We start from the raw sequence: 41,338 nt of genomic DNA, 5'->3' as shown, positions 1-41,338 counted from the left end.
GAATCCATGTCACTTTGAGTGCCCACACAGATTGTCTGATAAATTGTTAAAGAGCAGTGCAACGCGGCTTTCGCTCACCGTTGCGAGGTGGCGTATATTACGCTTTCCTCTTTCAGAGTCAACCCTGAATCTCAGGATTTTTTCTCTTCAACCGAACCGGCTGTTTGTGTGAAGTGATTCACATCTGCCGTGTCGATGGAGGCGCATTATAGGGAGTTCTCGTCAGCCCGCAACCGCTAAATGACAGAAAAATGACTGACTGCTGCATTCCACAGCAAAACCCCGCCTTATACCCTTTTTGCACACAGACTTATCCACAACCCGGCCAGTATTACCGACACGTTTCTCACTCATCACGCACTAAACGACCCAATAAGCTATATATGTGGAAGGCTATTTCCGGACGTTTTCCTATGATGCGACTAATCCTGATCCTGCTGGGTATCGATTTTCTGCGTTCACACTGGCGCGGGCTTCGCCGCTTTGGCTGGATCACACTGATCGCCGGCACCGTCATCTTCATCGACGCCATGGACGGGTCGCTGTTCTTCCCGATTGAGCCTTTCGCCTGCCTGCTATTGTTCGAAGGTGCCCTTACATTAATGGTGGCGCACAGCGGCATGGGCGGGCAGCGCATCTTACGCTATGTCAAAGGTGCCACCTTTTCACTCGCCGCGGTTCTGATCCTGGCGGGGAACCACGATGGCGATATTGTACTGGCGATCATTTTCGGCACGCTGTTCTTGCTCGATGGTGCGCTACAAATTGCCTCCGCCCTGGTCGTTCGCTATCAACGCTGGCACTCCGCCCTGGCAGGCGGGATCGTCGAGATCGCGCTGGCCATCTTCTTCTATCAGCCATGGCCGTCAAATTATGCCGGCACCGTTCCTTACTGTCTCGGTCTGGGCCTTGCCTTCGCGGGATGGAACATGTTCATCCTCGCCAACCGCGTCAAAGTGGCCGCCGCCAACCCGGGTCTTAAAGGCGAAGAGTATATGGAAGAAGCAGATACGCTCCCGCCCGCCACTGTGGAGTGGGATGGCCCACCGGAAGATGACGAAAAAGCGCTGACGGTTCACGTCTGGACTCCCGTGGGTTCTGCGCCGGGTGAAACCATCCCTCGCCCGGTCATTAACCGTTATATCGCCGCCGTGGATCAAAACGGCATTATCTCCACCGGCCACGCTGCGCTGGAATCTCCTGGCGGGATCTATATCAGTCTGTACCCTGCGGAACTCATCGACCGCTCGCCGGATGCCTTCGCCCGACTGTTGCGGGCGACGCCGGAGAATAATGTGCAAGGGCTGTTCCAGCCCGACTATGCAACAGAATCAGCGCAATGGTGCCCCTCTACGCGAAAAGTACGCATCCGCAATTACAGTGAAACCCGCCTGAGCGCCTTCTGGGAAAACTACCGTCAGAATGCATCCTACAATTTGACCCACCGTAACTGCTCCAGCAGCGTGGCGCGTGCGCTGGAAGCGGCGCTGGAGGGATCCGTCGGAAGACTCTGGCAAACGCGCGGGTTCTGGCTGGCGATTGGAAAGCTGATGTCCACGCCGGAACTTTGGGTCGCACTCCAGCTGCGTAAACGCGCCGAGACCATGGCCTGGACGCCAGGACTGGTGCTGGACTACGCCCGCGCCCTGAGCATGCTTGCCGATCCACGCCCGACAGGCTGGTTTAATACCCTGGGCCGGGCGTTGAAAAAAATGTTCCATCGCCGGGTCGCATGGGTGAAAGGTAAAAGCGGCGAAGGGATGACGGAAGAGTAAACCTCAGCGCGCCCGCGATCATAAACGCTATACTTGCCAAAAATCCTCTCCCGCAGGCCATACCATGACCACACAACGTCTCGCACGTGACTGGCGCCTCCCCACTGCCGGGCTGATGGCGCTGGGCATTCTGCTGGCAGCCTTTACGCTACACGCCCACTGGAACGCCTTTATTCAGTGGTGCCTCGCAACGCAAATCACCCTGCACCGCTATCTGGTGATGTACCTTCTGCAACTCAATAATCACCAGTACGCCGGTGGGCTGTGGCTACTGACGGGCGCGTTCTTTTATGGTGTGCTTCACGCCATTGGGCCAGGCCACGGCAAATTTATCGTCACCACTTATCTCTCTACTAATAAAGAAAGCCAGCTCGCCGCACGCGTGGTGCCTTTCCTCGGCAGCCTGATGCAGGGTGTAAGCGCCATTCTTTTCGTCTTTATTCTGGCCGTGGGATTTAATCTCGCCTCCGGCGATCTCAGCGCCAGCCGCTGGTATGTGGAAAAAATCAGCGCGGTCATGATTGGTGCGTTTGGCGTATTTGTCATTTACCAGTCGCTGAAAAGCCTGCCCCCTCGCAGGATGACGGTTCACGCCCTTAAACCTCTTCATCAACATGATGAAAGTTGCGGCTGCGGTCACCACGGTGTGGGTGCCGCGCTGAACGGGGAAAACTGGAAAATACGTGTGGGGGTAATCCTGGCCATCGGCGCGCGCCCATGCAGTGGGGCGATTATGATTCTGATGTTCTCGAACGCGCTGGGTATTGTGACCTGGGGAATTGCGGCGGTGATGACCATGTCCCTCGGCACGGCGCTGTCGATCATGGGGCTGTCGCTGGCGGTGCGCTATGCGCGCGAACGCACGGTGGCGCTCTTCGGCGGAGGATCACACCTGAGCGGGCTGGTGCCGGTGGCAAAAATTGCCGGTGGGATTGTGCTGATTTTGTTCGCGACGGTGCTGTTCTTAACGGTCATTCCCATCAGCGCTAACGGCGACTACATTGCCGCAGGCTGCTAATAAAAAACCCGCCAGTGGCGGGTTTTTCGTTTGTTACTCGTTAATCCGTGGATGCTGATCCACCAGACGAGAACGTTTCTTCTGCAGCTCTTCAATCTCTACGTCAATGTCATCAATTTTCTGTTCAACATTATCGTAGTGCTCGCGAAGGATATCTTTCGCTTCCTGAATATCCGATGCCGCTGGCGTCGCCCCTTTCAGAGGTCGGTTAGCCGTCTCTTTCATCGTCAGACCGGTCGCTAAACCGATAACCGCGATAACCATCAGATAATAAGCCGGCATCATCAGGTCCTGGGTGCTTTCGACAAGCGAGGCCGCCAATGTCGGCGTCAGACCCGCAATCAGTACCGAGATATTAAATGCTGCCGCCAGCGCACTGTAACGAATGTGCGTTGGGAACATCGCCGGGAGCGTGGACGCCATCACCCCGATGAAGCAGTTCAGGATCACCGCCAGCATCAGCAGACCGGCAAAAATCAGCCCCAGCACATTACTGTTAATAAGGATAAAGGCCGGAATCGCCAGGGCGAACAACGCGACGCTACCCAGAATAATGAACGGACGACGACCGAAGCGGTCACTCATCAGACCCATAATCGGCTGCACAAACAGCATACCGACCATGATGGCGATAATAATCAGCACGCCGTGATCTTCTGAATAGTGCAGGTTATGCGACAGGTAGCTCGGCATATACGTGAGCAACATGTAGTAGGTCACGTTGGTCGAAATCACCAGACCGATACAGGTCAGCAGACTACGCCAGTGTTTGGTCGCAATTTCGCGGAACGAAACTTTCGGTCCATCCTGCAGGCCTTCGCGATCGCCCTGCTCCAGTTTCTCAACGTGCTGCTGGAACGCCGGGGTCTCTTCTAATGCATGACGCAAATAGAGGCCGATGATACCCAACGGCAGCGCCAGGAAGAACGGAATACGCCAGCCCCACTCGAGGAAGTTCTCTTCCCCGACGACGGTGGAAATCAATACCACCACGCCCGCACCCAGCACAAACCCGGCAATCGAGCCAAAGTCCAGCCAGCTTCCCATAAAGCCGCGTTTACGGTCCGGGGAGTATTCGGCAACGAAGATCGATGCGCCCGTATACTCACCGCCGACGGAGAAGCCCTGCGCCATTTTACACAGCAGCAGCAATATTGGTGCCCAGATGCCAATGGTGGCGTAAGACGGGATCAGGCCGATACAGAAGGTACTTATCGACATAATCACGATTGTGATGGCGAGAATTTTCTGGCGACCATATTTATCGCCCAGCATCCCGAAGAACAACCCACCGAGCGGGCGAATCAGGAAGGGTACAGAGAAGGTGCCTAGCGCTGCAATCATCTGCAGGCTGGGATCGGCGCCGGGGAAGAAGACCTTACCGAGTGCATAGGCAACGAAGCCGTAAACACCGAAGTCAAACCATTCCATCGCGTTACCCAGCGATGCGGCAGTGATGGCCTTGCGCAGCTTGCTGTCATCAATAATGGTGACATCGCCGAGCGTAATGGGTTTTACTTTTTTCCTTTTAAGCATTGCTATCCTCGTAGACTCAGCCCTGTCCATACCACAGAAACTCATGCGGTCTGTAAAGTGAGATTCGCCTCATGCGAATCTTCTTCTTCAAGCGTAGCAGGTTTACTTACATTGACATTTACTGTCGATACAACCGAACCTGTTGACGCCTGTCTGGGCAGTTAGTGACCTCTTTACCCTACCAGCGTTTAAATTAGTGATCAACTTCACAAAAACTTACGTATGGCGTCAGAAGTTGTCAGAAAACGTAAGCACCCCTCTCTCTTTCGTTACGTTTTAATCGCATTCAGACGATTCTTCCGCTGGTTATTATTCCTCTCGCAATTAAATAAAACACTGACTTTCATTTACATCCAATTCACAGCTTTTTTAATTACAAGCGGTCAATGTCTTCGTTTACGCAAATATGTGATCAAGATAACTAAAACACTGTTTTATTTTCATTGAATCGCAATTCCAATGATCGCATGATAAGCCCGAACACGCCGCGATGGCTGCAACTCACCAACCGTTTAACACGTGTAAACGGGCTGCGGTTTGTGCATTACCAGACGGAATTCCAGACAGTTAAATTTTCGTAATCATTTGAATGTAATCATTAATATTACCTGACTTGTCCGCCAGAAACGCGAGATGAGATGTGAGGATTTATCATGAAGATTAAAGCCACAATTGAACGCATCCCTGGCGGGATGATGCTGGTTCCCCTGGTCCTTGGCGCAATATTAAATACCCTTGCGCCAAATACCGGCGCTTATTTTGGCGGATTCACAAAAGGGATGATCACCGGCACCGTTCCCATTCTGGCGGTCTGGTTCTTTTGTATTGGCGCCTCTATTAATTTACGGGCTACAGGTACCGTTCTGCGTAAATCAGGTACGCTGGTCATTACCAAAATTGCGGTCGCCTGGGTCGTCGCAATGGTCTGCGCCATGTTTATTCCCGAGAACGGAATTCAGACCGGATTCTTCGCCGGCTTGTCCATTCTGGCGATTGTTTCGGCAATGGATATGACCAACGGCGGTCTCTACGCCAGCCTGATGAACCAGTACGGCACTAAAGAAGAGTCTGGCGCCTTCGTTTTAATGTCGCTGGAATCCGGTCCGCTGATGACCATGCTGATCCTGGGCTCCGCCGGTCTGGCCTCGTTTGAACCGCACCACTTCGTCGGCGCAATTCTGCCGTTCCTGATCGGTTTCGCACTGGGTAACCTGGACACCGATCTGCGCGATTTCTTCAGCAAAGCCACGCCGGTGTTGATTCCGTTCTTCGGCTTCGCACTGGGTAACACCATCAACCTGGGCGTGATTATGGATACCGGTCTGCTGGGCATCGCCCTGGGCGTCGCGGTTATCATCATCACCGGTATTCCACTGATTATCGCAGACCGCGTGATTGGAGGAGGGAATGGGACCGCAGGTGTCGCTGCGTCATCTGCTGCAGGTGCAGCCGTGGCGAACCCGGTGATTATCGCGCAGATCAACCCTGCCTTCGAACCTGTTGCCGCCTCCGCAACCGCGCTGGTTGCAGCGGCTGTGATTGTGACCGCGATTCTGGTACCGATTATTACGGCGCTATACGCCAAACGCTACGGCAATATCCCGCAGGCCGAGTCAGAGCCGCAGCCGGTTGAATCCTTACATCACTAAGATTTCTACGCCCTCTCTTCGGAGAGGGTTTTGGTTATCCCTCGCCAAACACCTCACTCACCATCGCATCCGCCAGCCTTTTCGCTGAGCAGAGTCTCGGCATCCCCAGAGCCACCGTCTGCCAGCTCTGCGTCACAGACCAGCTCACCGGATGACGGTCAGGATGACACCAGTCCCCCAGCCAGCCCAGCATATCCTTATGGTCCATCAAGCCCGTTGAAATCGGTGTGGCAAGCCACTGGTGATAGAAATGTCGAGTGGCGGGAGAAGCGTTGATCCCCTGCGCCAGATAATTTGCCGCCAGGCTGCGTAAATTGTCTTTCAGCATCGCGCCAACGTCTTCGTTTGCCAGGCGACAGGCATCGCCAAACGCCCCCCAACGAAGCTCTTCCAGCGCGAGGTAACAACGCCCGGCCAGCGACCAGCCATCGTATTGCCCGGCCCGCCAGTGGGTAAAAATTTGTTCACTATGTTCGCCCGCCTGCACCGTCAGGCCACGCTGGGAAAGTGCTTTCTCTTTATAGGCGGCACGCTGGGAAAAATGGGCAGAGAGATCGTCGTACTGCTGCATCAGGCCCGGAGACTGTTGCCCCTGGCGGCTGGTCTGCTGGCGCAGCGTGGTGAGTTTTTCCGTCATGCGCGTCAGCGCCAGATGGCCGGGATCGAACATCCCCGCCAGTTTTTCCGCAAGCCCCAGCCGCAGGGCAGCATTTTCGCTGAACATTCCCGTCATCGCCCAGGGCCGAAGCTTCGTCTGGGTCATGATCTCCTGAGTTAAACGCTCACGAAATTGCTGCTGCTGAGGGGCGAGAGGGGGAAGACGCACCGCGTCCACCCCTTGTACCAGATCGACCATAAACTTCGGATGAATACACTCCAGCGTCCGCCCGGGACCGTCCAGTAGTTGTGTTGTCATAGTTGCTCAGCCGCGAATAAGGTTTGAATATCATCGCGTAACAGTCGGGTATCTTCCTGAATCCACGTCGCAGTGGTAATACTTTGCTGCAACAGCTGGCTAAGCGCTCGGGTGGAGTGCTCGTTTTGCTGGCGCACTGCGAGGCTATCACGCAAGCTTTCCTGTAACCCGGTCAGACATAACGAAAATTCTGCGAAAAACGTCGCCATTCCTGCCGTAACAGAGACATCGACCTGCGCCACCAAAGCTTTACAGATTTGTTCACAAAATTGATCAATATGCTGTTTAAATCGCTCATGAAGCTGCGCGATGTCAATAACATATCGGGTGCGTGTCATCACGTAATCTTCAAAGCCCCAGCCCGGATTGTTCAGCCAGCGCGACACCGTCTCACGTACGCTGCCGGACGCCGACACATCACCCGCCGGACGATTTTCCGACGCAATGGCGTCAGTAAACAGCCCACGCGTGTTGAAATTAAGCTGACTCGCCTGGAACGCCGGGAAGCTGATCCGCGCCCGGAAACCGGCATGGCTCAGCTCTTCTTTAATGCGTTTCTCAATGGGGCGCATCGCTTCGTTAAGGGAACGCGCCAGCGTGGACTCAAGCTGGTCAAAGCGCAGCGCCAGCTCGCGGCTGATTTTTCCCTGCGCATCGAGCATGATCAGCTCGCAGGAGGAGCGGATTTTGCTCAACACAATCTGCGCCTGCCCTTCATCATCCAGCACCAGTTGCCCCATCTCTTCAGGGGAGCTATTTCTCAGGCTCATGGGCTGGATGCCCGCTAAATCGAGAATATTATCTCTGTTAAAGATGTGGCCAATAGCCTGCTGAATCTGGCTTTTCTGCTGCGAAATAAACGCGTTCGCCGCATCCAGCGCCTGCTCCACTTCATGCCCCACTTCGTCGCTGACGACCTCCTGGCGCATCTGCAACAGCGCCATATCCTCTTCCAGGCGCGAGATGTTTACCTGCAGCTCCTCGAAGGCCACCGTCAGCCCCTGATAGCGAAAATCCAGGTACTCGCGGGCATTCTGTGCGTAATTCAGCAGCTTATGGGAAGCCGATCGCAGGGCATAGAGCGACGCGTTGGCGTAAGCGGCGTAAATCAGTTTACGGATCGGCTGTTCGAATAACGAATCTTCCCACAGCAGATCGGCGGCGTGGCGAATATGCTCCACATCATCCAGATCCGCCGTCCGCCAGCGACGTCCGAGCGCCGCTTCGGCAAAATCCTGCACCCAGCGCTGCTCCTGAGGGTTCGGCAAGCGGCCATGGCTGGCAATTTCATAGCGCGCGCGGTTGGCGAGATAGGCCCACATCGACGACACAGGATAAATCTGCCCCGGCGAAATATTGCCTTTCATCAGCGTGCCGGAGATCATCGCCCGCACCTGCTCTTCGTCATCGCTGTTGCGATCTTTCTGATCAAACTTATTCACCAGCGCATACAGCGGCACCGATTTTCCTACCGCCGAAATAGCCTGTCGCACCTCTTCATCGGAGATCGATTTCAACTGGGTGTAGTCCATCACCGCCAGCACCGCCGACGATCGTGCCAGTTGTTCACTGAGCATTTTCTGCAGATGCGGCTGTCCGGCTTCGTTCGGCCCTGGGGTGTCGAGCAGTGTCAGCTGGCCCAGATGGGAATCCAGCCCGGCCAGATGGACAAATTCCACCTCAATAACCGGAATATGTTCAATCGCCGCATATTCCGAGAACGGAAAATCGACGCCGAGCGCTTTCGACAGACGCACCAGATCGTTGAGGTTTTTCAGACACTGGAAAATCGGCTGCGCGCCCAGATAGTGTTTTTCGAACGCTTCGCCCTGCTCAATACGCCCGAGCAGCGCGTTCATGTCTTTATCGATCTCAAGGCGCTGAGTCAGTTTTCCGCGATCGTGATTGCAGAGTTTCTCCTGCAACTGCTTGATCAGCGTATCAATTGGCGACACATGGGCGAAATGCAGCACCGGCTCGGTCTGGCCCGGCGTGTGGCGGATCAGGGTCGGCAGCGCGGTCATCGGGCGGTTGCGGTTTGGCAACACCTCGGTCCCGACGATGGCATTTATAGTGGTCGATTTCCCAGCTTTCATGGTCCCGACAATCGCCAGCACCATCTCCAGACGGGTAATTTTGCGTAATTCGTTATTAAGCATAGAAAGCTGCGTTTCAACGCCACGGGTGCTGAAATGCAGAGGCAGAACATTATTCGTCTCCCCGGTCATCGCAGCGGTGGTGCTATCCAGCACCGCAATCGGCATTGATTTCAGGGCGTCAAGATTCTGCAAAGCAAGTTGCAGAAGCCTTTCCGCTTCCTGGCTTAATTCAAAAATTGTTTGTGTATGCATGATAAAAGCCTTTCCTTAACGCAAATTTATTACTTTTATTTAGCCGGATAGTTTTAATAATGAAATTTCGGCTTTTTAGATTACGCGTGGAAAATATGTTCAATGAATATAAGCGCCTGATGACAAACCGGAATATATTCGGCCTGAAGCGTAGAGCGCTCGTACGCTCCTCTCGACAAAGAAAGCCGAAAGATAATGAGCGTAGACCATTTCTTATGAAGCTATAGGATATATCAAAGTAATTTACCCACCCAAAATGAGAGGTAATTCCCGCACGCCTAAGGAGGAATGGCAATCGCGGGTGCCGTTGATAAATAACAACTGCTCACCTCACCTTATCCGAAATGACAGTACCTGGCAATTTACGCAATAAAATATTCGATATATTTCGTCGCGCCGTTTAAATCTTAAGTACGCTGTTAGCATCGCTTAAGTGACTGACAGAAAGTGTCACTCCAGACACGGTGATTTCACTCTTCGCAAAAAAAATAATATCACCGACAACGGTGTGGACTTACGCTATACTTGACGTCTTTTTCGGCAAACTGCCATCTTTTGGCTGGCGCTTTCCAGCCCCGTTAGCACTTTTGAGGAACTCAATATGTCACTTCCACACTGCCCAAAATGTAATTCCGAATACACCTACGAAGATAACGGGATGTTCATTTGTCCTGAATGCGCCCATGAATGGAATGATGCAGAGCCAGCGCAAGACAGCGATACACTGATTGTAAAAGATGCCAACGGTAATCTGCTGGCCGATGGCGATAGCGTCACCGTGGTAAAAGACCTTAAAGTCAAAGGCGCCTCTTCGATGCTGAAAATCGGCACCAAAGTGAAGAATATTCGTCTGGTTGAAGGCGATCATAATATTGACTGCAAAATTGACGGCTTTGGCCCAATGAAGCTCAAATCTGAGTTCGTGAAAAAGAACTGATATATAAGCTTTTATTGTTTTGTAGGCCGGATAAGCGCAACGCATCCGGCCAGTTGCCCGGTGGCGCTGCGCTGACCGGGCCGACAGAATATTGTACAAAATTCGTACTACACTTAACGAGCTTCTCTTACCTGAGGTAATGATTATGTCGTTAAGTCCCTACATCTCATTCGCCGGAAACTGTGCAGAAGCCATCGCCTTCTACCAGCAAGCCGTCGGCGCAGAACTCACCTATAAAATCACCTACGGCGAAATGCCCAAAGACGAAAACAGCGAAGAAGGCTGCCCGTCTGGCATGACATTCCCGGACACCGCGATTGCTCACTCCAACGTTCGTATCGCTGGCAGCGAAATCATGATGAGCGACGGCGTGCCCGGCGGTAACGCCCAGTACGAGGGTTTCACGCTGGTGCTCGACACCCAGGACGTCGCCGAAGGCAAAGGCTGGTTCGACAAGCTCGCCGCGGGCGGTAACGTTGAAATGGCCTGGCAGGAGACCTTCTGGGCACACGGTTTCGGCAAAGTGACCGATAAATATGGCGTGCCATGGATGATCAACGTCGTTAAACAGCAGTGATCGTCTGGCGGAGGCGCCCCCTCCGCCTGTCATCCCATTCACTTCAACTCTTCAAAATCCCGCAACCAATACTTAACCTAAATGTCACATTAATCCGCCAGCATGAGGCCACATTTATCGTGAGGCCTGAACATGCAAACTGTCATCCGCGTCGAGAAACTGAGCAAGACCTTTCATCACAACAAGGCCCTGCATGCCGTTGATCTGACTGTCCAGCAGGGCGACATGGTAGCGCTGCTCGGGCCTTCCGGCTCAGGAAAATCCACCCTCCTGCGCCATCTCAGCGGCCTCATCACCGGCGATAAAACGCCGGAAAGTCACGTCGAGCTGCTGGGGAATACCGTGCAGCGCGCGGGCCGTCTGGCGGGCGATATTCGTAAAAGCCGCACGCAAACGGGCTGCATCTTCCAGCAATTTAACCTGGTGAATCGTCTGACGGTGCTGGAGAACGTGCTGATCGGCGCCCTCGGCAGTACCCCCTTCTGGCGCACCTGCCTGCGCTGGTTCTCCCCGGCACAAAAACAGCAGGCACTCCAGGCCCTGACCCGCGTCGGGATGGCCCATTTCGCCCATCAGCGCGTCTCCACCCTTTCCGGCGGCCAGCAGCAGCGCGTGGCCATCGCCAGAGCGCTAATGCAAAAAGCCAAAGTGATCCTCGCCGATGAACCCATCGCCTCGCTGGACCCGGAATCAGCCCGCATCGTGATGGAAACCCTGCGCGACATTAACCAGAACGACGGCATCACCGTCGTGGTCACGCTGCATCAGGTGGATTACGCCCTGCGCTACTGCGAGCGCATCGTTGCCCTGCGTCAGGGCCATGTGTTCTACGACGGCGCAAGCCAACACTTTGATAACGAACGTTTTGATCACCTGTACCGCAGCATTAACCGCGTCGAAGAGAACGCGCAGGCTGCGTAATTTCACGAAGCGTTCAGGCTGGCAAATGAACTGGCCTGGAACAATGCCAAAAGAGGATGATAGATGAGCTATAAAGCCGTTGCCGCGCTGGCCTTCACCAGCATGTTCAGCATCAGCACCCTGTTAAGCCCCGCCTATGCGCAGGAGCAGGAACAGGAAAAAGCCCTGAACTTCGGCATTATTTCGACAGAATCACAGCAAAACCTGAAACCCCAGTGGGAACCTTTCCTGAAAGATATGGAAACCAAACTGGGCATCAAAGTGAACGCCTTCTTCGCCCCGGATTACGCGGGCATCATCCAGGGGATGCGCTTTAACAAAGTCGATATCGCCTGGTACGGCAACCTCTCCGCCATGGAAGCGGTGGACCGCGCCAACGGTCAGGTCTTCGCCCAGACCGTCGCCGCAGACGGCTCCCCGGGCTACTGGAGCGTGCTGATCGTCAACAAAGACAGTCCGATCAACAACCTCAACGATATGCTCGCCAAACGCAAAGATCTCACCTTCGGTAACGGCGATCCAAACTCCACCTCCGGCTTCCTGGTCCCGGGCTATTACGTCTTCGCCAAAAACAACGTCTCCACCAGCGAGTTCAAACGCACGGTTAACGCCGGACACGAAACCAACGCGCTGGCCGTTGCCAACAAGCAGGTCGACGTCGCCACCAACAACACCGAAAACCTCGACAAACTGAAAACCTCCGCGCCTGAAAAACTGAAACAGCTGAAGGTGATCTGGAAATCGCCTCTCATTCCGGGCGACCCGATTGTCTGGCGCAAAAACCTCTCTGAGGGCACCAAAGACAAGATCTACGACTTCTTTATGAATTACGGCAAAACGGCGGAAGAGAAAACGGTTCTCGAACGTCTGGGCTGGGCGCCGTTCCGCGCCTCAAGCGATCTGCAACTGGTGCCTATCCGTCAGTTGGCCCTGTTTAAAGAGATGCAGGGCGTCAAGGACAACAAAGGGCTGAACGCCGACGAGAAGACCAGCAAAGTCTCTGTGATTCAGGCGCAGCTGGAAGATCTGGACCGCCTGACCGCCGCGCTGAGCGCGATGACGTCGGTGAATAAAGCGGTCCAGTAACCGTCCCTCTCCCTCTTCCACACGAAGAGGGAGAGAACATTAGGAGAACTCATGCAAACCATCACCGTCCCACCCCCGAAACGCAGCTGGTTCTCGTTGATAAGCTGGGCCATTCTGCTGGCGGTGCTCGTCATCTCCTGGAAAGGTGCGGAAATGGACCCGCTGATGCTGGTCAAAGACTCCGGCAACATGGCGACCTTCGCGGCAGACTTCTTCCCGCCAGACTTCAGCCAGTGGCAGGACTATCTCGGCGAAATGGCCGTCACCATGCAAATCGCCGTCTGGGGCACCGCGCTGGCGGTCATCCTCTCCATTCCGTTTGGCCTGATGAGCGCCGAAAACATCGTCCCCTGGTGGATTTACCAGCCGATGCGCCGCCTGATGGACGCCTGTCGCGCCATCAACGAAATGGTTTTCGCGATGCTGTTCGTGGTCGCCGTCGGTCTCGGCCCGTTTGCTGGCGTCATGGCGCTGTTCATCCACACCACCGGCGTGCTCTCCAAACTGCTGTCTGAGGCGGTTGAAGCCATCGAACCCGGCCCGGTGGAAGGCATCCGTGCCACGGGGGCCAACAAAATCGAAGAAATTCTCTACGGCGTCCTGCCGCAGGTCATGCCGCTGCTGATCTCCTACTCCCTCTACCGTTTCGAATCCAACGTTCGCTCGGCAACGGTGGTCGGCATGGTCGGCGCGGGCGGGATTGGCGTCACCCTGTGGGAAGCGATTCGCGGCTTCCAGTTTCAGCAAACCTGCGCCCTGATGGTGCTCATCATCATCACCGTCAGCCTGCTGGATTTCCTCTCTCAACGTTTGCGTAAGCACTTCATCTGAGAAGCGAGGCTTTGATTTCCATGCACTTATCCAGACATCCGACCAGTTACCCCACGCGCTGGCAAGAGATCGCCGCCAGGCTCGAAATCGAGCTGCGCACCCACTACCGCTGCGGCGACTATTTGCCCGCCGAACAGCAGCTCGCCGACCGCTACGAAGTCAACCGCCACACCCTGCGCCGCGCCATTGACCAGCTGGTGGAACGCGGCTGGGTCCAGCGCCGCCAAGGCGTTGGCGTACTGGTGCTGATGCGCCCCTTCGACTATCCGCTGAACTCCCAGGCGCGTTTCAGCCAGAACCTGCTCGATCAGGGCAGCCACCCGACCAGCGAAAAACTGCTCTCGGTGCTGCGCCCGGCCTCCAGCCACATCGCTGATGCGCTGGGGATTCAGGAGGGCGACAACGTCGTGCATCTGCGCACCTTAAGACGCGTCAACGGCGTGGCGGTCTGCCAGATCGACCACTACTTCGCCGACCTCACCTTCTGGCCGACGCTGCAACATTTTTCCAGCGGCTCGCTGCATGACTTTCTCTTCGACGCCACCGGCATCGCCCTCAGGCGCACCCAGACGCGGATCAGCGCCCGTCGCGCGCAGGCCAAAGAGAGCAAGGTGCTGGAGATCCCGAACATGGCACCGCTGCTCTGCGTGCGCACCCTCAACCACCGTGACGGCGAGGTCAACGCGACGGAATACTCCGTCAGCCTGACCCGCGCCGACATGATTGAATTCACCATGGAGCACTGAATGCACTTCGATATTCCCACTCGCCAGCGCTGGATGAGCGCCCTGGCCCACAGCCAGCCCGCCGCCCTGCGCGAGCGTCTGCGCCTGCTGAACCTCACTCCGGAATACGACACCCTGCGCGCCCCTGAGATCGGCCTGGTGCAGATACAGGCGCGGATGGGCGGCACCGGCGACCGTTTTTTTGCCGGAGACGCCACCCTGACCCGTGCGGTGATTCGCCTTAAGAGCGGCACCACGGGCTACAGCTACCTGCTGGGGCGCGATAAACAGCACGCCGAGCAGTGCGCCGTCGTCGACGCGCTGTTGCAGGAACCGACCCATTTTCAGTCGTTAATGGAAACCTTAATTGCCCCGCTGGAAGCCGACCGTGCCGCGCGCATCGCCGCCCGTCAGGCCGAAATCAACACCAGCCGGGTCGACTTCTTTACGCTCGTTCGCGGAGATAACGCATGACGCTTCAACCCGCTTTTACCCACGCCGTGCAGGATGCCCAGCACAGTTTTCGTCGCCTCCTGAAAGCCATGAGCGAGCCGGGCGTAATTGTCTCGCTGCATCAACTCACCCACGGCTGGCAGCCGCTGAATCTCGCCACCACCAGCGTACTGCTGACATTGGCGGATAACGACACGCCGGTCTGGCTGTCGGCCAGCATGGCCAACGACATTGCCAGCCAGAACCTGCGCTTTCACACCAGCGCCCCACGGGTGGATCAGCCGCAGCAGGCGGTGTTTGCCGTGGCCGACGAGCTGATCAGCCACGAGCAGCTGAACGCGCTCTCGTCCGGCAGCGCCGTCGCCCCGGAGACCAGCGCCACGCTGATTCTGCAGGTCGCAAGCCTCAGCGGTGGGCGCATGTTGCGCCTAACCGGAGCTGGGATCGCCGACGAGCGCATGGTCGCGCCACAGCTGCCCGAATGCATCATTCACGAGCTCACTGAACGTCCGCATCCGTTCCCACTGGGGATCGACCTGATCCTCACCTGCGGCGAACGCCTGCTGGCAATCCCACGGACCACACATGTCGAGGTGTGCTGATGTACGTTGCCGTTAAAGGGGGCGAGAAGGCGATAGCTGCCGCCCATGCGCTGCAAGAGCACAGAAGACGCGGCGATGAAGCGCTTAGCGAGCTGAGCGTCGCGCAAATCGAACAGCAGCTAAACCTGGCCGTTGACCGGGTGATGACCGAAGGTGGAATTGCCGACCGCGAGCTGGCGGCCCTGGCGCTGAAACAGGCCAGCGGCGATAACGTCGAAGCCATCTTCCTGCTGCGCGCCTACCGCACCACGCTGGCCAAACTGGTGGTCAGCGAGCCGCTGGACAGCGCGAAGATGCGACTGGAGCGCCGCATTTCCGCCGTCTACAAAGACATTCCCGGCGGCCAGCTGCTCGGCCCCACCTACGACTACACCCACCGCCTGCTCGATTTCACCCTGCTGGCGAACGGTGAGGCCCCGAGGCTGAACACCTCAGACGCAGAGCAGGAATCCGCTCCCCACGTCTTTAGCCTGCTGGCGAACCAGGGGCTGGCGAAAGCCGAAGAGGACTCAGGCCGCGTGCCGGACGACGTCACCCGTACACCGCCGGTCTATCCGTGCTCGCGCGCCTCGCGCCTGCAACAGCTAATGCGCGGGGACGAAGGCTATCTGTTAGCGCTGGCCTACTCCACCCAACGCGGTTACGGGCGCAACCACCCGTTTGCTGCCGAAATCCGCAGCGGGTTCGTTGAGATCGATATCGTGCCGGAAGAGCTGGGATTTGCGGTCAACGTCGGCGAACTGCTGATGACGGAGTGCGAAATGGTGAACGGCTTCGTGGCCCCCGAAAACGACGCGCCGCACTTTACGCGCGGCTACGGCTTAGTGTTCGGCATGAGCGAGCGCAAGGCGATGGCGATGGCGTTGGTCGATCGCGCGCTCCAGGCCCCGGACTACGACGAGACGATCTCCGGCCCGGCGCAGGACGAAGAGTTCGTGCTGGCCCACGCGGATAACGTTGAAGCGGCGGGCTTCGTCTCGCACCTCAAACTGCCGCATTACGTCGATTTCCAGGCGGAACTGGAACTGCTGAAACGTCTGCAACGGGAGCGCAATCATGGCTAATCTCAGCGGCTATAACTTTGCCTATCTGGACGAACAAACCAAGCGCATGATCCGCCGCGCGATTTTAAAAGCCGTGGCGATTCCCGGCTATCAGGTCCCGTTTGGCGGCCGCGAAATGCCGATGCCCTACGGCTGGGGCACCGGCGGCATCCAGCTGACTGCCAGCGTGATTGGCGAAGCGGACGTGCTGAAAGTCATCGACCAGGGGGCGGATGACACCACCAATGCCGTGTCGATTCGCAACTTCTTCAAGCGCGTCACCGGCGTGAACACCACCGAGCGCACGGAAGATGCCACCCTGATTCAGACCCGCCACCGCATCCCGGAAACGCCGCTGACGGAAGATCAGATTCTGATTTTCCAGGTGCCCATCCCCGAGCCGCTGCGCTTTATCGAGCCGCGCGAAACGGAAACCCGCACCATGCACGCCCTCGAAGAGTACGGCGTGATGCAGGTGAAACTGTACGAAGATATCGCCCGCTTTGGCCATATCGCCACCACCTACGCCTACCCGGTGAAGGTGAACGGGCGCTACGTGATGGACCCGTCGCCAATCCCGAAATTCGATAACCCGAAAATGGACATGATGCCCGCACTGCAACTGTTCGGCGCCGGACGCGAAAAACGCATTTATGCCGTGCCGCCCTACACCAGCGTCGAAAGTCTCGATTTCGACGATCACCCGTTCCGGGTGCAGGAGTGGGACGAGCCGTGTGCCATCTGTGGTTCAAAACACAGCTATCTCGACGAAGTGGTGCTCGACGACACGGGCAAACGCATGTTTGTCTGCTCCGACACCGATTTCTGCCGCCAACAGAGTGAGGCGAACGGCCAATGAAACCGCTGCTTTCGGTGAACAACCTGACCCATTTGTATGCGCCCGGCAAAGGCTTTAGCGACGTGTCGTTTGAGCTGTGGCCTGGTGAAGTGCTGGGGATTGTCGGCGAGTCCGGCTCCGGCAAAACCACCCTGCTCAAATCCATCTCCGCACGCCTGACGCCGCAAACCGGCGAGATCCGTTATCAGGATCAGTCCCTGTACGACATGAGCGAAGCCGAGCGCCGTCGCCTGCTGCGCACCGAGTGGGGCGTGGTGCATCAGCATCCCATGGACGGCCTGCGCCGCCAGGTCTCGGCAGGCGGAAACATCGGCGAACGGCTGATGGCAACGGGCGCGCGCCACTACGGCAATATCCGTGCGACCGCCCAGCAGTGGCTGACCGATGTCGAAATCCCGGCGTCGCGTATCGACGACCTGCCAACCACCTTTTCCGGCGGCATGCAGCAGCGCCTGCAAATCGCCCGCAACCTCGTCACCCATCCGAAGCTGGTGTTCATGGATGAGCCGACGGGCGGGCTGGATGTCTCCGTGCAGGCGCGTTTGCTCGACCTGCTGCGCGGCCTGGTGGTAGAGCTGGATCTGGCGGTGGTGATTGTTACCCATGATCTGGGCGTGGCCCGCCTGCTGGCAGACCGCCTGATGGTGATGAAGGAGGGCCAAGTGGTGGAAAGTGGATTAACCGACCGCGTGCTCGACGATCCGCACCATCCGTACACCCAGCTGCTGGTTTCATCGGTATTGCAGAACTAAGAGGCCAACATGATCCGCGTAGAAAATGTGAGTAAGACGTTTGTGCTCCACCAGCAAAACGGCGTGCGACTGCCGGTGCTGCAAAATGCCTCTCTTGAGGTCAAAAAGGGGGAATGCGTGGTGCTGCATGGCCATTCGGGCAGCGGAAAATCGACGCTGCTGCGCTCCCTTTACGCCAATTATCTGCCCGACCAGGGCCACATTCATATCTGTCATGGCGACGAGTGGGTGGATCTGGTGCAGGCCCCGGCGCGCAAAGTGCTGGAAGTCCGCCGGGCGACGATCGGCTGGGTGAGCCAGTTTCTGCGGGTGATCCCGAGGATCTCCGCGCTGGACGTGGTCATGCAGCCCCTGCTGGATCTGGGCGTCTCCCGCGACGAATGCGCGGCCAAAGCCGCCCGGCTGCTGACGCGCCTCAACGTCCCGGAACACCTGTGGCACCTGGCACCGTCGACGTTCTCTGGCGGCGAGCAGCAGCGTGTGAATATCGCCCGCGGCTTTATCGTCGATTACCCGATTTTACTGCTCGATGAACCGACCGCCTCGCTGGATGCCAAAAACAGCGCCGCCGTCGTCGAGCTGATCGAACAGGCCAAAGCGCGCGGGGGGGCGATCGTGGGGATCTTCCACGACGCCGCAGTCCGCGATCGCGTGGCGGATCGTCTTCATCCGATGGGAGCCGCAGCATGATCATCAATAACGTCAAACTGGTGCTGGAAAACGACGTGATCGCGGGATCGATCGACATTCAGGACGGCGTGATTCGCACATACGCCGAAACCCAGAGCCGCTTGCCGGAGGCGATGGATGGCGACGGCGGCTGGCTGCTGCCGGGGCTTATCGAACTGCATACGGATAATCTGGATAAATTCTTCACCCCGCGCCCAAAGGTGGACTGGCCGGCCCACTCAGCGATGAGCAGCCACGACGCGCTGATGGTCGCCAGCGGCATCACCACGGTACTCGATGCCGTGGCGATTGGGGATGTGCGCGACGGCGGCGACCGTCTGGAGAATCTGGAAAAGATGATCAACGCGGTGGAAGAGACGCAAAAGCGCGGCCTGAACCGCGCCGAGCATCGCCTGCATCTGCGCTGCGAATTGCCGCACCACACCACCCTGCCGCTGTTTGAAAAACTGGTTGGTCGCGAGCCGGTCTCTCTGGTGTCGCTGATGGACCACTCACCAGGCCAGCGTCAATTCGCCAATATCGAGAAGTACCGTGAATATTATCAGGGCAAATACGCCCTGAATGACGAGGAAATGGCGCGCTACGAAGAGGAGCAGCTGGCGCTGGCGGCCCAGTGGTCGCAGCCAAACCGCCTGTCGATTGCGGCGATGTGCCGGGAGCGTAACATTGCGCTGGCAAGTCACGACGACGCCACGCACGACCATGTGCGGGAATCCCATCAGCTTGGCAGCGTGATCGCCGAATTTCCTACCACGTTTGAAGCGGCTGAAGCCTCCCGCCTGCACGGAATGAACGTTCTGATGGGCGCGCCCAACATCGTGCGCGGCGGCTCCCACTCCGGCAACGTGGCGGCCAGCCAGCTGGCGGCGCTCGGCCTGCTGGATATTCTCTCCTCTGATTACTATCCGGCGAGCCTGCTGGACGCGGCCTTCCGCGTCGCCGATGACACGGGCAACCCTTTCACCCTGCCGCAGGCCATTCGTCTGGTGACCAAAAACCCGGCTGACGCGCTGAACCTGAGCGATCGCGGGGTGATTGGCGAAGGCAAACGGGCGGATCTGGTGCTGGCGCATCGCAAGGGCGAGCACATCCATATCGACCACGTCTGGCGTCAGGGAAAACGGGTGTTCTGATGGGAAAACTGATCTGGCTCATGGGGCCGTCCGGCTCCGGAAAAGACAGCCTGCTGTCGGCGCTGCGCCAGCAGGAGCACACGCAATTGCTGGTGGCGCATCGCTACATCACGCGCGCGGCGAATGCGGGCAGCGAGAATCATATCGCCCTGAGCGAGCAGGAGTTTTTTACCCGCGCCGGGCAGAACTTACTGGCACTGAGCTGGCACGCGAACGGCTTGTACTACGGTGTGGGCATTGAGATCGACCTGTGGCTGCACGCCGGTTTCGACGTGCTGGTGAACGGCTCGCGCGCCCATCTGCAACAGGCTCGCGCGCGCTACGCCCAGGCGCTGCTGCCGGTCTGTTTGCAGGTTTCGCCGGAAATGCTGCGCCAGCGTTTGCAGCAGCGCGGGCGCGAAAGCGCGCGGGAGATCGACCTGCGCCTGGCGCGTGCAGCGCGCTACACGCCGTCGGACTGCCATCTGCTCAATAACGACGGAAGTTTGCTACAGTCAGTCGAGAATTTGTTATCGCTTATCCGTCAACAGGAGAAACAACATGCCTGACTGCCAGCTGCGCCCCGCCACTGCGGACGATGCGCAGGCCGTTTACGGTCTTATCTGTGAGTTAAAACAGGCGGAATTCGACCAGAAAGCCTTTCATGCCGGGTATCTCGCGAATCTTCAGGATCGCAACATGCACTACCATCTTGCGGAGCTGGACGGGAACGTCGTCGGGATGATTGGCCTGCATTTGCAGTTTCATCTGCATCACGCCAACTGGATCGGTGAGATTCAGGAGCTGGTGGTATTGCCGCAGGCCCGTGGCCTGAAAGTCGGCAGCCAACTGCTGGCCTGGGCCGAAGCGCAGGCGCGACATGCAGGTGCCGAGATGACCGAGCTGTCGACCAGCGTGAAGCGCGTGGATGCGCACCGGTTTTATCTTCGCGAAGGGTATGCCCAGAGCCATTTTCGTTTTACCAAAGCGCTATAAAACCTAAGCACAGCGCCGCCTGGCAATGTCGTTAAAGGGGGAAACCATGGCCCTAACCATCCAACTGACCGGCACCGGCGGTGCCCAGCTGGTACCTGTCTTCGGCTGCGACTGCGCGGCCTGCCGCCGGGCGCGTTTGCTGGAGGCGTATCGCCGTCGGCCGTGCAGCGCGGTCGTGACCTTCAACGACGCGGTGACGCTGCTGGACGCGGGCATTCCGCACCTGATGGACGACTGGCCCGCGGGCAGTTTCCAGCAGTTTTTACTGACCCACTATCATATGGATCATGTCCAGGGGCTGTTCCCGCTGCGCTGGGGCGTGGGGGCGACGATTCCGGTGTACGGCCCGCCGGACGAGACGGGCTGCGACGATCTGTTCAAACATCCCGGTCTTCTCGATTTCAGCCATACCGTCCAGCCCTTTGTGGTGTTTGAGCTGCAGGGGCTGCGCGTGACGCCGCTGCCGCTCAATCACTCAAAACTGACCTTCGGCTATCTGCTAGAGAGCGCCCACAGCCGCGTGGCGTGGCTGTCGGACACTGCCGGGCTACCGGACAAAACGCTGAAATTTTTACTCAATAATCATCCGCAGGTGATGGTGATCGATTGCAGCCACGAACCGCGCGAGCAGACGCCGCGCAACCATTGTGATTTAAACACCGTCATCGCGCTCAACAAAGTCATTGGCTGTCCGCAGGTCATTTTGACGCACATCAGCCATCAGTTCGACGTATGGATGATGGATAACCCGCTGCCAGAAGGGTTTGAGGCGGGGTATGACGGGATGAGAATCGTGCTGGACTGAGCGGTACGCCGGGCGTCAGGCAGCACGCATCTCACGGATTTCCTCACCGGTCGTAATCATCTTCCAGCCTGCGCTCATCGTCCTCCAGCTGACGCCGGTCCTGATCGAGCTGGCGCTGCCTGTCGTCTAACTGACGGCGACGATCCTCAAGCTGTCGACGACGATCATCGTACTGGCGACTGTCCGTACGACGACTCTCTTCATAGCGGTCATCGTCGTCATTCTGACGGCTGCTGGTGGGGTTGTACGCTTCGCCGATCGCCTGCTGGATATTCCCAATGGCGTCGTCAATGATATCAGCGTGGGCAAGCTGGCTGGTTAATGACAGCAGGCCAAATAACAGAGCGGTGGTAGAGCGTTTCATAGAGCCAGTCTCGCAGCAGGTGAGCTGGCTTTACGTTAATCATCGGCGCTCAGACGGAGTAGCGGAGGAATCTCAAAACGCGCCTTTCGTGCAGGCGGTACGCGTTATGCCGACGCCTTACGGAGCGCCTGCGCCAGCTGCGCTCGGGTGAAGGGTTTTCGTAGCAGCTCCACGTCCGGCAGCTGCGGATTGTGGGCGGGGCGTAAATCCTGCCCGCTCACCAGCAGCACCGGCAGATGCGGGAAATGGGTGCAGACGTGGTGGATCACCTCTGCGCCACTTAACGCCCCCGGCAGCATCAGGTCGCTGATAAAGAGTTCGATATCGGCCGAGGCCTCCAGCATCTTCAACGCCTGCTCGCCCGTTTCAGCTTCGAGCGTCAGGTAGCCGAGCTGATGCAGCTGTTCGCATAACGTCTGACGCACGTCGCTTTCATCTTCAAGCACCAGCACCAGCCGGTCGCTCTGCTCTGACTCCGTTGCCGCCAGCCCTTCATCATGCTCCACCACCGCCTGCGCGGAGCGCGGAAGCTGCAGGCGCACGGTGGTTCCTTGCCCCGGTGCGCTTTCGATTTCAACGCGTCCACCGGACTGGCGCACAAAACCGTAGACCATCGACAAACCCAGCCCGCTACCGCTGCCGGTCTGTTTCGTGGTGAAGAACGGCTCGAAGACCTGAGATTTCACCTCCTGCGACATCCCGCAGCCATGGTCGATCACCTCCAGCGCCACCATATCCTGCCTGCGCCCATCGCTGCGGGTGACACGCTGATTCCAGGTGCGAATGCGGATCACACCGCTCTGCCCCTCCATCGCGTCGCGAGCGTTCATGACCAGATTGATAATCGCGTTTTCCAGCTGGCTGACATCAATCCATGCGGGCCACGCCGGGTGCTGCGCTTCGATATCCAGCGTCAGGGTGGCCGGGAGCGAGTGGCACATCAGCTCGCCGAGGTTTTCCAGCAGCGGTTTCATCTCCACCGCGTGCGGATGCAGAGACTGTTTGCGCGAGAAAGCCAGTAGTCGCTGGGTCAGGAGCGCGCCACGCTCGGCGGCTTTCAGCGCGCGGGTGATGCGCGGCGCATCCGGCGACTCGGGATCAACCAGCTCCAGGCTGCCGATAATGACTGCCAGCAGATTGTTAAAATCGTGCGCCAGCCCGCCCGTCAACTGCCCGACCGCCTTCATTTTCTGGCTGTGCAGCAGCGCCTCTTCCAGCCCCACGCGTTCGAGCCGGTCGATCTCCATCTGCGTCGTTTTCTCTTTCAGCAGGCGGGTGGTGTGCTCAAGCGACGCGGTGTTACGCGCAAACACGTTGAACGCGCGCGCCAGTTCGCCAAGCTCGTCGCGGCGCTGGAGGGCCGGTACCGACACGTCCGGCTCGCCGTGGGCCAGCCGCGACATCGCTCTGGAGATGGCCGTCAGGTTGGAGCCTAAATTGCGGTAGATATACCAGCAGGCGCAGCCGGTGATCATCAGCGCCAGTATGGCGAACACGCTGATAAAGACGCTGATGGAGCGTAGCTCCTGATGACTCTGGGCGGTGCGCAGCTCCGACGCCTGGGCCACCTGCGCCACGTACTGGTTGATATCGCTGTTTAAAATCGCCACCAGCGCTTTGATGTGGAACATGTACCAGTTGATCGTCAGATCGCTCTCTTCAAGCTGCTTCGAAAGCGGCGCGAGCTTTTGCAGCTCGGCGTTGAAATCGGGCAGCACAAAGTCGATCACCGGCTGGCGGGCGGTCTCTGGCAGCGTGGTGGTTACGGTATTCAGCTGCTGAATGGTGGCGCGCGGCGACGGCGTTTCGATGGCTGCCATTATCAGGCGGTCCATTTCAGCCAACTGGCGCGCGTCCGGCACGTTGTCGCCGAAGCGACGGTTGATATCCTGCAAATGGCGTAAAAAACTTTGGCTTTGATAAAGCGAACTGAGCAGCGCGTTGCGCTCCAGATGACGTCGCTGACCGCGCTCCAGCATCCCGGTGACGCTTTGCTGTAACTCATTACTGCGGCGAATGATTCGTGCCACCAGCGCCGGTTCCTGCTGCGCCAGCGGCGCATCGGCGAGCTGCTCAAGGGAGTGACGCAGTGCCGTCTGCGTCTGCTTCAGGCGATCCGCTTCGCTTTTGTACTCCAGCGCCCCCACCACCTGCGAAAGACGCACCGCCGCCGTGGCCACATTGGCGGTGTCGCGCGCCAGATTCATGCTGCCAGTCATGTCGTTTAAGGTCTGCTGCTGCACCTGCTCCTGAATCTGGCTGGCATGCCGAAAGCCCAGCACCGCCACGCCGCTGACCATCAATGTCACCGCCACCACCAGCAGATTGAAGATCAGCAGGCGGCCACGGGCGCTGGCAAAAAAGGGAGGGCGGCGTGATGGCATGGTGGCTCCGGTGAGAGGAAAAAGGCTCAGAATTGTGACGCCCGTTAACTATTCATAACTATGACAAATATGAACGGCTTCTGACATTTTGCATTTACCGGGATGTGATGCACTGCTGATATCGACCTTCACAGGAGATCCGCCATGAGCAGGACCCCGGTATTAGAGATGCGCAACATTGCCAAAACCTTTGGCAACTTTCACGCGCTCAAGGGTGTGGATCTGACGGTCTGGCCCGGCGAGATCCACGCGTTAATGGGCGAAAACGGCGCAGGCAAAAGCACCCTGATGAAAATCCTCGCCGGGGCGTATACCGCCACCAGCGGCGAGATATTGATTGACGGCCAGCCGTACCACATCAAAGGGCCGAAAGACGCGCTGGCCGCAGGTATTACCCTGATTTATCAGGAGATGCAGCTCGCGCCAAACCTCACGGTGGCGGAAAACATCTTTCTCGGCAGCGAACTGTCGCGTGGCGGGCTGGTGAAGCGGAAAGAGATGGCCGCGCAGGCCCAGACGGTGATTGACCGCCTCGGCGCCCATTTCAGCGCCACCGATCTGGTGATGAAACTGACCATTGCCGAACAACAGCAGGTAGAAATCGCCCGCGCGCTGCACCGCAACAGCCGCGTGCTGGTGATGGATGAACCCACCGCCGCCCTCTCCTCGCGCGAAACCCATCGCCTGTTTGAACTGATTTTGCGTCTGCGCGATGAGGGGATGGCGATTATCTATATCAGCCACCGCATGGCGGAGGTGTACGAGCTTTCTGACCGCGTCAGCGTGCTGCGCGACGGTCAGTACGTCGGCAGTTTGACCCGCGACAAACTCAACGCCTCGGAGCTGGTCAGGATGATGGTGGGCCGCCCCTTAAGCGACCTGTTCAACAAAGAGCGCGATATCCCTCTTGGCAGCGCGCGGCTCAACGTCCATCACCTCACCGACGGCAAAAAAGTGCAGCCGTGCAGCCTGCAGGTGCGTTCCGGGGAGATCGTCGGTCTCGCAGGGCTGGTAGGGGCCGGACGTTCGGAGCTGGCGCAGCTGATCTTCGGCGTGCGCAAAGCGACGGGCGGAATGATTGAAGTCGACGGCGAGCCGGTGGTGATCCACTCCCCGCGCGCCGCCATCGACCACGGCATCGGTTTTTTAACCGAGAACCGCAAAGAACAGGGGCTGTTTTTGGAGCTGGCGGCGCAGGAGAACATCACCATGGCGACGCTGGAGCGCGACGCCACCTGGGGCATGCTGGACCGCAAAAAAGCGCAGTCGATCTCCGATGACGCCATCGCCCTGCTCAATATTCGCGTGCCGCATTCGCAGGTGCGCGCGGGTGGGCTGTCGGGCGGTAATCAGCAAAAGCTGCTGATCTCCCGCTGGGTAGCGATCGGCCCGCGCATTCTGATCCTCGATGAACCAACGCGCGGCGTGGACGTCGGGGCGAAAAGCGAGATCTATCGCATCATGAACCAGATGGCGCGTAAAGGCGTGGCGATCCTGATGATCTCCAGCGAGCTGCCGGAAGTGGTGGGCATGAGCGACCGGGTCTACGTGATGCGTGAAGGGAGCATTGCCGGGGAGTTACACGGCCCAACCATCACTCAGGAAAATATTATGACGCTGGCAACTGGCGTGAACGACACTCATCAGGCGGTGCAATCATGACACATTCAACTAACCCGCAGCAGGTGGCGAAATCCGCCTCCGCCAAAAAAATGCTGATGAGCGATCTGATGCAAACGGTCGGGATTTTGCCGATTCTGATCCTGATCGTGGCGGTCTTTGGCTTTATCGCGCCGAACTTCTTCACCGAGAGCAATCTGCTCAATATTACCCGTCAGGCGTCGATCAATATCGTGCTGGCCGCCGGGATGACCTTCATCATTTTGACCGGGGGGATCGACCTGTCGGTGGGGTCGATTCTCGGCACCACGGCAGTGGCGGCGATGGTGGTCTCCCTGATGCCTGAGCTGGCGATGCTGTCGATTCCGGCGGCGCTGATGCTCGGCATGGTGCTGGGTCTCTTCAATGGCGCACTGGTGGCCTTTGCCGGACTCCCGCCGTTTATTGTCACCCTCGGCACCTATACCGCCCTGCGCGGCGCGGCCTATCTGCTGGCCGACGGCACCACGGTGATTAACTCGAACATTAATTTTGAATGGATCGGCAATAACTATCTCGGCCCGGTGCCGTGGCTGGTGGTGATCGCCCTGGCGGTGATCGTGGTGTGCTGGTTCATTTTGCGCCGCACCACGCTCGGCGTTCATATCTACGCGGTGGGCGGTAACATGCAGGCTGCGCGTCTCACGGGGATCAAAGTCTGGCTGGTGCTGCTGTTTGTCTACGGCATGAGCGGTCTGTTGTCCGGTCTTGGCGGGGTGATGAGCGCCTCGCGGCTTTACAGCGCCAACGGCAACTTAGGCACCGGCTACGAGCTGGACGCCATCGCGGCGGTGATCCTCGGCGGGACCAGTTTTGTCGGCGGGATCGGCACGATCACCGGCACGCTGGTGGGCGCGCTGATTATCGCCACCCTGAATAACGGCATGACGTTAATGGGCGTTTCCTACTTCTGGCAACTGGTGATCAAAGGGGCGGTGATCATCATTGCGGTACTGATCGACAAATACCGTACCCGACACCATCAAAGTGCATAACAACAACACCCTACGATAATGAGGATAACAGCATGAGATTGAAGCCATTGGTCACCGCGCTCTGTGCTGGCGCACTGCTTGCCGCAGCCCCGTTTGCGCAGGCGAAAGATCTGAAATCCATCGGCGTGACGGTGGGCGATCTCGCCAACCCGTTCTTCGTGCAGATCACCAAAGGTGCGGAGCTTGAAGCCCGTAAACTGGCGGGGGATAACGTAAAAGTGACGCTGGTCTCCAGCGGCTACGATCTGGGCCAGCAGGTTTCTCAGATTGATAATTTTATCGCCGCGAAGGTCGATATGATCATTCTCAACGCCGCTGATTCGAAAGGGATTGGCCCGGCGGTGAAGCGCGCAAAAGAAGCAGGGATTGTGGTGGTCGCCGTTGACGTGGCGGCCGAAGGGGCCGACGCCACTATCACTTCGGATAACACCCAGGCGGGTGAAATGGCCTGTAAATACATCACCGATCGCCTGAAAGGCAAAGGCAACGTGGTGATCATCAACGGACCGCCGGTCTCCGCAGTACAGAACCGTGTGGAAGGCTGTCAGACCGAGTTCAAGCGCCACCCGGATATCAAAGTGCTGTCGGATAACCAGAACGCCAAAGGCAGTCGCGAAGGTGGCCTGGAAGTGATGACGGCGTTGCTGGCCGCGAATCCGAAGATCGACGGTGTCTTCGCGATTAACGATCCGACAGCGATCGGTGCCGATCTGGCGGCGAAACAGGCGCAGCGCAGCGAGTTCTTTATCGTTGGCGTGGACGGCAGCCCGGACGGTGAAGAGGCGCTGAAGCGCGAAAACTCTCTGTTTGTGGCAACCCCTGCGCAGGACCCGCAGGTTATGGCGGCCAAAGCGGTAGAGATCGGCTATGACATTCTGCAGGGCAAACCGGCACCCAAAGAGCCGGTGCTGATCCCGGTGACGATGATCGATAAGAAGAGCGTCGGGACGTACAAGGGGTGGACGGTTAAATAAGGTTTGTGTGCGTTGATGCCCTCACCTCTCCCGCAAAGAGGGTGAGGGGTCAGCGCAGCGCACCACTAAAGGAGTTCCCATGAAACGCTCCGAAATCAACGAAATCCTCGGCCATACGCGGCAGTTCTTTTCGATGCATGACGTACACCTGCCACCGTTTGCCAGTTTCCCGCCGACCCAATGGCGGCAGCTCGATCGCCATGCCTGGCGCGAAGTCTTCGATCTCAAACTCGGCTGGGACGTCACCGCCTTCGGCGGGAACCATTTTGCCGCACAGGGACTCACCCTTTTCACTCTGCGCAATGGCTCGCCGAACGGCGTACCTTACGAAAAATGCTACGCGGAGAAAATCATGCACGTCCGCGACGGGCAGGTCACGCCGATGCATTTCCACTGGCGTAAACGCGAGGACATCATTAATCGCGGCGGAGGAAATCTGATTATTGAGCTGTGGAACGCGGGCGGGCATGAAGAGACGGAAAACACCGACGTTACGGTGGTGGTTGACGGCTGCATTCAGACCCATGCTCCCGGCAGCCAGCTGCGCCTCACACCAGGGGAAAGCATCTGTCTCACGCCCGGCCTGTACCACAGTTTCTGGGGGGAGCGCGGTTTTGGCGATGTGCTGGTCGGCGAAGTGTCATCCGTGAATGACGATGAGCACGACAACCACTTTTTACAGCCGCTCGCGCGCTATAACAATATTGAAGAAGACGAAACGGCGGTGCTGGTGCTCTGTAACGAGTACAGCCTGTTTCGAACCTAAGGAGTGAATGATGCCGCTAATTTCTCTCGCCGCCGGGCTGGAACACGCCCGTGAACATCGCTACGCCCTCGGCGCATTTAACGTTCTCGACTCCCACTTTTTGCGCGCCCTGTTCGCCGCGGCAAAACAGGAGCGCTCACCCTTTATCATCAACATCGCCGAAGTGCATTTTAAGTATTTATCGCTCGATTCATTAGTTGAAGCGGTCCGGTTCGAGGCCGCGCGACACGATATTCCGGTGGTCCTCAATCTCGATCACGGCCTGCATTTTGAGGCGGTGGTACGGGCGCTGCGCTTAGGCTTCAGCTCTGTGATGTTTGATGGTTCCACCCTGAGTTACGAAGAGAATATTCGCCAGACCAGGGAAATCGTGAAAATGTGTCACGCCGTGGGGGTGTCGGTGGAAGCCGAACTGGGCGCTGTGGGCGGTGACGAGGGCGGTGCGCTGTATGGCCATGCCGATGAAGCCTTTTTCACCGATCCGGCCCTGGCGCGCGATTTTGTCGATCAGACCGGCATTGACGCGCTCGCCGTCGCCATCGGCAATGCGCACGGCAAATACAAAGGCGAGCCGAAGCTCGATTTCGCGCGGCTTGATGCGATCCGCCTGCAAACCGGCCTGCCGCTGGTGCTGCACGGGGGTTCCGGGATCAGCGACGCCGATTTCCGCCGCGCGATTGAGCTGGGCATTCACAAAATCAATTTCTACACCGGGATGTCGCAGGCGGCGCTGGCCTCCGTCGAGCAGCGGATCACCCATCGTCAGCCGATTTACGACGAATTTGCCGAACTGCTGCTGGGCATTGAAGAGGCAATTACCGACACCGTATCGGAACAAATGCGCATCTTCGATAGCGCGGGGAGGGCCTGATGGTACGCCGGGGCGTTATCGCCGCAGGGAATATGCTCGTCGACCACGTGCATCAGATTGTGCAGTGGCCGGAGCGCGGCTGGCTGGCGGAAATTATTCATAGCGAACGGGCCACCGGCGGCGCACCGCTGAACGTCCTGCTGACGCTCGCCAAAATGCACGTCGGCCTGCCGCTGCAGGCGGTGGGGCTGATTGGCGACGACAGCGACGGGGACTACATTCTGGCCATGCTCGATCAGTACCACGTCAACCGCCAGCGGGTGCAGCGCACCACTTTTGCGCCGACCTCCATGTCGCAAGTGATGACCGATCCCAGCGGGCAGCGTACCTTTTTCCACTCCCCGGCGGCCAACCGGCTGCTGGATCTTCCGGCCTTCGACCGCCTCGACCCGACGATGAAAATTTTCCATCTCGGCTATTTGCTGCTTCTCGACAGCCTGGATATGCCGGACGACGAGTTTGGCACCCGCAGCGCACGCCTGCTGTCTCAGATGCGCGATCTGGGGTATGAAACCTCACTGGATTTGGTGTCGCGCAAAGGCGATCCGCGCTATCAACCGCTGGTGCTCCCTGCCCTGCGCTATGTGGATTATCTGGTGATTAACGAGCTGGAGGCCGGTGAGTTTAGCGGGCTGGAGATGCGCGACGAGTTTGATGCGCCGAACATTCTGCATATCGCCGAAGCCGCGTCGCAACTGCTGGCGGCCGGAGTGCGTCAGCGCGTGGTCATTCATTGTCCGGAAGGCGCCTGGGGCGAAGCGCCGGGTGAGCCAGGCCAGTGGGTGCCGTCACGACAGCTTGAAAAGGATGAGATTATCGGCAGCGTCGGCGCGGGCGATGCGTTTTGCGCGGGCTTTTTGTACGGCTGCCACGAGGCGTGGCCGCTGCCCGAGAGCATTGCCCTGGCACATGCCTGCGCGCGGGCCAGCCTGCTGGCGGCCAATGCCATCGACGGGGCGAAAACGCTGGACGAACTGAAGTTGAATCTTTAAGCGGCTTTGTCGTGGTGAGACACGTCTGCGGCGAACACGTAGCCGAGGCCGCGAATGGTTTTGATCAGCAGCGGCTGATGAGGGTTAATTTCGATTTTTCGCCGCAGGCGCATGATCAGCACGTCGATCGTGCGGTCAAAGACCTCGGCGCTTTCGCTGTGGGTCAGCTCCAGCAGCTGTTCACGGCTCAATACCCGCCGGGCATTCTGCGCGAGGGCCAGCAGTAAACCGTACTCCCCCTGAGTTAACGGCACCGTCACCTGCTTCGGATCGCTTAATTCGCAGCGGGTGGTGTCGAGGGTCCAGCCGTTGAAGCCCATGCCCGACGTGCGCGGTGCGGTGGGTTCCGCCGCCAGCACGCCCGTGCGGCGCAGTACCGCTTTTACGCGGGCGACTACCACGCGCGGATTAAACGGCTTGCCGATGTAATCATCCGCGCCCATCTCCAGCCCCACCACAACGTCCGATTCGCTGCCAAGGCCGGTGAGCATAATCACCGGCAGCTCGGCGCGCTGCTTTTGTAGCTGCTGTAAAACCTGTAACCCGTTGATATCCGGCAGCATCATATCCAGCAATACCAGCGCAATGCCCGGTTCTCGCTGAGCCAGCGCCAGCGCGTCCAGCCCGTTGTGACAGACGTGCACCGTAAAGACGTGCTCGTTAAGCACATCCTGCAGCAGTTCGCAGACCGCCGTATCGTCATCAACCACCAGAATCGCCGGTTTCATCGTATGCTTCCGTCAGGGGATTATGTTAAGTCTGACCTATTCTGCAAACGGCTCCAGCCAAATCCATTGTTGCGTGATGGAATTTCAACCCATGTCACATCCATTGCCCTTTCGACACGTCAATTTTGACGATTGCCTGCTTCTCGTCAGGGTTTTGACCAAACTTTGGCCGTAAAGTCAGGGTATACCCACAATAAAAACATGGCATAGAAGCTGCATAATAGGGTGGGAAAGCATTGATTAACTGGAGCGAGACCGATGAAAAAAGTCGTCACGGTTTGCCCCTATTGTGCCTCAGGTTGCAAGATAAACCTGGTGGTCGATAACGGCAAAATCGTCCGGGCGGAGGCTGCACAGGGTAAGACCAATCAGGGTACGCTGTGCCTGAAAGGCTACTATGGCTGGGATTTTATTAACGATACCCAGATCCTCACCCCCCGTCTGAAAACCCCTATGATTCGCCGTGAGCGCGGCGGCAAGCTGGAGTCCGTCTCCTGGACGGAAGCGCTGGACTATGTCGCCCGCCGCCTGAGCGAGATCAAAGCCAAATACGGCCCGGACGCGATCCAGACCACCGGCTCTTCACGCGGGACGGGGAATGAAACCAACTATGTAATGCAAAAATTCGCGCGCGCCGTTATTGGTACCAATAACGTCGACTGCTGCGCTCGCGTCTGACACGGCCCATCGGTTGCAGGTCTGCACCAGTCGGTCGGTAACGGCGCAATGAGTAACGCTATCAACGAAATCGATAACACCGATCTGGTGTTTGTTTTCGGCTATAACCCGGCGGATTCCCACCCTATCGTGGCAAATCACGTCATTAATGCGAAACGCAACGGGGCGAAAATCATCGTCTGCGATCCGCGTAAAATCGAAACCGCGCGCATTGCGGATATGCATATCGCCTTACGCAACGGCTCGAATATCGCGCTGCTTAACGCCATCGGGCACGTGATTATTGAAGAAAATCTCTATGACCAGGCGTTTGTGGCTACACGTACGGAAGGTTTCGAGGAGTATCGCAAGATTGTCGAAGGCTATACGCCGGAATCGGTCGAAGAGATTACAGGCGTCAGCGCACAAGAGATTCGCCAGGCTGCGCGCATGTACGCCGCCGCGAAAACCGCGTCGATTCTGTGGGGCATGGGTGTAACCCAGTTCTATCAGGGCGTGGAAACCGTGCGGTCACTGACCAGCCTCGCAATGCTGACGGGCAACCTCGGCAAACCGCATGTGGGCGTAAACCCGGTGCGCGGGCAGAACAACGTTCAGGGTGCCTGCGACATGGGCGCACTGCCGGATACCTATCCGGGCTATCAGTACGTCAAGTACCCGGAAAACCGGGCGAAATTCGCCAAGGCCTGGGGCGTTGAAAGCCTGCCGGAGCACACGGGCTATCGCATCAGCGAGCTGCCGCACCGCGCAGCACACGGTGAAGTGCGTGCCGCTTACATCATGGGCGAAGATCCGCTGCAAACCGACGCTGAACTGTCGGCGGTGCGCAAAGGTTTTGAGGATCTCGAACTGGTGATTGTGCAGGACATCTTCATGACCAAAACCGCGGCGGCGGCGGATGTGATTTTACCGTCAACGTCGTGGGGTGAGCACGAAGGCGTTTATACGGCAGCGGATCGCGGTTTCCAGCGCTTCTTTAAAGCGGTCGAGCCGAAGTGGGATCTGAAAACGGACTGGCAGATTATCAGCGAAATCGCCACCCGCATGGGCTACCCGATGCACTACAACAATACCCAGGAGATCTGGGATGAGTTGCGCAATCTGTGTCCGGATTTCACCGGGGCGACCTACGAGAAGATGGGCGAGCTGGGGTATATCCAGTGGCCCTGCCGGGACGAGTCCGAGGCGGATCAGGGGACGTCATACCTCTTCGCCGAGAAGTTCGATACCCCGAACGGGCTGGCGCAGTTCTTCACCTGCGACTGGGTGGCGCCTATCGACAAACTCACCGACGAGTACCCCATGGTGCTCTCGACGGTGCGTGAAGTGGGCCACTACTCCTGTCGCTCGATGACCGGGAACTGTGCCGCGCTGGCTGCACTGGCAGACGAGCCGGGCTACGCGCAGCTCAACACCGCCGATGCCGCCCGTCTGGGCATTGAGGATGAAGCGCTGGTGTGGGTGAATTCGCGCAAAGGCCGCATCATCACCCGCGCACAGGTCAGCGATCGCCCGAACAAAGGGGCGGTTTATATGACCTACCAGTGGTGGATTGGTGCCTGTAACGAGCTGGTGACGGAAAACCTCAGCCCAATAACCAAAACGCCTGAGTATAAGTATTGCGCCGTGCGCGTGGAGCCGATTGCCGATCAGCAAAGCGCCGAGCAATATGTGATTGATGAATACACGAAATTGAAAGCCCGCCTACGCGAAAGCGCAATGGGTTAAATAAGTAGATGTTCAATGAATAAATGGGGTGAGATATTCACCCCATTTTTATTTGTATATTTAGCATTAATTTTATCAATATTATTCTGGAATGTAGCTCGCAGAAATCAATGCAACTTTTAAATGCGGGAATTACATCTTTGCATTTTAATTCAGAAGGATAAGATGGCGGCGGGTGCTTAAGACTTTCTGTTTTGAGCATGTGTGAGGAGCAGAAAGTTGAAAGCCCCGGGAAAGTTAAACTCACCCGAGGCTACAAAACAACATCAACTCCCACAAGTTGAAGTTAGCCTCTTATTCTTATAAATGCAAGGAGTAAAAGGCATGACGCCATTAAAAACTGTGTTAGGCATTGTTTTTATTATTTGCCTGACCATCGTGATTTTTACCTTTATTAATCGCGGCAAACTTTGTGAGCTGACAATAAAGAGTGAACATCAGGAAGTGGCGGCAAAATTAGCCTGTATATCAGGATGATTTTGTGGGCGGGGAAACCCGCCCGGCTTGTCTGGACGTTGAGGTCTTAACGCACCCTTTTTATTCTTCATTGACCGCGCTTATACTGCGCGCTATGTACCCGGATGATAAGAACTCATGAAAACCCTTTTGATGTTGCTCTTCCTTTTTACCGCGTTTGCTCACGCTGACGAACCCGGTAGCCAATATAAAGAACAGGCCGAAGCGGGCGACGCGCGCGCTCAGTACTATCTGGCCGATACCTACTTCAGCGCAGGTGACGATAAGCAGGCTGCGCTGTGGGCGGAGAAAGCGGCAAAAGGCGGCGATGTCGATGCCGTGGCGCTGCTGTCGCAAATCCACTTTAAGCATGCCGATTACGCCCAGTCCAAAACCCTGGCGCAACAGGCGACCATTGCTGGCAGCAAACGCGGGGCGATCATGCTGGCGCGCCTGCTGGTAAATACTCAGGCCGGTAAAACGGACTATCCGCAGGCAATCAAACTGCTGCAAACCGCCACGGATGATATCGACAACGACTCTGCAGTCGATGCCCAGATGCTGTTGGGGCTGATCTACGCCAACGGCGTATCAATGGCTCAGGACGATGCTCAGGCGCAAATGTGGTTCAAACGCAGCTCAGCGCTTTCGCGTACCGGTTACGCGGAATATTGGGCAGGAATGGTTTTTCAGCAGGGCGAAAAAGGGTTTATTACCCCGAACAAACAGAAGGCGCTGTACTGGTTCAATCTGAGCTGTAGCGAAGGGTTTGATACCGGATGCGAAGAGTTTGATGCCTTGAGCGGGGAGTAACTCTCCACGCTTAAAAAGTCAGCCGGGTCAGGCAAAACCGCCCCCCGGCTTTTTATATTACTGATCGGCAGTCTTATCAAAACGACCCAGCACGTCGCGTTCGTACGCCAGCGCCTTTTTGCGGTCGAACTGATGTTCCCACTTGGCGATCACCAGCACCGCCAGCGCATTCCCCACCACATTCAGCGCGGTACGCGCCATATCGAGGATACGGTCAACACCGGCGATAAACGCCAGGCCTTCCAGCGGAATACCGACGCTACCAAGCGTTGCCAGCAGCACCACGAAGGAGACACCCGGTACGCCTGCGATCCCTTTCGAGGTCACCATCAGGGTCAGCACCAGGACGATCTCCTGCCACAGGGAGAGATCGATACCGTACAGCTGTGCGATGAAAATTGCCGCGATACTTTGATACAGGGTTGAGCCATCGAGGTTAAAGGAGTAGCCCGTCGGCACCACGAAACTGGTGATCGACGCCGGCGCGCCGTAGGCTTCCATCTTCTCAATAATACGCGGCAGCACGCTTTCGGAGCTGGCGGTAGAGTACGCCAGAATCAGCTCGTCTTTCAGGATGCGAATCAGGATCCAGATGCTCAAGCCGCACAGACGCGCAACCAGCCCCAGCACGACCAGCGCAAAGAACAGAATCGCGAAGTGAACCAGAATCACCAGCTTCGCCAGCGGCCACAGAGAGGCAAAGCCGAAGTTGGCAACGGTCACGGCAATCAGCGCGAACACACCCACAGGGGCGTAGCGCATCACCATGTGTGTCACTTTAAACATGGTTTCGGAGATAGAACGGAACACGGTCACCAGCGGTTCGCGGTGCGTGGCAGGCAGGGAAGAGAGGCCCAGACCAAACAGCACCGAGAAGAAGATAATCGGCAGCATTTCGCCCTTCGCCATCGACGCCACGATATTGGTCGGCACCAGCGACAGGATGGTTCCCATCAGGCCATGCGCATGGCTTTGCACGTCTGCGGTTGTGCTTTGGTATTTCGAAATATCCACCGTTGCCAGCTGCGACATATCAATCCCGGCACCCGGCTGGAACACATTCGCCAGCGTAATACCCAGAATGATAGCAACCGTAGTGATCACTTCGAAATAGATGATGGTTTTCGCACCGATACGCCCGAGCTGCTTCGCATCACCGACACCGGCAATACCGACGATAAGCGTTGAGATCACAATCGGGACGACAATCATTTTGATCAGGTGAATAAAGATATCGCCCGCCGGTGACAGCATATTCGCCACCAGCCACTCGCGGTCGTCACTGTGATAATGCAGATAACTGCCCAGCAAGATGCCCAGCACCATGGCCAGCAAAATTTGCCAGGCGAGGCTGATTTTCAAGTTTTTCATAAAAACAGACTTCCTCAATGAAGCGCCCTTCCCCCCATCACTGGCAGGAATGACACATACTGAAAGGGTATGAATTGTGTTGCGTTGGTTTATGGGGTTTTTTAACGCGCCGTATCAGTATCATTTGCATGGCCTGCTGCGCAAGCCTTAAAGAACAAGGCTTTCCACTGCAAAAAGGTCATAGGACGCTAATTTGTAATAATTCTTATAAATAACCTTTTGTTATAAAAACGGTTTTTTTCAACTAATTGTGAATAATCGACAGTGTAAATTATTTTCCTTCAAAGTTTCATTTGCTGCTTTTTTCACCTGTTCATTTATTGCGTGATCTGTCGCCCAAATAACAAACAAAGCTACCAAAGCCCCTACAATTAACGTTTTTGCGACATATTATTAACATCCTAAAAGGAGAACAAAAGCCATGAGCGAAATTCACAAACATGACATTCCCGCAAATATTGCGGACCGTTGCCTGATAAATCCGGAGCAGTACCAGCAAAAGTATCAACAATCTCTCACCGACCCTGATGCCTTCTGGGGCGAGCAGGGCAAAATCCTTGACTGGATCACCCCCTACCAGAAGGTGAAGAACACCTCCTTCGCGCCAGGCAATATCTCGATTAAATGGTACGAAGACGGCACCCTGAACCTGGCCGCGAACTGCCTGGACCGCCATCTGGCCGAGCGCGGCGATCAGACCGCCATTATCTGGGAAGGCGACGACGCCTCGCAGAGCAAACACATCACCTATAAAGAACTTCACCGCGACGTCTGCCGCTTTGCCAACGTGCTGTTAGCGCAGGGCATCAAAAAAGGCGATGTGGTTGCCATCTATATGCCCATGGTGCCGGAAGCGGCCGTGGCGATGCTCGCCTGTGCGCGCATCGGTGCCGTGCATTCGGTGATTTTCGGCGGTTTCTCGCCGGAAGCCGTCGCCGGGCGCATCATTGATTCCAGTTCAAAACTGGTGATCACCGCCGACGAAGGCGTGCGCGCCGGTCGCGGCATTCCATTGAAGAAAAACGTCGACGAAGCGCTGAAAAACCCGAACGTCAAAACCATCAGCAACGTCATCGTCCTTAAGCGCACCGGCGGCAACGTCGAGTGGAAAGAGGGGCGTGACCTGTGGTGGAGCGACCTGATTGAAAAAGCCAGCGACCAGCATCAGCCCGAAGCGATGAACGCGGAAGATCCGCTGTTTATCCTCTATACCTCCGGCTCGACCGGCAAGCCGAAAGGTGTGCTCCACACCACCGGCGGTTATCTGGTTTACGCGGCCACGACCTTTAAATATGTCTTCGACTATCACCAGGGCGATGTTTACTGGTGTACCGCCGACGTGGGCTGGGTCACCGGCCATAGCTATCTGTTGTACGGCCCGCTGGCCTGCGGTGCGACTACGCTGATGTTCGAAGGCGTTCCTAACTGGCCGACACCTGCCCGTATGTGTCAGGTGGTTGATAAGCATAAGGTCAACATTCTCTACACCGCGCCGACCGCGATCCGCGCGCTGATGGCCGAAGGCGACAAAGCCATCGAAGGCACCGACCGCTCCTCCCTGCGCATTCTTGGCTCCGTCGGCGAGCCGATTAACCCGGAAGCCTGGGAGTGGTACTGGAAGAAAATCGGTAACGAAAAATGCCCGGTGATGGATACCTGGTGGCAGACCGAAACCGGCGGCTTCATGATCACTCCGCTGCCGGGCGCAATCCCGCTGAAAGCCGGTTCCGCGACTCGTCCGTTCTTCGGCGTTCAGCCTGCGCTGGTGGATAACGAAGGTAACCCGCTCGACGGCGCAACCGAAGGCAACCTGGTGATCACCGACTCCTGGCCGGGCCAGGCGCGTACCCTGTTTGGCGATCACGATCGCTTCGAGCAGACCTACTTCTCGACCTTTAAAAACATGTATTTCAGCGGCGACGGCGCGCGCCGTGACGAAGACGGCTACTACTGGATCACCGGGCGCGTGGACGATGTCCTGAACGTCTCCGGCCACCGTCTGGGCACCGCTGAGATTGAGTCGGCGCTGGTTTCCCATCCGAAAATCGCCGAAGCGGCGGTGGTTGGGATCCCACACAACATCAAAGGCCAGGCGATTTACGCCTACGTCACCTTGAACCATGGCGAAGAGCCGACGCCTGAGCTGTACACCGAAGTGCGTAACTGGGTGCGCAAAGAGATCGGCCCACTCGCCACACCGGATGTGCTGCACTGGACCGACTCGTTGCCGAAAACCCGCTCCGGCAAGATCATGCGCCGCATTCTGCGCAAAATCGCTGCGGGCGACACCAGTAACCTCGGTGATACCTCAACGCTCGCCGATCCTGGCGTGGTGGACAAACTGCTCGAAGAGAAGCAAGCCATCGCAATGCCTTCGTAACTGAGTTTCCCCTCAACCTAACCCTCTCCCTGGCAGGGAGAGGGAATAATAAAAACGCCCTTCCCTACACCAATACTCTGGAGAGTTCTGTGATGAATACTGATATTTATCAGCAGATAGAAAATAGTGCGCATTTCAGGGAGCTCGTCGAAAAACGGCAACGGTTTGCCTTCATCCTTTCCATCATCATGCTGATTATCTACGTCGGCTTTATTCTGCTGATCGCCTTTGCCCCGCACTGGCTGGGCACGCCGCTGCACGCCGGAACCAGCGTCACGCGCGGGATCCCCATCGGCATCGGTGTGATTGTCATCTCCTTCGTGCTGACCGGCGTCTACGTCTGGCGCGCGAACGGTGAATTTGATCGTCTCAATAAAGCAGTACTGCGTGAGGTAAAAGCATCATGAAGCGAGTTCTGACGGCGCTAGCCGCCACACTGCCTTTTGCGGCGCATGCGGCCGATGCCCTGACCGGCGACGTCCAACGCCAGCCGACCAACTGGCAGGCGATTATCATGTTCCTGATTTTCGTGCTGCTGACCCTGTACATCACCTACTGGGCGTCGAAACGCGTGCGCTCGCGTAATGACTACTACACGGCGGGTGGCAACATTACCGGCTTCCAGAACGGGCTGGCGATTGCGGGCGATTTTATGTCAGCCGCATCGTTCCTCGGGATCTCCGCGCTGGTTTACACCTCCGGCTACGACGGTCTGATTTACTCTCTCGGCTTCCTCGTCGGCTGGCCGATTATTCTGTTCCTGATCGCTGAACGTCTGCGTAACCTCGGGCGTTATACCTTTGCTGACGTGGCCTCGTATCGCCTGAAGCAAGGCCCGATCCGCACCCTCTCCGCCTGCGGTTCGCTGGTGGTGGTGGCGCTGTACCTGATTGCCCAGATGGTGGGCGCGGGTAAATTGATCGAACTGCTGTTTGGCCTGAACTACCACGTCGCCGTGGTGCTGGTCGGCGTGCTGATGGTGATGTACGTTCTGTTCGGCGGGATGCTCGCCACCACCTGGGTGCAGATCATCAAAGCCGTGCTGCTGCTGTTCGGCGCAAGTTTCATGGCCTTTATGGTGATGAAACACGTCGGCTTTAGCTTCAACAACCTGTTCACCGAAGCAATGGCGGTTCACCCGAAAGGGGAAGCGATCATGAGCCCAGGGGGGCTGGTGAAAGACCCGATATCCGCGCTGTCCCTCGGTCTCGGTCTGATGTTTGGTACGGCCGGTCTGCCGCACATCCTGATGCGCTTCTTTACCGTCAGCGACGCACGAGAAGCGCGTAAAAGCGTCTTCTATGCCACCGGTTTTATGGGCTATTTCTACATCCTGACCTTTATCATCGGCTTTGGTGCGATCATGCTGGTTGGGGCGAATCCGGCGTTTAAAGATGCGGCGGGGCAGCTGATTGGCGGCAATAACATGGCGGCGGTACATCTGGCCGATGCCGTGGGCGGCAACCTGTTCCTCGGCTTTATCTCCGCCGTGGCGTTCGCCACGATTCTGGCGGTGGTTGCTGGCCTGACACTGGCAGGCGCATCGGCGGTCTCTCATGATCTCTATGCGAACGTGTGGCGTAAAGGGGCAACGGAGCGTCAGGAGCTGAAAGTCTCTAAAATCACCGTGCTGATCCTGGGCGTGGTGGCGATTCTGCTGGGCATTCTGTTCGAGAAACAGAACATCGCCTTCATGGTCGGCCTGGCGTTCTCGATTGCCGCAAGCTGCAACTTCCCGATCATTCTGCTCTCCATGTACTGGTCAAAACTGACCACCCGTGGCGCGATGATTGGCGGCTGGCTGGGCCTGCTGACGGCGGTGATTCTGATGATCCTCGGCCCAACTATTTGGGTGCAGATCCTCGGTCACGAAAAAGCCATCTTCCCGTACGAATACCCGGCGCTGTTCTCCATTGCCGTGGCGTTTATCGGAATTTGGTTCTTCTCGGCCACCGATAATTCACCGGAAGGAAATCTGGAACGCGACAAATTCCGCGCCCAGTTTATTCGTTCACAAACGGGTCTTGGGATCGATCAGGGCCGCGCGCATTAAGTGCTAACTCTCCCCGGTCACGCTGGCCGGGGAGTCTTCAGAACATCACCCACGCCACCAGCGGGGCAACCAGCACCATCACCACACCGGACAGCATCATCACCAGGCTGGCGACCACGCCCTCCTGCTGACCCATCTCATAAGAACGCGCCGTCCCCGCACCGTGCGACGCCGCGCCAAACCCGGCACCTTTAGCCATCCCTTCGCGGATCGACAGACGTAAAAACAGCATATCGCCCACCGCCATCCCAAACACGCCGGTTACGACCACAAACAGCGCCACCAGATCCGGCTGGCCGCCGAGAGGTTTCGCCGCCGCAAGCGCAAAGGGCGTGGTGACGGAACGCACCGCCAGACTGCGCTGGATCTCATCCGACAGCGTGAACAAGCGTGCCAGCCACACAGAGCTGGTTACTGCGACGACCGTTGCCGTCACAACACCTGCCGTCAGGGACATCCAGTGGCGTCGGATCACCGCCAGATTGTCATAAA

Annotated in this window: 39 protein-coding genes (1 of these 39 only partly in view); 31 read left to right on the top strand and 8 right to left on the bottom strand. The window is 57.4% G+C overall.

The features are described from left to right. Positions 1 to 413: 413 nt before the first annotated feature. Both C0560_RS02130 and C0560_RS02125 read left to right on the top strand, forming a co-directional pair. Positions 414 to 1,775, top strand: coding sequence for an HdeD family acid-resistance protein (locus C0560_RS02130; protein WP_248859522.1), 1,362 nt, complete (start codon positions 414 to 416; stop codon positions 1,773 to 1,775). A 64-nt stretch (positions 1,776 to 1,839) separates the two neighbouring features. Further along, the gene (locus tag C0560_RS02125; protein ID WP_248859520.1) at positions 1,840 to 2,793 is read left to right on the top strand and encodes a nickel/cobalt transporter; all 954 of its coding nucleotides are present in this window, start codon (positions 1,840 to 1,842) and stop codon (positions 2,791 to 2,793) included. 33 nt (positions 2,794 to 2,826) lie between these two features. On the opposite strand, the gene proP is transcribed toward C0560_RS02125, so the two are convergent. Further along, a complete protein-coding gene (proP, locus tag C0560_RS02120) occupies positions 2,827 to 4,329 on the bottom strand; it encodes a glycine betaine/L-proline transporter ProP (RefSeq protein ID WP_100777950.1) in 1,503 nt (500 codons plus the stop codon). A gap of 653 nt (positions 4,330 to 4,982) precedes the next feature. On the opposite strand from proP, the gene kdgT reads away from it, so the two are divergent. Then, complete coding sequence (gene kdgT, locus C0560_RS02115; RefSeq protein ID WP_100777951.1) at positions 4,983 to 5,978, top strand: 2-keto-3-deoxygluconate transporter; 996 nt, start codon at positions 4,983 to 4,985, stop codon at positions 5,976 to 5,978. A 34-nt stretch (positions 5,979 to 6,012) separates the two neighbouring features. Here the strand turns inward: kdgT and C0560_RS02110 are convergent, their stop codons facing one another. Both C0560_RS02110 and crfC read right to left on the bottom strand, forming a co-directional pair. Further along, on the bottom strand, positions 6,013 to 6,894 hold the full coding sequence (locus tag C0560_RS02110; protein ID WP_102105749.1) for a diguanylate cyclase regulator RdcB family protein: 882 nt from the start codon (positions 6,892 to 6,894) through the stop codon (positions 6,013 to 6,015). Beyond that, a complete protein-coding gene (gene crfC, locus C0560_RS02105; RefSeq protein WP_123429914.1) occupies positions 6,891 to 9,245 on the bottom strand; it encodes a clamp-binding protein CrfC in 2,355 nt (784 codons plus the stop codon). The genes C0560_RS02110 and crfC overlap by 4 nt, the downstream gene beginning before the upstream one ends. 601 nt (positions 9,246 to 9,846) lie before the next feature. Here crfC and C0560_RS02100 point away from each other — a divergent pair. The 16 genes from C0560_RS02100 (at position 9,847) to phnP (ending at position 21,634) form a co-directional block, all read left to right on the top strand. Next, positions 9,847 to 10,182, top strand: coding sequence for a zinc ribbon domain-containing protein YjdM (locus C0560_RS02100; protein WP_100777954.1), 336 nt, complete (start codon positions 9,847 to 9,849; stop codon positions 10,180 to 10,182). 145 nt (positions 10,183 to 10,327) lie between these two features. Continuing rightward, entirely contained in the window at positions 10,328 to 10,759 is a 432-nt protein-coding gene (gene yjdN, locus C0560_RS02095; RefSeq protein WP_123429913.1) for a VOC family metalloprotein YjdN, read from the top strand. Between the two features lie 132 nt (positions 10,760 to 10,891). Beyond that, positions 10,892 to 11,680 (top strand): phosphonate ABC transporter ATP-binding protein, encoded by a 789-nt coding sequence (gene phnC / locus C0560_RS02090; RefSeq protein WP_123429912.1) that lies wholly within the window; start codon positions 10,892 to 10,894, stop codon positions 11,678 to 11,680. A gap of 63 nt (positions 11,681 to 11,743) precedes the next feature. After that, a complete protein-coding gene (phnD, locus tag C0560_RS02085) occupies positions 11,744 to 12,766 on the top strand; it encodes a phosphonate ABC transporter substrate-binding protein (RefSeq protein ID WP_181827198.1) in 1,023 nt (340 codons plus the stop codon). 51 nt (positions 12,767 to 12,817) lie between these two features. After that, positions 12,818 to 13,597, top strand: a complete 780-nt coding sequence (phnE, locus tag C0560_RS02080) for a phosphonate ABC transporter, permease protein PhnE (protein WP_100777957.1) — start codon at positions 12,818 to 12,820, stop codon at positions 13,595 to 13,597. A 20-nt stretch (positions 13,598 to 13,617) separates the two neighbouring features. Then, complete coding sequence (gene phnF / locus C0560_RS02075; protein ID WP_181827197.1) at positions 13,618 to 14,343, top strand: phosphonate metabolism transcriptional regulator PhnF; 726 nt, start codon at positions 13,618 to 13,620, stop codon at positions 14,341 to 14,343. After that, positions 14,344 to 14,796 carry a phosphonate C-P lyase system protein PhnG gene (gene phnG, locus C0560_RS02070; protein ID WP_248859519.1) on the top strand — a complete coding sequence of 151 codons (453 nt, stop codon included), beginning with the start codon at positions 14,344 to 14,346 and terminating at the stop codon, positions 14,794 to 14,796. Beyond that, on the top strand, positions 14,793 to 15,377 hold the full coding sequence (gene phnH / locus C0560_RS02065) for a phosphonate C-P lyase system protein PhnH (protein WP_100777960.1): 585 nt from the start codon (positions 14,793 to 14,795) through the stop codon (positions 15,375 to 15,377). The genes phnG and phnH overlap by 4 nt, the downstream gene beginning before the upstream one ends. Next, positions 15,377 to 16,441: a carbon-phosphorus lyase complex subunit PhnI gene (locus tag C0560_RS02060; protein ID WP_248859517.1), complete on the top strand. Its 1,065-nt coding sequence runs from the start codon at positions 15,377 to 15,379 to the stop codon at positions 16,439 to 16,441. The genes phnH and C0560_RS02060 overlap by 1 nt, the downstream gene beginning before the upstream one ends. Further along, positions 16,434 to 17,279 carry an alpha-D-ribose 1-methylphosphonate 5-phosphate C-P-lyase PhnJ gene (gene phnJ / locus C0560_RS02055; RefSeq protein ID WP_100777962.1) on the top strand — a complete coding sequence of 282 codons (846 nt, stop codon included), beginning with the start codon at positions 16,434 to 16,436 and terminating at the stop codon, positions 17,277 to 17,279. The genes C0560_RS02060 and phnJ overlap by 8 nt, the downstream gene beginning before the upstream one ends. Continuing rightward, entirely contained in the window at positions 17,276 to 18,031 is a 756-nt protein-coding gene (gene phnK, locus C0560_RS02050) for a phosphonate C-P lyase system protein PhnK (RefSeq protein WP_194514336.1), read from the top strand. The genes phnJ and phnK overlap by 4 nt, the downstream gene beginning before the upstream one ends. 9 nt (positions 18,032 to 18,040) lie before the next feature. After that, positions 18,041 to 18,721 carry a phosphonate C-P lyase system protein PhnL gene (gene phnL / locus C0560_RS02045; protein ID WP_248859516.1) on the top strand — a complete coding sequence of 227 codons (681 nt, stop codon included), beginning with the start codon at positions 18,041 to 18,043 and terminating at the stop codon, positions 18,719 to 18,721. Then, the gene (gene phnM, locus C0560_RS02040) at positions 18,718 to 19,854 is read left to right on the top strand and encodes an alpha-D-ribose 1-methylphosphonate 5-triphosphate diphosphatase (RefSeq protein ID WP_248859514.1); all 1,137 of its coding nucleotides are present in this window, start codon (positions 18,718 to 18,720) and stop codon (positions 19,852 to 19,854) included. The genes phnL and phnM overlap by 4 nt, the downstream gene beginning before the upstream one ends. After that, positions 19,851 to 20,402, top strand: coding sequence for a ribose 1,5-bisphosphokinase (gene phnN, locus C0560_RS02035; RefSeq protein WP_248860243.1), 552 nt, complete (start codon positions 19,851 to 19,853; stop codon positions 20,400 to 20,402). Before phnM ends, phnN begins: the two co-directional genes overlap by 4 nt. Beyond that, positions 20,395 to 20,829: an aminoalkylphosphonate N-acetyltransferase gene (phnO, locus tag C0560_RS02030; protein ID WP_248859512.1), complete on the top strand. Its 435-nt coding sequence runs from the start codon at positions 20,395 to 20,397 to the stop codon at positions 20,827 to 20,829. Before phnN ends, phnO begins: the two co-directional genes overlap by 8 nt. Positions 20,830 to 20,875: 46 nt before the next feature. Beyond that, entirely contained in the window at positions 20,876 to 21,634 is a 759-nt protein-coding gene (gene phnP / locus C0560_RS02025; protein WP_248859511.1) for a phosphonate metabolism protein PhnP, read from the top strand. Between the two features lie 43 nt (positions 21,635 to 21,677). Here the strand turns inward: phnP and yjdP are convergent, their stop codons facing one another. After that, positions 21,678 to 21,998 carry a DDRRRQL repeat protein YjdP gene (gene yjdP, locus C0560_RS02020; RefSeq protein WP_100777969.1) on the bottom strand — a complete coding sequence of 107 codons (321 nt, stop codon included), beginning with the start codon at positions 21,996 to 21,998 and terminating at the stop codon, positions 21,678 to 21,680. A gap of 104 nt (positions 21,999 to 22,102) precedes the next feature. After that, positions 22,103 to 24,382 (bottom strand): ATP-binding protein, encoded by a 2,280-nt coding sequence (locus C0560_RS02015; RefSeq protein ID WP_248859509.1) that lies wholly within the window; start codon positions 24,380 to 24,382, stop codon positions 22,103 to 22,105. Positions 24,383 to 24,526: 144 nt separating this feature from the next. Here C0560_RS02015 and C0560_RS02010 point away from each other — a divergent pair, with 144 nt between their 5' ends. The 6 genes from C0560_RS02010 to C0560_RS01985 all read left to right on the top strand — a co-directional run bounded on the left by C0560_RS02010 (position 24,527) and on the right by C0560_RS01985 (position 30,639). Next, the gene (locus tag C0560_RS02010; RefSeq protein WP_100777971.1) at positions 24,527 to 26,044 is read left to right on the top strand and encodes a sugar ABC transporter ATP-binding protein; all 1,518 of its coding nucleotides are present in this window, start codon (positions 24,527 to 24,529) and stop codon (positions 26,042 to 26,044) included. Further along, positions 26,041 to 27,036: a ribose ABC transporter permease gene (locus tag C0560_RS02005; protein ID WP_100777972.1), complete on the top strand. Its 996-nt coding sequence runs from the start codon at positions 26,041 to 26,043 to the stop codon at positions 27,034 to 27,036. Before C0560_RS02010 ends, C0560_RS02005 begins: the two co-directional genes overlap by 4 nt. 32 nt (positions 27,037 to 27,068) lie before the next feature. Further along, positions 27,069 to 28,010 carry an ABC transporter substrate-binding protein gene (locus C0560_RS02000; RefSeq protein WP_100777973.1) on the top strand — a complete coding sequence of 314 codons (942 nt, stop codon included), beginning with the start codon at positions 27,069 to 27,071 and terminating at the stop codon, positions 28,008 to 28,010. A 79-nt stretch (positions 28,011 to 28,089) separates the two neighbouring features. After that, complete coding sequence (locus C0560_RS01995; RefSeq protein ID WP_100777974.1) at positions 28,090 to 28,776, top strand: D-lyxose/D-mannose family sugar isomerase; 687 nt, start codon at positions 28,090 to 28,092, stop codon at positions 28,774 to 28,776. A gap of 10 nt (positions 28,777 to 28,786) precedes the next feature. Continuing rightward, positions 28,787 to 29,647 (top strand): ketose 1,6-bisphosphate aldolase, encoded by an 861-nt coding sequence (locus C0560_RS01990; protein WP_248860241.1) that lies wholly within the window; start codon positions 28,787 to 28,789, stop codon positions 29,645 to 29,647. Further along, positions 29,647 to 30,639: a carbohydrate kinase family protein gene (locus C0560_RS01985; protein ID WP_100777976.1), complete on the top strand. Its 993-nt coding sequence runs from the start codon at positions 29,647 to 29,649 to the stop codon at positions 30,637 to 30,639. The genes C0560_RS01990 and C0560_RS01985 overlap by 1 nt, the downstream gene beginning before the upstream one ends. Here C0560_RS01985 and C0560_RS01980 read toward each other — a convergent pair. Further along, a complete protein-coding gene (locus C0560_RS01980) occupies positions 30,636 to 31,367 on the bottom strand; it encodes a response regulator (protein WP_102105730.1) in 732 nt (243 codons plus the stop codon). The genes C0560_RS01985 and C0560_RS01980 overlap by 4 nt on opposite strands. Before the next feature lie 258 nt (positions 31,368 to 31,625). Between C0560_RS01980 and fdhF the strand changes: the two genes are divergently transcribed. The 3 genes from fdhF (at position 31,626) to C0560_RS01965 (ending at position 35,042) form a co-directional block, all read left to right on the top strand. Further along, a complete protein-coding gene (fdhF, locus tag C0560_RS01975) occupies positions 31,626 to 33,773 on the top strand; it encodes a formate dehydrogenase subunit alpha (protein WP_248859508.1) in 2,148 nt (715 codons plus the stop codon). A 324-nt stretch (positions 33,774 to 34,097) separates the two neighbouring features. Continuing rightward, positions 34,098 to 34,250: a Hok/Gef family protein gene (locus C0560_RS01970; RefSeq protein ID WP_102105728.1), complete on the top strand. Its 153-nt coding sequence runs from the start codon at positions 34,098 to 34,100 to the stop codon at positions 34,248 to 34,250. A 117-nt stretch (positions 34,251 to 34,367) separates the two neighbouring features. Beyond that, positions 34,368 to 35,042, top strand: coding sequence for a tetratricopeptide repeat protein (locus C0560_RS01965; protein ID WP_102105727.1), 675 nt, complete (start codon positions 34,368 to 34,370; stop codon positions 35,040 to 35,042). Between the two features lie 57 nt (positions 35,043 to 35,099). Here the strand turns inward: C0560_RS01965 and gltP are convergent, their stop codons facing one another. Then, positions 35,100 to 36,413: a glutamate/aspartate:proton symporter GltP gene (gene gltP, locus C0560_RS01960; RefSeq protein ID WP_100777981.1), complete on the bottom strand. Its 1,314-nt coding sequence runs from the start codon at positions 36,411 to 36,413 to the stop codon at positions 35,100 to 35,102. Between the two features lie 421 nt (positions 36,414 to 36,834). On the opposite strand from gltP, the gene acs reads away from it, so the two are divergent. From acs to actP, 3 genes are all read left to right on the top strand, one after another. Next, positions 36,835 to 38,793 (top strand): acetate--CoA ligase, encoded by a 1,959-nt coding sequence (gene acs / locus C0560_RS01955; RefSeq protein ID WP_100777982.1) that lies wholly within the window; start codon positions 36,835 to 36,837, stop codon positions 38,791 to 38,793. Positions 38,794 to 38,885: 92 nt separating this feature from the next. Then, positions 38,886 to 39,200, top strand: coding sequence for a DUF485 domain-containing protein (locus tag C0560_RS01950; protein WP_100777983.1), 315 nt, complete (start codon positions 38,886 to 38,888; stop codon positions 39,198 to 39,200). Next, complete coding sequence (gene actP, locus C0560_RS01945; protein WP_100777984.1) at positions 39,197 to 40,846, top strand: cation/acetate symporter ActP; 1,650 nt, start codon at positions 39,197 to 39,199, stop codon at positions 40,844 to 40,846. Before C0560_RS01950 ends, actP begins: the two co-directional genes overlap by 4 nt. Positions 40,847 to 40,883: 37 nt before the next feature. On the opposite strand, the gene C0560_RS01940 is transcribed toward actP, so the two are convergent. Beyond that, positions 40,884 to 41,338: the 3' portion of an LrgB family protein gene (locus tag C0560_RS01940; protein WP_100777985.1), read on the bottom strand. 235 nt of this gene lie beyond the right edge of the window; 455 of the gene's 690 nt are visible here — the last part of the coding sequence; its start codon lies off the right edge, out of view; the stop codon is at positions 40,884 to 40,886.

It is taken from the genome of Lelliottia sp. AC1 (assembly GCF_023278595.1).
Classification (GTDB): Bacteria; Pseudomonadota; Gammaproteobacteria; order Enterobacterales; family Enterobacteriaceae; genus Enterobacter; species Enterobacter nimipressuralis.
The sequence above is the reverse complement of the archived record's forward strand: the minus strand, read 5'-3'. Positions and strand labels throughout refer to the sequence as shown.

What these genes read in the sequence shown, in the direction of transcription:
- C0560_RS02130 (WP_248859522.1), top strand. Translation starts at nt 414, where the DNA reads ATGATGCGACTAATCCTGATCCTGCTGGGTATCGATTTTCTGCGTTCA.
- C0560_RS02125 (WP_248859520.1), top strand. Translation starts at nt 1,840, where the DNA reads ATGACCACACAACGTCTCGCACGTGACTGGCGCCTCCCCACTGCCGGG.
- proP (WP_100777950.1), bottom strand. Translation starts at nt 4,329, where the DNA reads ATGCTTAAAAGGAAAAAAGTAAAACCCATTACGCTCGGCGATGTCACC.
- kdgT (WP_100777951.1), top strand. Translation starts at nt 4,983, where the DNA reads ATGAAGATTAAAGCCACAATTGAACGCATCCCTGGCGGGATGATGCTG.
- C0560_RS02110 (WP_102105749.1), bottom strand. Translation starts at nt 6,894, where the DNA reads ATGACAACACAACTACTGGACGGTCCCGGGCGGACGCTGGAGTGTATT.
- crfC (WP_123429914.1), bottom strand. Translation starts at nt 9,245, where the DNA reads ATGCATACACAAACAATTTTTGAATTAAGCCAGGAAGCGGAAAGGCTT.
- C0560_RS02100 (WP_100777954.1), top strand. Translation starts at nt 9,847, where the DNA reads ATGTCACTTCCACACTGCCCAAAATGTAATTCCGAATACACCTACGAA.
- yjdN (WP_123429913.1), top strand. Translation starts at nt 10,328, where the DNA reads ATGTCGTTAAGTCCCTACATCTCATTCGCCGGAAACTGTGCAGAAGCC.
- phnC (WP_123429912.1), top strand. Translation starts at nt 10,892, where the DNA reads ATGCAAACTGTCATCCGCGTCGAGAAACTGAGCAAGACCTTTCATCAC.
- phnD (WP_181827198.1), top strand. Translation starts at nt 11,744, where the DNA reads ATGAGCTATAAAGCCGTTGCCGCGCTGGCCTTCACCAGCATGTTCAGC.
- phnE (WP_100777957.1), top strand. Translation starts at nt 12,818, where the DNA reads ATGCAAACCATCACCGTCCCACCCCCGAAACGCAGCTGGTTCTCGTTG.
- phnF (WP_181827197.1), top strand. Translation starts at nt 13,618, where the DNA reads ATGCACTTATCCAGACATCCGACCAGTTACCCCACGCGCTGGCAAGAG.
- phnG (WP_248859519.1), top strand. Translation starts at nt 14,344, where the DNA reads ATGCACTTCGATATTCCCACTCGCCAGCGCTGGATGAGCGCCCTGGCC.
- phnH (WP_100777960.1), top strand. Translation starts at nt 14,793, where the DNA reads ATGACGCTTCAACCCGCTTTTACCCACGCCGTGCAGGATGCCCAGCAC.
- C0560_RS02060 (WP_248859517.1), top strand. Translation starts at nt 15,377, where the DNA reads ATGTACGTTGCCGTTAAAGGGGGCGAGAAGGCGATAGCTGCCGCCCAT.
- phnJ (WP_100777962.1), top strand. Translation starts at nt 16,434, where the DNA reads ATGGCTAATCTCAGCGGCTATAACTTTGCCTATCTGGACGAACAAACC.
- phnK (WP_194514336.1), top strand. Translation starts at nt 17,276, where the DNA reads ATGAAACCGCTGCTTTCGGTGAACAACCTGACCCATTTGTATGCGCCC.
- phnL (WP_248859516.1), top strand. Translation starts at nt 18,041, where the DNA reads ATGATCCGCGTAGAAAATGTGAGTAAGACGTTTGTGCTCCACCAGCAA.
- phnM (WP_248859514.1), top strand. Translation starts at nt 18,718, where the DNA reads ATGATCATCAATAACGTCAAACTGGTGCTGGAAAACGACGTGATCGCG.
- phnO (WP_248859512.1), top strand. Translation starts at nt 20,395, where the DNA reads ATGCCTGACTGCCAGCTGCGCCCCGCCACTGCGGACGATGCGCAGGCC.
- phnP (WP_248859511.1), top strand. Translation starts at nt 20,876, where the DNA reads ATGGCCCTAACCATCCAACTGACCGGCACCGGCGGTGCCCAGCTGGTA.
- yjdP (WP_100777969.1), bottom strand. Translation starts at nt 21,998, where the DNA reads ATGAAACGCTCTACCACCGCTCTGTTATTTGGCCTGCTGTCATTAACC.
- C0560_RS02015 (WP_248859509.1), bottom strand. Translation starts at nt 24,382, where the DNA reads ATGCCATCACGCCGCCCTCCCTTTTTTGCCAGCGCCCGTGGCCGCCTG.
- C0560_RS02010 (WP_100777971.1), top strand. Translation starts at nt 24,527, where the DNA reads ATGAGCAGGACCCCGGTATTAGAGATGCGCAACATTGCCAAAACCTTT.
- C0560_RS02005 (WP_100777972.1), top strand. Translation starts at nt 26,041, where the DNA reads ATGACACATTCAACTAACCCGCAGCAGGTGGCGAAATCCGCCTCCGCC.
- C0560_RS02000 (WP_100777973.1), top strand. Translation starts at nt 27,069, where the DNA reads ATGAGATTGAAGCCATTGGTCACCGCGCTCTGTGCTGGCGCACTGCTT.
- C0560_RS01995 (WP_100777974.1), top strand. Translation starts at nt 28,090, where the DNA reads ATGAAACGCTCCGAAATCAACGAAATCCTCGGCCATACGCGGCAGTTC.
- C0560_RS01990 (WP_248860241.1), top strand. Translation starts at nt 28,787, where the DNA reads ATGCCGCTAATTTCTCTCGCCGCCGGGCTGGAACACGCCCGTGAACAT.
- C0560_RS01985 (WP_100777976.1), top strand. Translation starts at nt 29,647, where the DNA reads ATGGTACGCCGGGGCGTTATCGCCGCAGGGAATATGCTCGTCGACCAC.
- C0560_RS01980 (WP_102105730.1), bottom strand. Translation starts at nt 31,367, where the DNA reads ATGAAACCGGCGATTCTGGTGGTTGATGACGATACGGCGGTCTGCGAA.
- C0560_RS01970 (WP_102105728.1), top strand. Translation starts at nt 34,098, where the DNA reads ATGACGCCATTAAAAACTGTGTTAGGCATTGTTTTTATTATTTGCCTG.
- C0560_RS01965 (WP_102105727.1), top strand. Translation starts at nt 34,368, where the DNA reads ATGAAAACCCTTTTGATGTTGCTCTTCCTTTTTACCGCGTTTGCTCAC.
- gltP (WP_100777981.1), bottom strand. Translation starts at nt 36,413, where the DNA reads ATGAAAAACTTGAAAATCAGCCTCGCCTGGCAAATTTTGCTGGCCATG.
- acs (WP_100777982.1), top strand. Translation starts at nt 36,835, where the DNA reads ATGAGCGAAATTCACAAACATGACATTCCCGCAAATATTGCGGACCGT.
- C0560_RS01950 (WP_100777983.1), top strand. Translation starts at nt 38,886, where the DNA reads ATGAATACTGATATTTATCAGCAGATAGAAAATAGTGCGCATTTCAGG.
- actP (WP_100777984.1), top strand. Translation starts at nt 39,197, where the DNA reads ATGAAGCGAGTTCTGACGGCGCTAGCCGCCACACTGCCTTTTGCGGCG.